The sequence below is a fragment of the Microbacterium sp. NPDC064978 genome (assembly GCF_044543605.1).
Taxonomy (GTDB): Bacteria; Actinomycetota; Actinomycetes; order Actinomycetales; family Microbacteriaceae; genus Microbacterium; species Microbacterium meiriae.
On sequence record NZ_JBITWF010000006.1, the window covers coordinates 1 to 54648 of the forward strand.

57 protein-coding genes, 1 pseudogene and 1 riboswitch (1 of these 59 only partly in view) are annotated in these 54648 nt (G+C 70.2%); of the genes and pseudogenes, 50 read left to right on the forward strand and 8 right to left on the reverse strand.

The window, feature by feature from the left end; translation table 11 throughout:
• Positions 1–253 precede the first annotated feature (253 nt).
• The 11 genes and pseudogenes from ACIGJI_RS16885 to ACIGJI_RS16935 all read left to right on the forward strand — a co-directional run bounded on the left by ACIGJI_RS16885 (position 254) and on the right by ACIGJI_RS16935 (position 9419).
• On the forward strand, positions 254–403 hold the full coding sequence (locus ACIGJI_RS16885; protein WP_363447794.1) for a hypothetical protein: 150 nt from the start codon (positions 254–256) through the stop codon (positions 401–403).
• On the forward strand, positions 403–2442 hold the full coding sequence (locus ACIGJI_RS16890) for an AAA family ATPase (RefSeq protein WP_363447795.1): 2040 nt from the start codon (positions 403–405) through the stop codon (positions 2440–2442). The genes ACIGJI_RS16885 and ACIGJI_RS16890 overlap by 1 nt, the downstream gene beginning before the upstream one ends.
• Positions 2443–2699: 257 nt before the next feature.
• Positions 2700–2990: a hypothetical protein gene (locus tag ACIGJI_RS16895; RefSeq protein ID WP_363447796.1), complete on the forward strand. Its 291-nt coding sequence runs from the start codon at positions 2700–2702 to the stop codon at positions 2988–2990.
• Positions 2991–3189: 199 nt separating this feature from the next.
• Complete coding sequence (locus tag ACIGJI_RS16900; protein WP_363447797.1) at positions 3190–3555, forward strand: hypothetical protein; 366 nt, start codon at positions 3190–3192, stop codon at positions 3553–3555.
• A complete protein-coding gene (locus ACIGJI_RS16905; protein ID WP_363447799.1) occupies positions 3552–3926 on the forward strand; it encodes a hypothetical protein in 375 nt (124 codons plus the stop codon). The genes ACIGJI_RS16900 and ACIGJI_RS16905 overlap by 4 nt, the downstream gene beginning before the upstream one ends.
• A gap of 172 nt (positions 3927–4098) precedes the next feature.
• Positions 4099–5949: a tape measure protein gene (locus tag ACIGJI_RS16910; RefSeq protein ID WP_363447801.1), complete on the forward strand. Its 1851-nt coding sequence runs from the start codon at positions 4099–4101 to the stop codon at positions 5947–5949.
• A 20-nt stretch (positions 5950–5969) separates the two neighbouring features.
• Positions 5970–6299: pseudogene (locus tag ACIGJI_RS16915) on the forward strand (WhiB family transcriptional regulator); the annotation flags it as partial.
• Positions 6300–6497: 198 nt separating this feature from the next.
• The gene (locus ACIGJI_RS16920) at positions 6498–6788 is read left to right on the forward strand and encodes a hypothetical protein (protein ID WP_363447861.1); all 291 of its coding nucleotides are present in this window, start codon (positions 6498–6500) and stop codon (positions 6786–6788) included.
• Positions 6785–7015, forward strand: a complete 231-nt coding sequence (locus ACIGJI_RS16925; RefSeq protein WP_359801374.1) for a DUF4314 domain-containing protein — start codon at positions 6785–6787, stop codon at positions 7013–7015. The genes ACIGJI_RS16920 and ACIGJI_RS16925 overlap by 4 nt, the downstream gene beginning before the upstream one ends.
• Before the next feature lie 156 nt (positions 7016–7171).
• Entirely contained in the window at positions 7172–7402 is a 231-nt protein-coding gene (locus tag ACIGJI_RS16930; protein ID WP_363447802.1) for a hypothetical protein, read from the forward strand.
• Entirely contained in the window at positions 7392–9419 is a 2028-nt protein-coding gene (locus ACIGJI_RS16935; RefSeq protein WP_363447805.1) for a recombinase family protein, read from the forward strand. The genes ACIGJI_RS16930 and ACIGJI_RS16935 overlap by 11 nt, the downstream gene beginning before the upstream one ends.
• 24 nt (positions 9420–9443) lie before the next feature.
• On the opposite strand, the gene ACIGJI_RS16940 is transcribed toward ACIGJI_RS16935, so the two are convergent.
• From ACIGJI_RS16940 to ACIGJI_RS16950, 3 genes are read right to left on the reverse strand one after another with little or no spacing between them, the layout of a single operon-like run.
• Complete coding sequence (locus ACIGJI_RS16940) at positions 9444–9716, reverse strand: hypothetical protein (protein WP_187661901.1); 273 nt, start codon at positions 9714–9716, stop codon at positions 9444–9446.
• A 10-nt stretch (positions 9717–9726) separates the two neighbouring features.
• Positions 9727–9906: a hypothetical protein gene (locus ACIGJI_RS16945; protein WP_280568798.1), complete on the reverse strand. Its 180-nt coding sequence runs from the start codon at positions 9904–9906 to the stop codon at positions 9727–9729.
• Positions 9907–9916: 10 nt separating this feature from the next.
• Entirely contained in the window at positions 9917–10879 is a 963-nt protein-coding gene (locus tag ACIGJI_RS16950; protein ID WP_363447807.1) for a type II CAAX endopeptidase family protein, read from the reverse strand.
• Between the two features lie 174 nt (positions 10880–11053).
• Here ACIGJI_RS16950 and ACIGJI_RS16955 point away from each other — a divergent pair, with 174 nt between their 5' ends.
• Genes ACIGJI_RS16955 through ACIGJI_RS16970 form a run of 4 tightly spaced genes read left to right on the forward strand, consistent with a single transcriptional unit; the run spans position 11054 to position 12497 of the window.
• Entirely contained in the window at positions 11054–11233 is a 180-nt protein-coding gene (locus ACIGJI_RS16955) for a hypothetical protein (protein ID WP_075245484.1), read from the forward strand.
• A 1-nt stretch (position 11234) separates the two neighbouring features.
• Positions 11235–11636, forward strand: a complete 402-nt coding sequence (locus ACIGJI_RS16960; protein ID WP_363447809.1) for a TadE/TadG family type IV pilus assembly protein — start codon at positions 11235–11237, stop codon at positions 11634–11636.
• A complete protein-coding gene (locus ACIGJI_RS16965; RefSeq protein WP_363447811.1) occupies positions 11626–12060 on the forward strand; it encodes a TadE family protein in 435 nt (144 codons plus the stop codon). The genes ACIGJI_RS16960 and ACIGJI_RS16965 overlap by 11 nt, the downstream gene beginning before the upstream one ends.
• Complete coding sequence (locus tag ACIGJI_RS16970; RefSeq protein ID WP_363447813.1) at positions 12057–12497, forward strand: pilus assembly protein TadG-related protein; 441 nt, start codon at positions 12057–12059, stop codon at positions 12495–12497. The genes ACIGJI_RS16965 and ACIGJI_RS16970 overlap by 4 nt, the downstream gene beginning before the upstream one ends.
• Before the next feature lie 11 nt (positions 12498–12508).
• On the opposite strand, the gene ACIGJI_RS16975 is transcribed toward ACIGJI_RS16970, so the two are convergent.
• A complete protein-coding gene (locus ACIGJI_RS16975; RefSeq protein WP_363447859.1) occupies positions 12509–13750 on the reverse strand; it encodes an MFS transporter in 1242 nt (413 codons plus the stop codon).
• A 122-nt stretch (positions 13751–13872) separates the two neighbouring features.
• Between ACIGJI_RS16975 and prfB the strand changes: the two genes are divergently transcribed.
• Positions 13873–14982 carry a peptide chain release factor 2 gene (gene prfB, locus ACIGJI_RS16980; protein ID WP_025105296.1) on the forward strand — a complete coding sequence of 370 codons (1110 nt, stop codon included), beginning with the start codon at positions 13873–13875 and terminating at the stop codon, positions 14980–14982.
• 57 nt (positions 14983–15039) lie between these two features.
• Here prfB and ACIGJI_RS16985 read toward each other — a convergent pair whose 3' ends face one another.
• Positions 15040–16383, reverse strand: a complete 1344-nt coding sequence (locus tag ACIGJI_RS16985) for a DUF2510 domain-containing protein (RefSeq protein WP_363447815.1) — start codon at positions 16381–16383, stop codon at positions 15040–15042.
• A 174-nt stretch (positions 16384–16557) separates the two neighbouring features.
• On the opposite strand from ACIGJI_RS16985, the gene ftsE reads away from it, so the two are divergent.
• The 3 genes from ftsE to smpB all read left to right on the forward strand — a co-directional run bounded on the left by ftsE (position 16558) and on the right by smpB (position 19120).
• Positions 16558–17664, forward strand: coding sequence for a cell division ATP-binding protein FtsE (gene ftsE / locus ACIGJI_RS16990; RefSeq protein ID WP_280571718.1), 1107 nt, complete (start codon positions 16558–16560; stop codon positions 17662–17664).
• A complete protein-coding gene (gene ftsX, locus ACIGJI_RS16995) occupies positions 17661–18575 on the forward strand; it encodes a permease-like cell division protein FtsX (protein WP_187661891.1) in 915 nt (304 codons plus the stop codon). Before ftsE ends, ftsX begins: the two co-directional genes overlap by 4 nt.
• 68 nt (positions 18576–18643) lie before the next feature.
• A complete protein-coding gene (gene smpB / locus ACIGJI_RS17000; RefSeq protein WP_050722832.1) occupies positions 18644–19120 on the forward strand; it encodes an SsrA-binding protein SmpB in 477 nt (158 codons plus the stop codon).
• 11 nt (positions 19121–19131) lie between these two features.
• Here the strand turns inward: smpB and ACIGJI_RS17005 are convergent, their stop codons facing one another.
• The gene (locus ACIGJI_RS17005) at positions 19132–20994 is read right to left on the reverse strand and encodes a prolyl oligopeptidase family serine peptidase (RefSeq protein ID WP_363447818.1); all 1863 of its coding nucleotides are present in this window, start codon (positions 20992–20994) and stop codon (positions 19132–19134) included.
• A 184-nt stretch (positions 20995–21178) separates the two neighbouring features.
• On the opposite strand from ACIGJI_RS17005, the gene ACIGJI_RS17010 reads away from it, so the two are divergent.
• The gene (locus ACIGJI_RS17010; protein ID WP_259954189.1) at positions 21179–22126 is read left to right on the forward strand and encodes a methylenetetrahydrofolate reductase; all 948 of its coding nucleotides are present in this window, start codon (positions 21179–21181) and stop codon (positions 22124–22126) included.
• Positions 22127–22147: 21 nt separating this feature from the next.
• Complete coding sequence (gene metE / locus ACIGJI_RS17015) at positions 22148–24457, forward strand: 5-methyltetrahydropteroyltriglutamate--homocysteine S-methyltransferase (protein ID WP_363447821.1); 2310 nt, start codon at positions 22148–22150, stop codon at positions 24455–24457.
• Between the two features lie 64 nt (positions 24458–24521).
• On the opposite strand, the gene lexA is transcribed toward metE, so the two are convergent.
• A complete protein-coding gene (gene lexA / locus ACIGJI_RS17020) occupies positions 24522–25208 on the reverse strand; it encodes a transcriptional repressor LexA (RefSeq protein WP_363447823.1) in 687 nt (228 codons plus the stop codon).
• 283 nt (positions 25209–25491) lie between these two features.
• Between lexA and ACIGJI_RS17025 the strand changes: the two genes are divergently transcribed.
• From ACIGJI_RS17025 to ACIGJI_RS17050, 6 genes are all read left to right on the forward strand, one after another.
• Positions 25492–25860 carry a LysM peptidoglycan-binding domain-containing protein gene (locus tag ACIGJI_RS17025; protein WP_187661886.1) on the forward strand — a complete coding sequence of 123 codons (369 nt, stop codon included), beginning with the start codon at positions 25492–25494 and terminating at the stop codon, positions 25858–25860.
• A gap of 64 nt (positions 25861–25924) precedes the next feature.
• On the forward strand, positions 25925–27019 hold the full coding sequence (locus ACIGJI_RS17030) for a histidinol-phosphate transaminase (protein WP_370428498.1): 1095 nt from the start codon (positions 25925–25927) through the stop codon (positions 27017–27019).
• Positions 27016–27633 (forward strand): imidazoleglycerol-phosphate dehydratase HisB, encoded by a 618-nt coding sequence (gene hisB / locus ACIGJI_RS17035; RefSeq protein WP_187661884.1) that lies wholly within the window; start codon positions 27016–27018, stop codon positions 27631–27633. The genes ACIGJI_RS17030 and hisB overlap by 4 nt, the downstream gene beginning before the upstream one ends.
• The gene (hisH, locus tag ACIGJI_RS17040; RefSeq protein WP_187661883.1) at positions 27630–28265 is read left to right on the forward strand and encodes an imidazole glycerol phosphate synthase subunit HisH; all 636 of its coding nucleotides are present in this window, start codon (positions 27630–27632) and stop codon (positions 28263–28265) included. Before hisB ends, hisH begins: the two co-directional genes overlap by 4 nt.
• Positions 28266–28377: 112 nt before the next feature.
• Positions 28378–29124, forward strand: a complete 747-nt coding sequence (gene priA, locus ACIGJI_RS17045) for a bifunctional 1-(5-phosphoribosyl)-5-((5-phosphoribosylamino)methylideneamino)imidazole-4-carboxamide isomerase/phosphoribosylanthranilate isomerase PriA (protein WP_025105284.1) — start codon at positions 28378–28380, stop codon at positions 29122–29124.
• Entirely contained in the window at positions 29108–29905 is a 798-nt protein-coding gene (locus ACIGJI_RS17050) for an SseB family protein (protein ID WP_363447826.1), read from the forward strand. Before priA ends, ACIGJI_RS17050 begins: the two co-directional genes overlap by 17 nt.
• A gap of 18 nt (positions 29906–29923) precedes the next feature.
• Here the strand turns inward: ACIGJI_RS17050 and ACIGJI_RS17055 are convergent, their stop codons facing one another.
• Positions 29924–30322, reverse strand: a complete 399-nt coding sequence (locus tag ACIGJI_RS17055) for a DUF1844 domain-containing protein (RefSeq protein WP_060922526.1) — start codon at positions 30320–30322, stop codon at positions 29924–29926.
• 233 nt (positions 30323–30555) lie between these two features.
• Between ACIGJI_RS17055 and infC the strand changes: the two genes are divergently transcribed.
• The 23 genes from infC to argH all read left to right on the forward strand — a co-directional run.
• On the forward strand, positions 30556–31194 hold the full coding sequence (gene infC / locus ACIGJI_RS17060; protein WP_370428515.1) for a translation initiation factor IF-3: 639 nt from the start codon (positions 30556–30558) through the stop codon (positions 31192–31194).
• 72 nt (positions 31195–31266) lie between these two features.
• On the forward strand, positions 31267–31461 hold the full coding sequence (gene rpmI, locus ACIGJI_RS17065; protein ID WP_025105280.1) for a 50S ribosomal protein L35: 195 nt from the start codon (positions 31267–31269) through the stop codon (positions 31459–31461).
• Positions 31462–31492: 31 nt separating this feature from the next.
• Positions 31493–31879 (forward strand): 50S ribosomal protein L20, encoded by a 387-nt coding sequence (gene rplT, locus ACIGJI_RS17070; RefSeq protein WP_187661881.1) that lies wholly within the window; start codon positions 31493–31495, stop codon positions 31877–31879.
• A gap of 88 nt (positions 31880–31967) precedes the next feature.
• Positions 31968–32780, forward strand: coding sequence for an RNA methyltransferase (locus tag ACIGJI_RS17075; RefSeq protein WP_363447828.1), 813 nt, complete (start codon positions 31968–31970; stop codon positions 32778–32780).
• A gap of 22 nt (positions 32781–32802) precedes the next feature.
• Positions 32803–33474, forward strand: a complete 672-nt coding sequence (locus ACIGJI_RS17080) for a response regulator transcription factor (RefSeq protein ID WP_268776862.1) — start codon at positions 32803–32805, stop codon at positions 33472–33474.
• A gap of 3 nt (positions 33475–33477) precedes the next feature.
• Positions 33478–34851 carry a HAMP domain-containing sensor histidine kinase gene (locus ACIGJI_RS17085; protein ID WP_363447830.1) on the forward strand — a complete coding sequence of 458 codons (1374 nt, stop codon included), beginning with the start codon at positions 33478–33480 and terminating at the stop codon, positions 34849–34851.
• Positions 34848–35810: a TAXI family TRAP transporter solute-binding subunit gene (locus ACIGJI_RS17090; RefSeq protein WP_292795585.1), complete on the forward strand. Its 963-nt coding sequence runs from the start codon at positions 34848–34850 to the stop codon at positions 35808–35810. The genes ACIGJI_RS17085 and ACIGJI_RS17090 overlap by 4 nt, the downstream gene beginning before the upstream one ends.
• A 262-nt stretch (positions 35811–36072) precedes the next feature.
• Positions 36073–36819, forward strand: a complete 747-nt coding sequence (locus ACIGJI_RS17095; protein ID WP_060922536.1) for an amino acid ABC transporter ATP-binding protein — start codon at positions 36073–36075, stop codon at positions 36817–36819.
• 46 nt (positions 36820–36865) lie between these two features.
• A complete protein-coding gene (locus ACIGJI_RS17100) occupies positions 36866–37780 on the forward strand; it encodes a glutamate ABC transporter substrate-binding protein (protein ID WP_259954177.1) in 915 nt (304 codons plus the stop codon).
• An 85-nt stretch (positions 37781–37865) separates the two neighbouring features.
• A complete protein-coding gene (locus tag ACIGJI_RS17105; protein WP_062636670.1) occupies positions 37866–38513 on the forward strand; it encodes an amino acid ABC transporter permease in 648 nt (215 codons plus the stop codon).
• Positions 38510–39436 carry an amino acid ABC transporter permease gene (locus ACIGJI_RS17110; RefSeq protein WP_268776865.1) on the forward strand — a complete coding sequence of 309 codons (927 nt, stop codon included), beginning with the start codon at positions 38510–38512 and terminating at the stop codon, positions 39434–39436. The genes ACIGJI_RS17105 and ACIGJI_RS17110 overlap by 4 nt, the downstream gene beginning before the upstream one ends.
• A gap of 49 nt (positions 39437–39485) precedes the next feature.
• A complete protein-coding gene (pheS, locus tag ACIGJI_RS17115) occupies positions 39486–40526 on the forward strand; it encodes a phenylalanine--tRNA ligase subunit alpha (RefSeq protein WP_259955181.1) in 1041 nt (346 codons plus the stop codon).
• Positions 40526–43072, forward strand: coding sequence for a phenylalanine--tRNA ligase subunit beta (gene pheT / locus ACIGJI_RS17120; protein ID WP_363447832.1), 2547 nt, complete (start codon positions 40526–40528; stop codon positions 43070–43072). The genes pheS and pheT overlap by 1 nt, the downstream gene beginning before the upstream one ends.
• A 58-nt stretch (positions 43073–43130) precedes the next feature.
• Positions 43131–43850, forward strand: coding sequence for a DUF402 domain-containing protein (locus tag ACIGJI_RS17125; protein ID WP_187661873.1), 720 nt, complete (start codon positions 43131–43133; stop codon positions 43848–43850).
• Positions 43851–44075: 225 nt separating this feature from the next.
• Complete coding sequence (locus ACIGJI_RS17130; RefSeq protein WP_363447834.1) at positions 44076–45047, forward strand: NAD-dependent epimerase/dehydratase family protein; 972 nt, start codon at positions 44076–44078, stop codon at positions 45045–45047.
• A gap of 7 nt (positions 45048–45054) precedes the next feature.
• Positions 45055–45148, forward strand: a riboswitch (TPP riboswitch).
• Positions 45140–45988, forward strand: a complete 849-nt coding sequence (gene thiM / locus ACIGJI_RS17135) for a hydroxyethylthiazole kinase (RefSeq protein ID WP_363447836.1) — start codon at positions 45140–45142, stop codon at positions 45986–45988. It overlaps the preceding riboswitch by 9 nt.
• Positions 45985–48132, forward strand: coding sequence for a bifunctional hydroxymethylpyrimidine kinase/phosphomethylpyrimidine kinase (locus ACIGJI_RS17140; RefSeq protein WP_363447838.1), 2148 nt, complete (start codon positions 45985–45987; stop codon positions 48130–48132). The genes thiM and ACIGJI_RS17140 overlap by 4 nt, the downstream gene beginning before the upstream one ends.
• A gap of 239 nt (positions 48133–48371) precedes the next feature.
• A complete protein-coding gene (gene argC, locus ACIGJI_RS17145; protein ID WP_363447840.1) occupies positions 48372–49451 on the forward strand; it encodes an N-acetyl-gamma-glutamyl-phosphate reductase in 1080 nt (359 codons plus the stop codon).
• Positions 49448–50605, forward strand: a complete 1158-nt coding sequence (gene argJ, locus ACIGJI_RS17150; protein WP_363447843.1) for a bifunctional glutamate N-acetyltransferase/amino-acid acetyltransferase ArgJ — start codon at positions 49448–49450, stop codon at positions 50603–50605. Before argC ends, argJ begins: the two co-directional genes overlap by 4 nt.
• Complete coding sequence (argB, locus tag ACIGJI_RS17155) at positions 50602–51519, forward strand: acetylglutamate kinase (protein ID WP_268776873.1); 918 nt, start codon at positions 50602–50604, stop codon at positions 51517–51519. The genes argJ and argB overlap by 4 nt, the downstream gene beginning before the upstream one ends.
• The gene (locus ACIGJI_RS17160; protein WP_363447846.1) at positions 51516–52721 is read left to right on the forward strand and encodes an acetylornithine transaminase; all 1206 of its coding nucleotides are present in this window, start codon (positions 51516–51518) and stop codon (positions 52719–52721) included. Before argB ends, ACIGJI_RS17160 begins: the two co-directional genes overlap by 4 nt.
• Complete coding sequence (gene argF, locus ACIGJI_RS17165) at positions 52718–53647, forward strand: ornithine carbamoyltransferase (RefSeq protein ID WP_187661865.1); 930 nt, start codon at positions 52718–52720, stop codon at positions 53645–53647. The genes ACIGJI_RS17160 and argF overlap by 4 nt, the downstream gene beginning before the upstream one ends.
• Positions 53647–54648 carry the 5' portion of an argininosuccinate lyase gene (gene argH / locus ACIGJI_RS17170; RefSeq protein WP_363447849.1) on the forward strand. 426 nt of this gene lie beyond the right edge of the window, so only the first 1002 of its 1428 coding nucleotides appear in the window; it begins with the start codon at positions 53647–53649; its stop codon lies off the right edge, out of view. Before argF ends, argH begins: the two co-directional genes overlap by 1 nt.

Consider the following 54648-nt stretch of genomic DNA (forward strand, 5'->3'; position numbering starts at 1 on the left):
GCGGCTTGACGCCCATCGAGTTCGAAGCCAAGCTAGCCGAGCCGCTCACACTCGCGGCCTAAACCGAACCTGTCACCAGTTCGTTCCTCACGCCCTTTTGTCGTTCTTGGCACCCCTCTTTCAGAGGGAGTGCCGACGTGGCAACTTCAACCACACACTTCGAAGCTCGACCGCTTCCCGTAGAGGACATGACAAGGCTGCTGGCCTTGCTGTTCGCCCCCGTCGCCGACGCACCCGAGGGGGTGCAGGCGGCATGAGTACCATCCACCTGCCCCGCAACCTGCGCCGCTACCTACCGGGTAAGCCGGACGCCGACACCGCAGTATGGCTCACCGTTCTGGGGGCCGCACTCGCCTTCGACATCGGCTTGGTGGTACTCATCACCCGAATGGCAGGCGTCTGATGGTCAGGCTCGATCCAGAAGCCGTACAGCTGCTCGGAGGCCCTGACGAGCCCGAGGTTGTCACCACGGCACTCGAATGGGCAGAGCGAGGATGGGCGGTCTTCCCGCTCCGCCCCAACGAGAAGATGCCCGCGATTGCGAGCCCACACCCGAAGGGTTCAAAGGAGAGGGCCGAGTGCACCGGCCAGTGCGGCAAGCTCGGCCACGGAGCGCACGACGCTAGCCGGGACCCAGAGAAGATCCGCCGGATGTTCGCGGGTCGACCGAATGCCAACATCGGCGGTGCGACCCTCGGGCGCGTGGTGTTCGACTTCGATATCCATCACGGAGCCGAACGGCGCGACGTGTTCCCGGTGACACGTGAGCACCTCAGCGGCCGAGGCAATGGCAACGTACACGTGATGTACCTCGTCGGAGGCGGCATCGCACAGCAGATCAGATCGGGGACCCACGTCCTCGGGGCCGGGGTGGATATCCGCGCCGGGGCGGGCTCCTACGTCGTCCTACCGCCCTCCACTCACCCGGAGACCGGCAAGCCTTATGCGGTCGCCGATGACACGGTGCCGGAGCACACGCTGACCGATGACGACGTGCGCGTGATCTGGTCCGCCTACGGCGCAAATCTCCCTGGTGGGGCCTCTCCTGCGCCCTCCCACGACCTCCCGGTGGGTGGGGTGCGTCTTGGTGGTCCCAGCATCGTTGAACTCCTCTCGAACCCTCCCGCGCGTCGAGAGGGACAGACCAACGACTGGCTGACCAAGGTTGCCGGTCACTACGCACACCAGTACCGCGACAAGCGGGATCTGTACGTGCTGCACGTTCGGCTTGCCGCCGCCATGGTCGATTCGAGCTATGAGGACATCGAGACCGTCATGGAGTCCATCTGGGGCATCGAGCAGGCCAAGCCGATCCCGGCGGACGAACGCGAGCAGCGGATCGCGGAGCGGGTAGAGGCGAAGCTGATCGAACACGAGGCCAAGGCGCAGTTCAACCGGGCGCTGGCGGAACTCGAACCGGCTGAGCCGTTCGACGCAGGGTCGCTCGCGGAGATCCTCGCGCGTCCCGATACCACTCGGTTCCGTGTCGATGGTTTGGTGCTCTCCGAAGGGTTCACCACGGTGGTGGCAGCGCGCAAAACCGGCAAGACCACGTTCAACCTAAACCTCGCGGACTCGCTGCTCACCGGGCGCGACTTCCTCGGGCGGTTCCCGGTCGAGCCGGTCGAAGGGCGTATCGCGCTGCTCAACTTCGAGGTGGCAGCGAAGCAAGTCGCTCACTGGGCCAACCTCGTCGGGGTCGATCCTGACCGGTTCGACATCGTGACACTTCGCGGACGCCGGAACCCGCTGCTGCATCCGCAGGATCGCGCCGACCTCGCGGAGTATCTCCGAGAGCGCGAAGTCGAGTTCCTGTTCGTGGACCCGCTGTCACGGGCCTTCTACGGCGACAACGCCAACGACAACACGCAGATGCAGCGGTTCCTATCCGACCTCGACACCTTCGCACGCTCAGAGGTCGGCGCGACTGATGTGGTGTTGAACGTCCACGCGGGCTGGAACGCTGACCGCTCGCGTGGCGCGTCGGCCACAGAAGACCACCCCGACTCGATTATCTGGCTCAAGCCCGGCGACCGGGAAAAGGGCGACAAGTCCACCTACATCGAGGCGAAGGGCCGCGACGTGGACGTGGAGGAGATGCAGCTGGCATTCGACCCGACCACCTACCGGCTGAGTCTGACCGGCGAAGGCTCGCGACGCGAGGTCAAGCAAGCGCAGAAACGGAGCGACCTCGAACCCGAGATCCTCAGGCTTGTGACCGCGAAGCCCGGTATCAACTCCGGTGCGATCACGGTGGGGCTCAAGGAGCGGGGCAACAGCTTCCAGAAGGGGGCCGAGAACGACGCCCTCCGAGCGATGCGAGCCGCTGGCCGCATCGGGTGGAAGAGAGGCCCGAACAACGCCTCGCTCTGGTACCCGGCGGGACACCCCAGCGCGGCGACGACGGCACCCCTCGCAGGTATCGGCGAGGAGGAGTTCTGATGCCGGTTTCCCCGAGTTTCCCCACACCCGGTTCCCCCGAGTTCCCCCAAGCCGGCGAGCCGCGTCACGACGCGGTTTCCCCGAGTTCCCCCGAGTTTCCCCACCGGTTCCCCCAGCCAGTTCCCCCGCCCCCTTTAGAGGGGCGGGGGAACGGGGAAACCCCGGGGAAGCCCAGCCAGAGGCACCCAGACGTACAAGCCAAGAACGACAACCTTCTCATCTCTTCCCAACCTTTCGCGCGCGATGGAGACGCTCTCATGAATGACACGACAACAGCAGACGCGGCCCAGGTGCGCCGCATGGTCCCTCGCATTCGTCGGATGCTCGCGGAGGCCCCTGACGGGATAGCCCGCGCCGCGCTCCGCCGTCGACTGAACAGCCGAGAGAAGCACCTGTACGACGCGGCGCTGTCGCTCCTCGTCGCGGTCGGTGACGTGGTGGCTGTGTCGGTGCAGCCGCGCGGGACGCGGTACGTGCTCACTGACGCAGCGCGCAAGACGCAGCCGGAACGACCGTCCCGGCTCGAAACCGAGGAGGCAGCGCAGTGAAGAAGCAGACACCCGAATGGCTGATGTGGGTCGGGCTCGTCGCCCTGCTGGTCGCCGCTCCGATCATCGGCGCGGCGACCAGCACCTGGATCGGCACGCCGTAACCAACTAGACCCCCGGCGGCTGTCAGCGTCCCGCCCGGACGTCCGCGACAGCCGTCGGGCTTCAACCACTAACACCGCCTGAGGAGGCAACCAAGATGAACACGAACGAAGACAACAACGACCGCCACGCGGAGCAGCTCGCCCGCGACACCCGCCGTGCGAAGCGCGCCCCTGAAATCGCGGCGTGGTTGCGGCTCGGGCCGCTGTACCTCCCCGAGATCATCGCGTTTCGACGGGATCGACTCATGGAGCGCGGGCGCAGCCTGGAAGAGGCGGAGTCCTACGCGTCGTCCTCGGTCATGTGGGACCTGCACGCCGTTGCGGGTGTTGGCGGGCCCGTCCGATACGTCGATGGGCTCCTGTGGCTGAACGAGGACCACCGCGCCGCCATCGACGCCTGGGTTCGCGACGATGCCGGTCACGGCATCTCGTTCGCGCCCGAGTCCGAGGAGGAACTGTGAGCGTCGACCCGTTCGAGCCGGTGGAGGTGGGGACCGACGCCCCGCCCCTCGGCCCCGGTGAGGAGTGGGTGGAGTCGGGGCAGCGCCCGGGGCACTTGTTCGTCGTCCAGTCGATCCCGGATGATGCCCCGGCGGTCGTGCGTGAGGGCCTCGCCCTGCGACGTATCCAGCGCGTCGAGGGCGAGTGTCCGTGTGGCGGGCCGTTGGTCTGGGCGGATGAACTCGATGACGACCAGCTGGCCAAGCTCCGTGCCCTCGGTCTGCTCGACGGTCACACGGTGCACGGCGTGCACTTCGGTGACTGTCCTGGCGGCGACAAGGTGCTGGTGCCCGCGCTCGCCGCGTGGCACGAGGAGCAGCAGCGCGACTGACGGGGTTGCGGGGCGACCCTACCGCCCCGCTTCCTCGTCGGATGTCCGCACGACTGCGAAGCGTGACGCCGGGTAAATCTCGGCACCGATCGACGTGGTGAATTGCAAGGCGAAATCAGTGCGGGTTGGATCGCCCGCGATCCACACAGACGGAACGAATGGAGGTGGCCCCGTGGCCCTAGACATCGGGACCCTGGTCGCGAAGATCAAGGTCGATGACGGCGACTTCGACCAGAAGACCAGCAGCTGGTCTACCCGTGGCGCGGCGATCGGTTCCGCCTTCGGCAACCTCGCGGCCGACGCGATCGCCCAGGCCGGGCAGATGCTCGCCGACTTCGTGGGCGACGCGATGGAAGCCAGCGACGCCACCGACAAGTTCAAGAAGACCCTGGAGTTCGGCGGGCTCAGCACCGCCAAGATCGACGCTCTCACCAAGAGCACGCAAGCGTACGCAGACACCACGACCTACTCGCTCGGTGACATCCAGTCGATCACCGCAACTCTGGCGGCGAACGGCGTCAAGGACTATGACTCCCTGGCGATGAGCCTCGGCAACCTGAACGCCGCCGCTGGCGGTAGCCCCGAGACCTTCGCCCGCGTGGGGTCCGTCCTGACACAGACAGCGGGCGCGGGCAAGCTGACCACCGAGAACTGGAATCAGCTCACCGACGCCATTCCGGGAGCCTCGGGACGACTGATGGACGCCCTGCTCCAGGCCGGAGCGTATACCGGCAACTTCCGGGAGGCGATGGAGAAGGGCGAGATCACCGCCGAGGAGTTCAACGCCGCGATCACCGAACTGGGGACCGAGCCCATCGCCGTGGAAGCGGCGAAGTCCACCGAGACATTCGAGGGTGCGGCGGGCAACCTGGCCGCGACGATCCAGTCTCAGCTGGTCGCGGCGCTGGATCTCGTCAAGGGGCCGATCAACGACGTGACTAACTTCCTGGCCGACCTGATCGCGAACACTGAGGTGTTCTTGCCGATCGTGGCCGGGCTCGGCGCAGTCATCTTGGCCGCGCTCGCCCCGGCGATCTGGGCGGCGGTCGTGGCGACGGCCGCGTGGACCCTCGCCCTGCTGGCAAACCCCATCACTTGGATCGTGCTGGGTATCGGGGCCCTCGTCGCCGCGATCGTCTGGCTCATCATGAACTGGGACACGGCCGTCGCCTGGATCTCCGAGGTCTGGGGCGGCTTCATCTCCTGGATCACCGGGGTGATCGACGGATTCGTGGGCTGGTGGAACTCGATCTGGGCGGCTGTGGGTCAGTGGATCTCCGATGTTTGGAATGGCTTCATCGGCTGGATCCAGGGCGTGTGGTCCGGGTTCGTCGGCTGGCTGATGGGCATCGTCAACGGCATCGCTTCGTGGTGGAACGGACTGTGGTCCGCGATCGGCAACTTCATCCAGGCGGTGTGGTCGGGGTTCGTCGCCTATGTGCGAGGCATCTTCCAGGGGTGGGTCTCCTGGATCATGGGTGCGCTGAATGGCTTCATCGGTTTCTGGTCGGGCATCTGGAACAACGTGAAGAACGCTGCGGTGGCTATTTGGAATGGCACGATCGCGTGGTTCCAGTCGATCCCGGACAAGATCATGGCGGTCTTCACCGGGGCGGCGACCTGGCTCTACAACATCGGCCGTGACGTTGTGCAGGGGCTGTGGAACGGCCTCAAGTCGATCTGGCAGTCGGTCTCGGCGTGGTTCCAGGACACGTTCGGCGGAATCGTCGACACCGTGGCCGGGATCTTCGGCATCGCCTCCCCGTCCCGGGTGTTCCGCGAGTTCGGTATCTACATCGGCGAGGGCCTGATCGACGGCCTGGACCGCATGTCGGGTCCGGTCGAGGATGCGTTCGCCGACACCTTCCGCGTGCCTGACCTGGGCGTGGTCGGTTCGGGTGGCGGCGGTGCCGTGGTGAACAACTACTCGAAGGAGATCACCTACGTGGCCGAGCCGAACGCCTCGTTCAACGCGCAGGAGGAGTTCTTCGCCGCGATGGGCTCGCCCAGGGTTCGCGACTGATGGGCAGGCTTGCAGCAGGGATGTCCGTCCTGCTTCCGGCTGGCGCTTCTGTGACCTCGGAGGAGCTCGCCCCGCTCGGGCCCGTCCTGGCACCCGCGAGTTCGCGGGAGACCCCACCGGACCCCAGGGAGCTGTACTCCAGTCTGATCGAGCAGGTGCATGTCGCAGTCGATAACGGCGCGAATGTGCCGTGTGTCGGATCGGATGCGGGGGAGTGGACTTCTGACGATCCTGCGGACCAGGAGCGCGCAGCTGACCGCTGCTGGGACTGCCCGCTCGTGTTCCAGTGTCGCGCCTACGCGATCGAGGCGGGCGAGCGGGCGGGGGTCTGGGGCGGCTTCGCGCCGGAGCTGGAACGCGCGCAGAATCGCCGAGCGTATCGACCGAGCGAAGAGGCGAAGCAGCGCGCGAAGGAACGGAGGCGTGCCCTCCGTGCTGCTCGGAAAGCTGAGGCGGAGGAGGGGAATTGTGCGGACGCATATGCGTACATTTTGATGGAAGGTGGGGCAGATAAAGCCCAGATCAAACCAGAGATTGGATACCCCACCATGAGTGCCAGAGCCACCGCCACCGAGATCCCCGTCAACACCTGCGCCTGTGGCAACTGCCACGAGCAGGTCGGACCCAAGGCTATCTACAGGCCCGGACATGATGCCGCCCACGTGAGCTACCTGCTCCAGGCGCTCGTGAACTCGTACGCGGACGGGCAACCCGTCACCAAGGCGGTCATCAACGCCCTCGCGAAGGAGCTCCCGAGCGAGCCGCTCCGCGCCAAGTTCCACCGTGCCGCCGCCCGCCTCGTCGCCAAGCACGAGGCCAACGCCAAGGAAACCAAGTGACCCAGCCTGGCGACCACATCGCCTTCGTCAGCACCACCGACGAGTACACCCGCCTCCGTGCGGGTGATACCGGCGTGGTGACCTCGGTCGACGACCTCGGGACGGTGCATGTTGCCTGGGATCCGGACGGCCACGTCCTTGGGCTCGTCCCTGGCATCGACGTGTGGCGACCGCTGCATCCACGTTGGGACGGCGAGCACGCCCCCATGACCGGAGGTGCGAAGTGAGCGCCGTTGTCACCAAGGTCTGTCGTCGGTGCGATCGGAACCTGCCCGTTGGCGCGTTCTCTCGGGTCCGGTCGGACCGGCCGTGGCTTCGATCGAAGTGCAAGGACTGTGAAGCCGCGCGGAAGCGCAACAGCCGAAAGGAGGCACGCCGTGGCGATGCCTGAGCGCCTAACCCTGGACGAGTTCATCGTGGCCACGATGGTCTCCCAAGGACCCGTGGACCCCGGCCAGACGATCCGGAACCTCCGAGAGCTCCGGATGCACCTGTCCCGGGCGGCGGAACTACATGACCCCGACCTCACCCTGGACGACGAGATCCCGCTCGCTCAGGCACTCTCGATCGCCCACGACGCGAACGACCTCGAAAGGCTCCGCCATGACCGCTAAGCGCGCCGCCTACTACGCTCGGGTCAGCACCGACCTCCAGATCGACAACACGTCGCTCCCGGAGCAGCGCGAGATCTGCGAAGCAGCGATCAGGGTCCGGGGCTGGGAACTCGTCGGGGCCTACGTCGACGAGGGCCTGTCGGGCACGGACGCGAACCGTCCGCAGTGGCGGCAGATGCTCCAGGATGCTCGCGACGGCAAGATCGACGCGATCGTGGTGTCCAAGCTCGACCGATTCGCCCGCAAGGCAGGTGACGCGATCCGGGAGACCGACCGCTTCGCCGAGATGGGCGTCGACCTGGTGCTGGTCAAAGAGCAGATCGACATGAGTACTCCGCAGGGCAAGATGATGCGGACTGTCATGGCGGGGTTCGCGGAGATGGAACGTGACACCATCGTCGCGCGCACTGCCGCAGGTCAGCGAGCCAAGGGGCGCGCTGGCGGCTGGGCGGGTTCGAAGCCGCCGTTCGGTTGGAAGCTCGAAGGGCTCAAGCGGGAAGCGCGTCCCGTACCGGACGAGCGCGAACGCGAGGTGCTGCGCGCTATACACCGCCTGTTCGTCAAGGAGCGGCTGTCGACTGCTGAGGTTGCCGAGCGGCTCAACCAGATGGGGATGCACCCGCGCCAGGCGGCGCAGTGGCAGTACCAGACCGTCCGCCAGACCGCCACGAACCCCTCGCTGTGGACGGGCGAGACGGAGTGGGGTTCGGCCACCACTGGCAACTATCGACCTCACCGCAAGGTCACCAAGATGAACCGCGACGGGACCCCGAAGTACGGCGACACCGTGAAGGTGCCACTCGGTGACCCGGTTTTCACCCGGCAGGAGTGGCTGGCCCTACAGCGGGCGGTCAACCGCAAGGCATCGATCACGCCCTCAGCACCCCAGCGGCAGATGCTCACCGGTCGTCTGTTCGGCCCGTGCGACATGGACAAGCACTACGACGGCGTGACCACGAAGTCTCGTCCGAACCCGTACTACGTGTGCTCGGGTCGCCGCTACCGGTCGAAGGAACAGCCGCGCTGCTCGTGCCCGCAGATCAAGGGACCAGCGATCGACGAGCCCGTATGGGCGGAGATCGCGGCGATGCTGGCCGACCCTGAGCGTCTGGAGCGTCTGGCGCGGCAGTGGCTCGAACTGGACGACTCCGCCGACCTGACCGACGAGGCTCCGATGATTGCGGCCCTGCGCAAGCAGGAGGCGACTTTGGAGCGGGCGATGGGGCGTGCGAAGGATCTGTACCTCATGGCCGATGACCCCGAGGAGCACCGGCAGACCATGGAGCGCCTTCGCGGCGAGCTTGCTGACGTGCGGGAGCGACTGGAGGGGCTCGCCGCCATGCGGGCCGTTCGTGGTGAGCAGGCGCAGCGGATCACGGATGTGGCGGCGCTCGCGGAGCGTGCCCGTGGCCGTCTGGAGAACGCGTCAGCGGCGATGCGACGTGAGGTCGTGGAACTGCTCGACGTGCGGGTGATCGCGTCGGACATCGTGCAGGGACGACCCCAGGCGATCACCATTCACGGAGTGCTCGACCCGTCGATGTTCCTGCCCGCCGACACCGCAGAACGCAAGCCAACGGAAGCGGCACGCTCCTGCCGTTGGTGTTCCTCATCCTCCCGTTGTCCGTCGTGTTCGCGATCTACCCTGGCCTGTTCATCCTGCGGCTCGGCATCGGATGAGTGGTCGTCGGGGGAGGCCGTGGGGGCTTACCTTTTGTCTATGGGAAGTCTCGAGTACAACAGCTCTCGTCCGCCGATCGAGGTCGACGACACCGTGCTGGCGCATCTGAAGATCGTGATCTCCACGAAGCTCCGTCGCCAGGAGAGCTTCATGATGACGTGGCCGTCGGGGAAGAAGAGCCCTGGCCGGCTGTCCGCGTGGATGCACCCGGCGATCCCGCTGGTGCTCGAGTTCGACGCCGAGCCGCCGCCGGCGATCGATCCGGCCCGGGTCAGTCACATGATGGAGCGGCTGAACGCCCGCGGTGAGCTCGTCATCGACGAGTTCACCTCCTGATCCCGCGGCGGCGCTCCGCGGCGCTCAGACGTCCCAATCCGGCAGTCCGCCGAGGTCTGAGGCGAGGCTCCCCTCGTCGGAGGCCTTGACCTGGAAGAGGAAAACCCGCGAGGTCGGGTGGACGAGCACGCTCGCCAGGCCGTCCGACGTGGCGAACGAGACGAAGGTGGGTTCAGCGCGCGCGGCGGCCTCGATCCTCTCTCGGAGGGCGGCGACATCGGTGCCGCGAGGCAGGGGATAGGTGAGCCCGTCGATCTCGACTCTGGCCCGCATCTCATCGTCAGGTCCAGGGCGCATGCGTGACAGGCTATCCCTCGTCCGGACGACCGGACCCGGGGTTGTGCGATTCGCGTGACGGGAGTACAGGGCCTCGCCGCTTCGCCCTCCGCGCGCCGATGACGATGACGATGACGGCGACGAGGATCACCACGCCGACGACGATCGCGATCAGCACCGGAATCGACGGCAGCAGAGGGTTGGGCTCCATAGGCGGGAGCCTATTGCGCCCGGGTCGGCTCCGGGGAGACCCGCGGACCTCCTTGACGGTGCTCCCGCGCGGAACGTCGCCAGCACACGAACGCGACGGCGGCCGCCGCCAGCATGGTGAAGGCGGCGGGAAGCCCACCCTCGGTCCCGAAATCGCCACCGGTGAGCAACGGTGCCGAGGAATCGGAAGGGGCGAGGAACAGGGGCGACGTGGAGTGCGGGTCCAACCCGCTCACCGGGATGCCGTAGACGTTGCCCATGCCGAAGTTCCAGCCGGCATGAATACCGCAGATGAGCCACAGCGACCGCTGCCAGAGTGCGACGAAGGTGGCGAAGATCGCGTACAGGAAGATGGTGGCGAAGGCCACCGGATGGCCGCCGACGCCATGCACCACCGTGAACAGCAGCGAGGGGACGAGGACTGCGAGCCACGTCGGGAATCGTTGCCCCACGCTCTGGAGGAGGAACCCGCGTGTCACGACTTCCTCATTGCCGCCCTGGACGATCACGGTGACGGCGAGAGCCAGGATCAGAGGTAGGGCGGGAAATCCGGAGGTGCCGCCCGCGGGGCCGGCGACCGCCTCGTACTGGCCCGTCAGCAGAAGGAACAGTATGGGTACGGAGATCAAGACGAGCCCGACGACGACGCCGAGCAGGAGAGCGAGCACGCCGCGCCCGGGTTGCCGGAAGCCGAGAGTGCGCACGTGTCGCCGCTCATAGAGGCCGACCCAGGCGAAGACGAGGCCGATGACGACGAGGTTGGCGAACGCCTCCTGGAACTGCGACGCGACGGAGCCCGCAGGAACGGGGGCCGCGATCGTGAGAGCCGCGAGCAGGCCGATCTGGACGATCCAGAGCGCGAGGAAGAGGATGATCGCCAGCCACCAGCTCGTGACTCTGGCACCTGACCGCGCGTCCGCGATGAAGGGGGACTCGTGAAGGGAGGCTCGTGCGGGGGAACTCGTGGAGGTCATGGGGTCCTGTCACGTCGCAAGGGGGCTTAGTTCGTCGAACGTAGCAACGGTGTCGACGCGGCGTCCATCGTTCTCACCCGGATGAACCGTCGGGAGGATCCGGCGATGCCCGGAACACCGACCTCCTGTGGATAATGTCCGCGCCGTGGCAGGTCTTCGATGCACACTGGCCGCATGATCTCTCGTGCGCGCTCGATGCTCCGTGCCTTCCACGACGACGAACGGGGAGACGTCCCGGGCTGGGTGCTCGTCACCCTGATGACCGCGGGCCTCGTCGTGCTCATCTGGGCGGTCGCCGGGCCCGCGCTCACCTCCCTCTTCGAGCAGGCCATCCAGCGGGTGTCGGGGCTCTGACATGCGCGCGCCTGCGGGGGTGACCGACGACCGCGGATCGAACCCGGTGGAGTTCGTGCTCGTCGGCACCCTGCTCACCGCGCTGACCCTCGCTGTGCTGCAGCTCGCGTTCGCGATCTACGTGCGCAACGTCGTCCACGATGCGGCCGTCGAAGGCGCGTACTACGCGGCGCTCGCCGACACGACCGCCAAGGAGGGGGAGGAGCGGGCGCGCGAGGTCATCCGTCGCGCGATCGGCCCCTCCTACGCCGACGACATCACGGTCGCCTCGGCGCGGCGGGAGGGACAGGAGACCGTCGAGGTCCGCATCCGGACGACCCTCCCGGTGTTCGGCCTCATCGGTGTCCCGGCAGCCCTGCAGGTCGAAGCCTCCGCACCGGCGGAGTCGTTCGATGCGCGATGACGCGGGATCGAGCTCGCTGGAGTTCATCACGGTCGGAGTGATCCTGCTCGTGCCGCTGCTGTACCTCGTGATCGCCGTGGGCTCGGTGCAGGAGCAGTCGCTCGGCGTCGAGGCCGCGGCGCGGCAGGCCGCACGTGCCATCGCCTCGGCACCTGACGTCGCAGGGGCCGCGGCCCGCGGGGAGCAGGTGCTGGACGGGATCGTCGCGGAGTACGGCATCGATCGCGGAGCGGTCGACGTCGCGGTGTCGTGTCGCCCCCGGGCATCGACCTGTCCGGCGGCGGGAGCGACGGTGGTCGTCACGGTCTCGACGCGCGTACCGCTGCCGCTCGTGCCGGGAGTGCTCGGACTCGACCAGGCGACGTCCGTCCCCGTGGAAGCCGTGTCGGTGCAGAAGGTCTCCCGACGCTGGAGCGGCGGATGAGCCGGCGCACGCGCGACGCGGACAAGGACGGAACGGGCGACGACGAGGGGAGCGTGCTGCTCCTCGTCCTCGGCTACCTGATCCTCGCGCTCGCCGTGCTGTTCGTGTGTGTCTGCGCCACCGACCTCTACCTCACCCAGAAGCGCCTGGACGGGCTCGCGGATGCGGCCGCGCTCGCCGGGGCGGACGGCTTCACGCTGCAGGTGGAGGGGGAGGTGCCGCGTGCGACGCTCACCGACGCGGGGGTGGCCGAGCAGGCGGGGCCGCTCGTCCGTGACGCGGGGTTCGCGGCGACCGTCGTCGGCGCGGGCACCCCGGACGGCGTGAGCGCGCGCGTCACCGTCGCAGCGATCTGGCATCCGCCCCTGCTCTCCCCATTCGTGCCCGACGGGGTGCCGCTGCAGGCGACGGCGACGAGCCGCACGGCGCTGCGCTAGCGACCGGGCGCTCAGTCCTCGGACGGGTCCGGCGTGCTCGGGGGCGTGCGGGGGACGAACCGGGGGATCCAGCGGAGGAACCCGGCGGCGCCGATGAGTCCGATCAGGCCCATGGCTCCCGCCGCGAACGACAGGGACGCGACCGCGGTGATGCCCGAGACGAGGAGCGGGGCGACCGCGCCGCCGGCATCGGTCAGCGTGCGCCACGACCCGAGGAACGCGGCGGGGTCGTGCTTCGGGGCGACATCCGCGCCGAGGGTCAGGAGGATGCCGCTCGACAGACCATTGCCGACACCGAGGACCGCGGCGAACATCCCGAACCAGAGCACCGCGGAGTCGACGTCGTGCGTGACCGACAGGGCGAGGAACCCTGCACCCATCAGCACCATCGCGGGCATCGCCGCCCAGAGCCGGCCGAAGCGGTCCATCACCTGGCCGCTGGCGTAGAAGAGGGCGAAGTCGATGGCTCCGGAAACGCCGACGACGAGCGCGATGGTCGAGGCGTCGAGGCCCAGCGAGAGTCCCCACAGCGGGAGGACGACCTGTCGCGCCGACCGCACCGCCGAGAGCGAGGCCGCGGCGAGCCCGAGCCGACCGAGCACTCCGCGCTGGCGCCACATCGTCTGGAAGATCCCGACCCGCTCGATGGTCGGGATCGACCCGCTCACGGCCTCGCCGCTGTCCTCCGCGAACCGGACGGTGGTCCGCAGTGGGGCGACGGTCTTCTCCGGATCCGGTCCGAAGAGCACGAGCACGACCATCACCACGAGGCAGGCGAGGAAGAACCAGATCGCGGCAGCCTCCGTGCCGAAGAGCTGCAGGAGGCCGGCGGAGACGAACGGGCCGATGAAGATGCCCAGGCGGAAGCTGCCGCCCAGCAGGGAGAGCGAGCGGGCGCGGAACGCCAGCGGCACCCGCGTGGTCATGAACGCGTGCCGGGCCAGCCCGAAGGCGGCTGCGCACAGGCCGAGGAGGAACACCGACGCCGCGAGGACCCCGAGTGACGGCGCGAAGACCATGCCGACGGCGGCGAGGATGGCGATGACGCCCGCGATGACCATCGTGAACCGCTCGCCGATGCGCCCCACGGCCCACCCGGCCGGGAGGTTGCCGCAGAGCTGGCCGACCACGAGCGCCGAGGCGACGAGGGCCGCGAAGGCGACGTCGGCACCCATCGACGCAGCGATGACCGGGATGAGCGGGATGACCGCACCTTCGCCGAGGGAGAAGAGGACGGTCGGCAGGTACACCATCGGCCCGAACTGGCGGAGGACCGTGGATGCGCTGCTCACGTCCCTCACGCTACTCCGGTCGGCGCGAAGGGCCGGACACGCCCGTCCCCGCGCGCGCGGGCGGCACGTTAGGCTGAGGTGTCATGCTCGAACTAGATCTCTCCGCCGAAATCCAGGCGCTCAGGCACACCTTCGGCGACATCAGCGAGGTCGTCGATGTCAACCGTCTCCGCGAGGACATCGCGCGTCTCAGCGAGGAGGCCGGCGCGCCCGACCTCTGGGACGACACCGAGAACGCCCAGAAGGTCACCAGCGCCCTGAGCCACCGCCAGTCGGAGCTCGCCCGCATCACCGGCATCGCCCAGCGCCTCGACGACCTCGAGGTGCTCGTCGATCTGGCGAACGAGATGGGCGACGAGGAGTCGGCGATCGAGGCGCGCAAGGAGCTGCAGACGCTCACCGACCTCATCAACCAGCTCGAGGTGCAGACGCTGCTCGACGGAGAGTACGACGAGCGCAGCGCGATCGTCACCATCCGCTCTGGCGCCGGCGGCGACGACGCCACCGACTTCGCCGAGATGCTCATGCGCATGTACCTGCGCTGGGCGGAGCGTCACAAGTACCCCGTCAAGGTGATGGACACCTCGTACGCGGAGGGCGCCGGCATCAAGTCGGCGACCTTCGAGATCGACGCACCCTACGCCTTCGGCACGATCTCGGTCGAGGCCGGCACGCACCGCCTCGCGCGCATCAGCCCGTTCGGATCCGCGGACAAGCGCCAGACGTCTTTCGCCGCCGTCGAGGTCATCCCGCTCATGGAGGAGGCGACCGAGGTCGACATCCCCGAGAGCGACATCCGGGTCGACGTGTTCCGCTCCTCCGGCCCCGGTGGACAGTCCGTCAACACGACCGACTCCGCCGTGCGCATCACCCACCTCCCGACCGGGATCGTCGTGTCGATGCAGAACGAGAAGTCGCAGATCCAGAACCGCGCCGCGGCCATGCGGGTGCTGCAGAACCGCCTCCTCCTGCTGCAGAAGGAGCAGGAGGCCGCCAAGAAGAAGGAGCTCGCCGGCAACATCACCGCGAGCTGGGGCGACCAGATGCGCTCCTACTTCCTCTACGGCCAGCAGCTCGTCAAGGACCTCCGCACGGGCCAGGAGTCCGGTAACCCGGCCGCCGTGTTCGACGGCGACCTCGATGACTTCATCTCCGCGGGCATCCGCTGGCGCAAGCGCAAAGACGAGGACTGACCCACACGACGAAGGCCCCGGGAGCTCCCGGGGCCTTCGTCGTGTGGTGCGGAAGGATCAGCGTGCCGACGCCTCGACGGTCACGCGGGCGACCTCCTGCAGCATCTCGTCCGTGATGACGATCACGTAGGACGGGCTTTCGGCGACGTCGAACGAGACGGTGCCCTCCGCCGTCGTCCCGGCGTTCTGCTCCGTGGACTCGAGCGTCGCGTCGCCGAAGATGTCGTAGTCGCCCTCGACGCCGTCGGCCGTCTCGACGGAGAAGTAGAGCGGGTTGACGTAGGTCGTCCCGTCGAGCGTCTCCCAGGCCACGTCGATCAACAGATAGCCGCCGTTGGCGGCCTCGAAGTCCGTGCCGTTGGTCGGTCCGAACGTGGCGGAACGGATGGTGACCTCGGCCGTGCCCTCGAGCTGCGGCACGGCGACCGGCTCGCCCAGCGTGCCCTCGGCGACCTCACCCGTACCCGCGTCGCCGGTGTCGTCGGTCTCCGGCGCCGGGCTCTGGCTCGTGCCGTCGTCGTAGTCGGGAAGCGTGACCGGGCGCACGGTGTTCGCGACGGCCAGCACGAAGAAGATGCTCACGACGATCGCGACGATGCCGCCGAGCACCGACACCCCGAGGCCGGTGATCCCCGGCCACTTGGTGCCCTTCAGGAACAGGGAGATGAGCGAGACGATGAACCCGGCCGCCAGGAGGAACCAGGCGAACGGGAGCGTCAGGGGGATGAACGCGAGGATGAGGCCGAGCGCGGCGATCCCGAGACCGACGAGGCCGAGCACCGACATCTTCTTCGGGCCGTCGGTGGCCGGTGCCTGGCCCGGATAGGCGGCCTGTCCGGGGTACGCGCCCTGTCCGGGGTACGCGCCCTGTCCGCCCGGTACCTGTCCCGGGTAGCCGCCGCCACTCTGCGAGCCCGGGTACGCACCCTGCGCCGGGTATCCGCCCTGGCCCTGATACGGGTTCTGGTCCGGGGAGAACGGTGCCGCGGGGGGATAGGCCGCCGTGCCGCCGTCGGTACCGGCCGGAGGGACGATCGGTGCCGCGCCGGGGAGGTCGTGCGCGCCGCTGGCGGGTGCCGTCCAGTCCTGCGCGGGCTCGGGAGCGACGATGAAGTCGGTCGCAGGCTCGTCCGGAGCGATCTCCCGTTCGGTGGCGACGGGTTCGGGTGTGGAGGGCTCCGCTGCGGCGGTCGGTTCCTCCGCCGGGGGAGCGCCGTCGGAAGTCGCCGCGGAGGCGCTCTCCGCGGAAGTGCTGTCCGCGCCCGCGTCCTCAGCCGCCGCAGCGGTCGTGTCCTCGGGCGTCGCGGTGGTCTCCGGCGCGAAGTGTTCGGTCCACTGCTGGCCGTCCCACCAGCGCAGGCGCCCGGAACCGTCGTCGTACCAGCCGGCAGGTGTCGTCATGGGGGTCCCCTCCGTGTGTGCGCTCGCGTGGTGGACGCGAATCGACACTCCATGTATAGCAGCGGGCGCGGACCTCGGTGGGCCGACGGGGGAGGAGGAAGAGCGGCACGGCGTGCCGCGCGGCGGGGTGTCGTGCCGGGGCGACGCCCGTGCCGCGCTTAGGCTCGAGTCGCCATGATTCGGTTCGAGAACGTCACGAAACGCTACCGCGGGACGTCGAAGCCCGCCCTGTCCGGTGTCGACTTCGAGGTGCAGCGCGGGGAGTTCGTCTTCCTGGTCGGTGCCTCCGGGTCCGGCAAATCCTCCTGTCTGCGCCTCATCCTCCGCGAGGACGTGCCGACGACGGGCCGTGTCGCCGTCCTCGGCCGCGACCTGAGGGCTCTGGCGAACCGGAAGGTGCCCTACTTCCGTCGGCACATCGGCTCCGTGTTCCAGGACTTCCGCCTGCTCCCGTCCAAGACCGTCCATCAGAACGTCGCCTTCACGCTGCAGGTCACCGGCTCGTCCCGGGGCTTCATCCAGCAGGCGGTTCCCGAGGCGCTCGCCCTCGTCGGGCTCGACGGCAAGGAGAAGCGCATGCCGCACGAGCTCTCCGGCGGCGAGCAGCAGCGCGTCGCCATCGCCAGGGCGCTCGTCAACCGTCCTCAGGTGCTGCTCGCCGACGAGCCCACCGGAAACCTCGACCCGGCGACCTCCGTCGACATCATGCAGCTGCTCGCCCGGATCAACGCGGGTGGCACGACGGTGCTCATGGCCACCCACGAGGCCGGGTTCGTCGACCAGATGCGCCGCCGCGTGATCGAGCTCCGCGACGGCGAGATGGTCCGCGACGAGGTGCACGGCGGATACGGCGACACCTCGAACATCCCGCGCCTGGTGCCGGAGGAGGTCCGCGGTGCCGCGGCCGCCGCAGCCCTCACGGCCGTGCAGGAGGTGCAACGCCAGACCGCCGACCTCTCCGTGGTCCGCGCGGCCCTGGCGGAGGAGCTGGACGCCCAGCGCCGTGCCGCCGCCGCGTCTCCCGCGGTCACCAAGCCCGCCGCCGAACCCGCTCCGCAGGTGGTCGAGCCGCCGGAGCCCTCGCGGGAGCCCGGCGTGGTCGAACCGCCGGACGTCGTGCAGCCACCGGCCGCGCCGCAGCCCGCTGCCGAGCGTCCCGCGCCCGCCGGTCCGCGCACGCATCCGATCGTGATCCCGGAGGTGGACGTCGCCGAGCTCGGCGTCGCCGACCGCCTCGGGCTGTCCGACCAGGACGACGAGGAAGTGGGCCCGACCTCATGAGAATCGGCCTGATCCTGACCGAGGCCCTCGTCGGCCTGCGGCGCAACATCTCGATGGTCATCTCCGTCGTGCTCGTCACCTTCGTGTCGCTGACGTTCGTCGGCGCCGCGATCCTCATGCAGTCCCAGATCGGCGTCATGCGCGGCTATTGGGCCGAGCGCGCCCAGGTGGCCGTCTACATGTGCTCCGCGGTGTCGGAGTCGGACACCTGCGTCGACGGCGCGGCGAGCGAGGAGCAGGTCGCCGCCGTGCGCGCCCAGCTCGAGGGCGACGCGTTGTCGCCGCTCATCAGCTCCATGACCTTCGACACGAAGGAGGAGACCTACGCCAAGCTCGTCGAGCAGGTCGGGGAGGAGCAGGCCAGCGTGCTCTCGCCCGATCAGGCGTTCGAGGTCTTCTTCGTCACGATGAAGGACCCGGGCCAGTCGCAGGTCCTCGCCGAGGCCTTCAACGGCCAAGCCGGAGTGGAACAGGTCCAGGACCAGCTCCAATACCTCGAACCGCTGTTCTCCGCGCTCACCGTGGCGACGTACATCGCCGTCGGTATCGCGGTCCTCATGCTCATCGCCGCGACGCTTCTGATCGCCACCACCATCCGCTTGTCCGCCTATGCGCGGCGGAAGGAGATCGGGATCATGCGCCTGGTCGGCGCCTCGAACCGCTTCATCCAGACGCCGTTCGTGCTGGAGGGCGTCTTCGCCGCGTTGCTGGGCTCGGCTCTCGCGAGCGCGGCGGTCGTCGCCGGCATGCACTTCGGCGTGAACGGTTATCTCCGCGGTCGGGTGCCGTTCATCACGACGTGGGTGACCATGCAGGACGCGATCCTCGTGGTGCCGGTCCTCGTCGGGATCGGCGTCGTGCTCGCGGCGCTCTCGGCCGGCTTCGCGATCCGGCGTTGGCTGCGCACCTGATACCCTGAAAGGCTGCTCGACCGATCCGCTGTCGAGCCGTCCACAGCACCACAGCACAGGAGATCATCATGCCCAGGGAACGCGGGGAGAAGGTCATCGCGACCAATCGTCGCGCGCGTCACGACTACAACATCGAGAAGTCGTACGAGGCGGGGATGGTGCTCACCGGCACCGAGGTGAAGTCGCTCCGTCAGGGGCGCGCGAACCTCAGCGACGGGTACGCGTTCGTGAAGGGCAACGAGGTCTTCCTCGATGCCGTGCACATCCCGGAGTACTCGCAGGGGCACTGGACGAACCACTCGGCCAAGCGCATCCGCAAGCTGCTCCTGCACCGGGAGGAGATCGCGAAGCTCGCTCACGCCGTCTCCGCGGGCGGGTACACGCTGATCCCGCTCAAGCTGTACTTCTCGGACGGTCGCGCCAAGGTCGAGATCGCCCTCGCGAAGGGCAAGCGCGAGTACGACAAGCGCCAGACCCTCCGTGAGCGTCAGGACACCCGCGAGGCCGAGCGCGCGATGCGCCTGCGCAACAGGGTCGGCGAGTAGCCCGAGCCGGCTCAGAGGTTCGGCGTGAAGCCGAACACCCGGCCGAGGAACGCGAGCTCCCGCTCCAGCGCGTCGACGATGGTCTCCGCGCTGCGGAACCCGTGGCCCTCGCCCGGGTACAGCACGTAGTCGTGGTCGATGCCGTTCGCCGCCAGAGCGTCGCGGATGGCCTCGGACTGGGACGGCGGCACGACGCGGTCCTCCTCGCCCTGCAGCAGCAGCACCGGAACGTCGATGCGGTCGGCGTGCGTCAGGGGCGAGCGCTCGATGTAGACGTCCTCGGCCGCGGGGAGCGGACCCACGAGGCCGTCGAGGTACGACGCCTCGAAGTCGTGGGTCTCGGCGGCGAGCAGCCGGAGATCCGCGACACCGTAGCGGCTGATGCCGGCCGCGAACGTGCCGCCCCGGACGAGTGCGGAGAGCACCGTCCAGCCGCCGGCCGAGCCCCCGCGGATGGCGATGCGGGTGGAATCTGCCAACCCGGCGTCCGCGAGGCCGCGGGCCGCCGCGATCACGTCGTCCACGTCGACGATGCCCCACTGTCCCTGCAGACGGTCGCGGTAGGCGCGTCCATATCCCGTCGATCCGCCGTAGTTGACGTCGAGGACCCCGATGCCCCGGCTCGTGAAGAACGCGATGGAGGCGGAGGTCGCACCGGTGACATGGGCGGTCGGACCGCCGTGCACGAGCACGATGTAGGGCGGCAGCTCCCCGTCGGCGCCGCGGGGGTCTCCGGGCGCGGCGGGCGGATACGCGAACGCGTGCACGGGGCCGTGTGCCCCTTCCACGACGATCTGCTGCGCCCCCGGCATCCAGTCCTCGTCGACCGGAGCGCCACCGGTGATGGTCTCGACGGTCCCCCTGTCGACATCGACGCACCAGATGCCTGAGGTCACGCGCGAGCCGTCTCCGCTGAGCAGCACGCGGGAGCCGGCGACGTCGTCCACGCTGAGGTGCCCGTCGCCCGGCACCGTGATCGCCCGGGTCTCGCCGTCCGCGGACACGAGCTGCACCTCGTCGCGTCCATTCGTGCGCACCGCCACGAGGCGCCCGTCGGCCAGGACCTGGAACCAGCGGTTGCCGAGCACCCAGAGGCCGTATCCGGTATCCGCGTCCGACGAGGTCAGCGCGCGCGAGGCGCCGAGCCGGAGGCCGTCCAGTGCGAGGTGCTGGAGCTGCCAGCGCCCTGAAGCGTCGTCGGCGAACACGAGCGCGTCGTCGCCGCGCCACTCCGGCTGCAGGGCCGCGGAGGTGGGGACGCGGGTGACGGTCCCGCCGTCCACCGCCCCGATGGCGAGGGCGGCACTCTCCCACGGCATGCTGTCCGCCTGCCACTCGACCCAGGCCACCCGGCTGCCGTCCGGCGAGAGAGCGGGGTGGGCGAAGAATCCGGTGCCCTCCGCGATCACGCGCACCGCAGCCGCTTCGTCGGCGGCCGAGCCGTCCACGGGGATCTCCACGATCGCGCGGCGGTGCGGGGCGGCCGAGAGGTCTTCGCGGACCGCAAGCAGGCGGCCGCTCTGCACGCGCAGCCCGCCGTACGACGGGCCGGCGGCGGTGAGGGGGCGCGGCTCCGCGCCGCGGTCCATGCGGTGCACACGCTGGTCGGCGCCGGAGACGAAGTACAGGGTGTCGCCGTCGACGGTCCAGGCACCGCCCCCGTACTCGTGCACGTGGGAGCGGGCGCTCCAGGGTGCCGGGAGGATCTCCGCCCCCGTCGAGCTGCGCACCGTGACGCGTCCGCCCTCGGCGGGCACGGACTCGGCCCACCACACCTCATCGCCGACGAAGCGTGTTCCGTCGATGCGGGGAGCCGCTCCGGCGACGGCGGCGGCGGTGAAGGGGGAGGCCCAGGAGCCGAACGGTGAGGACATGCGTCGAGCCTACGGGCGGTGACACACGACGTCACACTCGTGCGGCGGGCCGAGGGCGTGTTCTAGGTTTCTGGAAACGCCCGGTTGATCCCGGACGTGGAGCGACAGCCGAGCCCGGCACCCGCCCGCGAGCGACGTGCTCTTCGTCGTGCGCGGACCCCGGCCCCTGTCCCCTGGAGAGAAGATGTCTTCCCCGTTCGACGCCTCCCGCGCCTCCCGCGTGCCGTTCTCCTTCGAGCTGTATCCGCCCCGCTCGGAGTCGAGCCAGGAGGCGCTGCACGAGACCGTCCGTCACCTCGCCGCGGCCGGACCCGCGTTCCTCTCGGTGACCTATGGCGCCGGCGGCTCGACCGGGGGACGCTCGCTCGACGTGCTGCGGTTCATCCGCGAGCACACCGACGTCGAGCCCCTCGCCCATCTCACGTGCGTCGGCAACACCTATGCCGGGGCCACGGCGCTCATCCGGGAGTTCCTCGACGCCGGGATCCTCCGCTTCCTCGCCCTCCGCGGCGATCCGCCCGCGGGCCGGACGGAGCCCTTCCTCGGCGACCTGGAGAGCGCGGCTCAGCTCGTGCAGCTCATCGATCGCGTCCAGGCCGAACGTGCTCCGTACCAGGAGTCCCCGGTCCCCGGCCTTCCCGGAGCCGCGCTGGTGGCCCCCCGGCAGAAGGTCGACATCGCGGTCGCGGCCTTCCCGAAGGGGCACCCGCGGGCCACGCACCGCACCCAGGACGTGGAGGCTCTGCTCGCCAAGCAGGCGGCGGGGGCGACCTTCGCCATCACCCAGCTCTTCTTCCACCCGGACGACTACCTCGCCTTCGTGGAGCGAGCTCGAGCGGGCGGCGTCACCATCCCGATCCTTCCCGGCATCATGCCGATCACCTCACCTGCCCGGCTGGCCCGGGTGCTGGAGCTCACGGGGGAGGACCTGCCGAGCGAGCTCTCGGTCGCCCTCGACGTCGAGCCCACCGCCGAGGGGCGTCGGGAGATCGGGATCTCGTGGGCCGCGCGCCTCGCCGCCGACGTCGTCGCCGGCGGCGCCCCCGGCGTCCACCTGTACGCCTTCAACCAGCACGAGACCGTCCTGACCGTCCTCGCCGAAGCCGGCATCGTCCCGGCGCTCCGGCACTAGTCCCCGCCGAAAGGAAACACCATGACCGCATTCCCCGAGGGCACCATCCTCGGCTATCCCCGCATCGGCCGCCGCCGCGAGCTCAAGAAGGCCGTCGAGGCGTTCTGGGCGGGCCGCATCGACGAGCAGGAGCTGGAGCGGACGGCAGCGGACCTGCGCGCGGCGACCCGTGAACGCCTGGCCGCCCTCGGCCTCGGTCGCACGGACTCGTCGATCCCGGAGTCCTTCTCGTTCTACGACCAGGTGCTCGATGCCGCCGCCACGGTCGGCGCCATCCCCGCGCGCTTCGACGACCTGCGGGAGGCGGACGGGACGATCGGACTCTCCGCACTGTTCACCGTCGCCCGCGGCGAGGGGGAGCGCGCGCCGCTGGAGATGACGAAGTGGTTCGATTCGAACTACCACTACCTCGTGCCGGAGATCGGCCCGGAGACGGTGTTCTCCCTCGCCAGCGACCGGCTGGTGCGCGAGGTCGCCGAGGCCGCGGCCGCCGGATTCGTCACGCGTCCCGTGGTCGTCGGACCGGTCACGCTGCTGGCGCTCGCGAAGGCGTCGGACGACGCGCCGGAGGGCTTCGAGCCGCTCTCGCGTCTGGAGGACGTGCTGCCGGTCTACGTCGATCTGCTCGCCCGCCTGCGCGCCGCGGGTGCCGAGTGGGTGCAGCTCGACGAGCCCGCGCTCGTCAGCGAGTCGCTGCCGGCCACGACCGCCCAACTCGCCTCGGCGGCGGAGCGCGCGCTCGCGGTGCTGGGCAGCGCCGAGGAACGTCCCTCGATCCTCGTCGCGGCCCCGTATGCGAGCCTCGGCGAGACGTTCGGGACCGTGGCCGCGGCCCCCATCGAGGCGATCGCCGTCGACCTCGTGCGCGGTGCCGTGCCGGAGGCGGTGCCTGGCCTCGAGGGCAAGGCCCTCGTCGGCGGTGTGATCGACGGTCACAACATCTGGCGTGGCGACCTCTCCGCGGCGTTCGACTCCCTGGCGGCGCTCCGCGCGCTCGGTGCACCGGTGTCCGCGGCCACCTCGACCTCGCTGCTGCACGTGCCGCACGACGTGGAGGACGAGACCGCGCTCGACGAGCGCCTGGTGTCCTGGCTCGCGTTCGCGGACCAGAAGGTGCAGCAGGTCGTGACCCTCGCCCGCGGTCTGTCCGAAGGGCGCACGGCGATCGCGACCGAGCTGGACGCCGCGACCGCTGCGCTGCAGGATCGCCTGAGCGCTCCCGGCGTGCGCGACGGTGCGGTGCGTTCCCGTGCGCTGACCGACGCCGACTTCGCCCGTGCTCCGTACGCGGAGCGGGAAGAGGCGCAGAATGTCCTCGGCCTGCCGGTGCTGCCCCTGACGACGATCGGCTCCTTCCCGCAGACCGGCGACATCCGCCGCGCACGCGCGCAGTTCCTCCGCGGCGAGATCCCCGAGGACGACTACGAGGAGTTCCTCCGCCGTGAGGTCGCCGCGGTCGTCTCCCTGCAGGAGGACCTCGGCCTCGACGTCCTCGTGCACGGCGAACCCGAGCGGAACGACATGGTGCAGTACTTCGCCGAGCACCTCGACGGCTTCGCGGTCACGCAGCACGGCTGGGTGCAGTCGTACGGCTCGCGAGCCACGCGTCCGTCGATCCTCTGGGGCGATGTCTCCCGCCCGGCGCCCATCACGGTCGCCTGGTCGGCATACGCCCAGTCGCTCACCGCGAAGCACATGAAGGGGATGCTCACGGGGCCGGTCACCATCCTCGCGTGGTCCTTCGTCCGCGACGACCAGCCTCTGGGGGAGACCGCGAACCAGGTCGCGCTCGCCCTCCGCGACGAGATCGCCGATCTGGAGGCCGCGGGCATCCAGGTGATCCAGGTCGACGAGCCGGCGCTGCGCGAGCTGCTGCCGCTGAAGCAGACCGACCAGCCCGCGTACCTGGACTGGTCCGTCGCCTCGTTCCGTCTGGCGACGGGCGGTGCCGCGGCGGCCACGCAGGTGCACACCCACCTCTGTTACTCGGAGTTCGGCGTCGTGATCGACGCGATCCGTGCGCTCGACGCCGACGTGACGTCGATCGAGGCGGCCCGCAGCCGCATGGAGGTCGTCGCGGACATCGCCGAGGTCGGCTTCGACCACGGCATCGGCCCCGGTGTCTACGACATCCACTCGCCGCGTGTGCCGACGGTCGAGGAGGTCGAGTCCCTGCTGCGTCGCGCGGTCGAGGAGATCCCGCTCCGTCAGCTCTGGGTGAACCCGGACTGCGGCCTGAAGACCCGCGGCTACGCCGAGACCACGGCATCGCTGCGGAACATCGTCGAGGCCACCCGCCGGGTGCGCGAGGACGTGGTGGTCACCGCCTGACACTCCTGCTCAGCGAGACGACGAAGGCCCTCCCGGTGCACCGGGAGGGCCTTCGTCGTGTGTCTCAGACGGCGCGCATGACCGCGACGACCTTGCCGAGCACGACGGCTTCGTCGCCCAGGATCGGCTCGAACGCGGAGTTGCGGGGGAGCAGCCAGGTGTGGCCGTCGCGACGACGAAGCACCTTGACGGTGGCCTCGCCGTCGAGCATGGCGGCGACGATCTCGCCGTTCTCCGCGGTGTTCTGCGACCGGACCACGACCCAGTCCCCGTCGCAGATCGCGGCGTCGATCATCGACTCGCCGGAGACCTTGAGCATGAAGAGGTCGCCCTTGCCGACGAGCTGCCGGGGGAGCGGGAAGATCTCCTCCACCTGCTGATCGGCGTTGATGGGCACGCCGGCGGCGATGCGGCCGACCAGCGGGACCAGGGCGGCGTCGCCGACCGGGGTCGCCACATCCGCGGGGTTCTCCGCACCGGTGCCGGGAAGGTCGATGAGGACCTCCATGGCGCGCGTCTTGCCCGGGTCGCGCCGCAGGTAGCCGCTGAGCTCGAGCTGACCGAGCTGGTGCGTGACGCTGGACAGCGACTTGAGTCCGACGGCATCGCCGATCTCGCGCATGCTCGGCGGGTAGCCGTTCTGTGCGATGGAGGCCTGGATGACCTCGAGGATCGCCATCTGCTTCGGGCTGAGGCTCTTGCGACGGCGGGTGCGCGGCGCCTCGGACTCGAGGGCTGAGGTGTCGCTCATGGTGCTCCTTCACTGCGTGATCCGACGTGCCGCTTCGAATGTCGGTGGCCCGTGGTGGGGTGTCCTTATCGAAACCGTATCCGAGAAAAGCGCGGATCTGGAAGATCTGTTCGAGCGTGTCGGGCGATTCGCGGGCCGCGGCTTCGAAGACAGCTTGACAGATGTTCGAACTCGAAGATATCTTCGGAACGTAGCTTCGCATCCACGGCTCCCGGCCGAGGCGCGGATGCGAAAGCTACGCCAACCTCCCCGGGCTCCGGCGCCGGGACAGTAAGGAGCAGACATGAGCAGCATCAGCCTCAGCACCGCGACCGCCTTCCCGGCATCGGCCCGTCCGGCCACCCGGCTGCGGATCACGGCACGCGGCCGCCGCGCTCTGCTCGCGCTCGCCTCGGTCCCGCTCGCAGCGGGCATCGCCTTCGCCGCCATCAGCGGGGGCAGTGCGATCGCCTCCGGCGCGGACGCACCGGCCGTCTCCGTCGAGACCGTCACGGTCATGCCCGGCGACACCCTCTGGTCGATCGCGAGCAGCATCGCCCCCGAGGCCGACCCCCGCGAGGTCATCGGTGAGATCAGCCGTATGAACCTCCTCCGCGGCGGCGAGCTGCAGGTCGGTCAGGAGCTCGCGCTCCCGGCCCGCTACACCGACTGACGCGGAGCCCGAGTCTTCCGATCCGGTCGTCACGATGACCTCGGCTCTCCGTGCTCCTCTTAAGATGGGAAGGGTGACCTTCTCCCTCAACGATCTCCCGCTCCGCGACGATCTGCGCGGACTCACCCCGTACGGCGCGCCCCAGGCCCCGCTGCCGGTGGCTCTGAACGTGAACGAGAACACGCATCCCGTTCCCGACGAGGTCGCGAGCGACATCCTCGATGACATCGCCGTGGCGATCCGGGACGTGAACCGGTACCCGGATCGTGAGTTCACGACGCTGCGGGAGGCCTTCGCCGACTACCTGGGTCACGGCCTCACGCCGGAGCAGATCTGGGCGGGAAACGGCTCCAACGAGGTGCTGCAGCACATCTTCCAGGCTTTCGGCGGTCCGGACCGCACGGCATTCGGCTTCGGCCCGACGTACTCGATGTACCCGCTCATCGCGAAGGGCACAGGGGCGTCGTGGATCGCCGGCACCCGGCAGCCGGACTACACCGTCACCGCGGAGGAGGCGGCGGAGCAGGTCCGTGCGGCCGACCCGGACATCGTGATCCTCTGCTCGCCGAACAATCCGACGGGCACGCCGCTGGGGCTCGACGTGGTGGAGGCCGTCTACGACGCCGCCCGTGGCGTGGTGATCGTCGACGAGGCCTATCAGGAGTTCGCGCCGCGCGATGCCCCGTCTGCACTGACTCTGCTGGAGGGCCGGCCGCGGCTGGCGGTCTCCCGCACCATGAGCAAGGCCTTCGCCTTCGCCGGTGCCCGCGTCGGCTACCTCGCCGCCGACCCCGCGTTCATCGACGCGCTGCGTCTGGTGCGCCTGCCCTACCACCTGAGCGCCCTGACGCAGGCGGCGGCCGTCGCCGCGCTCCGCAATGCCGACGTCATGCTCGGGATGGTGCAGGAGATCGTGGAGCAGCGCGACCGGATCACGGCCACGCTGGAGGCCCTCGGCTACACGCCCCACCTCTCGTGGTCCAACTTCGTGCTGTTCGGCGGCGTCGCGGACCCGCAGGCCACCTGGCAGCAGCTCTACGATCGCGGCGTGCTCGTCCGTGACGTCGGCATCCCCGGTCACCTGCGGGTGAGTGCCGGTACGGAGGCGGAGACCACGGCGTTCCTGGACGCCCTGGCCTCGATAGGATCGGCATCATGACCATCCCCGCGCCCACCGCACGCACCGCGAGCCGCGTGCGCCGCACGTCGGAGTCCACCGTCGAGGTCGAGCTCAACCTGGACGGTACCGGCGCGAGCCGCATCGACACCTCGGTGCCGTTCTTCGACCACATGCTCACGGCGTTCGCGAAGCACTCGCTGACGGATCTCACCGTGCGGGCGTCCGGCGACACCCACATCGACGCGCACCACACCGTGGAAGACGTCTCGATCGTGCTCGGTCAGGCGATCCTCGCCGCGCTCGGGGACAAGTCCGGCATCTCCCGCTACGGCGACGCCCTCGTCCCCCTGGACGAGGCGCTCGCGCAGGCGGTCGTCGACATCTCCGGTCGCCCGTACCTCGTGCACGAGGGTGAACCCGCGGGCTTCGAGCACCACCTGATCGGCGGGCACTTCACCGGATCGCTCGTCCGGCACGTCTTCGAAGCCATCACCTTCAACGCCGCCCTCACCGTGCACGTCCGGGTCCTGGGCGGGCGCGACCCGCACCACATCGCCGAGGCCGAGTTCAAGGCGTTCGCGCGGGCGTTCCGTCAGGCGAAGGCGCTGGATCCCCTCGTCGACGGCATCCCGTCCACCAAGGGAGCCTTGTGAGCGCCGCGCCCCGGGTCGCCGTCTTCGACTACGAGTCCGGCAACGTCCACTCCGCGGTCAAGGCGCTCGTCGCCGCGGGAGCCGACGCCGTCCTCACGCGCGACCGCACCGAGGCTCTCGAGGCCGACGGGTTCGTCGTGCCCGGCGTCGGAGCCTTCCAGGCCGTGCGGGACGCACTGCACGCTCACGGCGGCGACGAGATCATCGGCCGTCGTCTCGCGGGCGGTCGACCGGTGCTGGGTATCTGCGTCGGCATGCAGGTGCTCTTCGAGCACGGCGTCGAGCGCGGGCACGACACCGCGGGCCTCGGCGAGTGGCCGGGCGCCGTGACGGAGCTCAACGCCCCTGTCCTGCCGCACATGGGCTGGAACACCGTGGAGCCGGGGGAGGACACCGTCCTGTTCCGCGGGATCGAGCAGGAACGTTTCTACTTCGTGCACTCCTATGCGGCGCAGTCCTGGGAGCTCGATGTGATCCCGCCGTTCCCCCAGCCCGTGCTCACCTGGGCGACCTACGGCGGTCCCTTCCTCGCGGCCGTGGAGAACGGCCCGCTCTCGGCGACGCAGTTCCACCCCGAGAAGTCCGGAGACGCCGGCATCCAGCTGCTCCGGAACTGGGTGCAGAGCCTCTGATCCGGAGCCGCGTCGGCGCCGGGCGTCATGCGGTTTGTCCCGCGCCCCGCGGCGGACTACCCTCGTCTCTCGTGCCCTCTCGGGCCGCAGACCCACCCGAACCAAGGACCCCATGAACGACTTCGCGCAGTCCCCCTCGCTCACGCTCCTCCCCGCGGTCGACGTCGCCGGCGGCAAGGCGGTCCGTCTGACCCAGGGGGAGGCGGGCACGGAGACGAGCTACGGCGACCCGCTCGACGCCGCGGGGGAGTGGGTCTCGCAGGGAGCCTCCTGGATCCACCTCGTCGACCTCGACGCGGCGTTCGGACGCGGCAGCAACGCCCCGATCCTGCGCAAGGTCATCAAGCAGTTCAAGAACGTCAACGTCGAGCTCTCCGGCGGCATCCGGGACGACGCGAGTCTGGAGGCGGCTCTGGAGAGCGGCGCCGCCCGCATCAACCTCGGCACCGCCGCCCTGGAGAACCCGGAGTGGGCCGCCGACGTGATCAGCCGCTTCGGCGAGGCGATCGCCGTCGGCCTCGACGTGCGCGGCACCACGCTCGCGGCGCGGGGCTGGACGAAGGAGGGCGGTGACCTCTGGGAGGTGCTCGAGCGCCTCGAGGACGCCGGCTGCAGCCGCTACGTCGTCACCGACGTGACCAAGGACGGCACGCTGCGCGGTCCGAACCTGGAGCTCCTGCGTGAGGTCACCTCGCGCACGCCGAAGCCGGTCGTCGCGTCGGGCGGCATCTCGAACCTCGACGACATCGCCGCCCTGCGCGACCTCGTGCCGCTGGGCGTCGAGGGCGCCATCGTCGGCAAGGCGCTGTACGCGGGCGCCTTCACGCTGGCGGAGGCCCTGGATGTCGCCGGAGACTGACCCCCACGCCTGCGGGCCGGAGCCGCACAACCGGGCGGACTCGGCCGGTGTCCCCTGGGAGGGGCGCAGCTTCGAGTCGAATCCGCATGCCGCGGACGACGGCTCGGCGGACCCTGCTCTTCTCGCCGCCCTGCTCCGCTTCCGCGCGGGGGAGGGGAGTCAGACGGAGGTCGTCGACGCGTTCCGCTCCGCGCGGGTGCTCATCCCGCTGATCGCCGAGAAGGGTGAGGAGGGGGTGGCCCCCAGCGGCCTCGCGGTGGACAAGACGCAGGAGCTGTCGATCGTCACCGTCGCCGCACCGGACGGGCGCCGCGTCCAGCCGGTGTTCTCATCGGTCGAGACGATGCAGCGCTGGGACCCGTCGGCGCGACCCATCCCGGTCGAGGCCGTCCGCGCCGCGCTGGCCGCATCGTCGGAGGATACCGACCTGATCGTGCTCGACCCGACCTCGGACACGGAGTTCGTGATCCGGCGACCCGCCGTCTGGGCCGTGGCGCAGGGGCACGCGTGGGAACCGAGCTTCCTCTCGCCCGAGGTGGTCACCGCGCTCCGGGAGAGCATCGCCCACGAACTCGCCGTGATCGACGTCGCGGTCGCGCCCGGTGACCCGGATGCGCGGCTGCGCGGGCCAGAGCTCGTCGTGGTGCTGGAGCTCGTCGACGGCCTGGAGCGCGAGGTCCTGGATGCGGTGCTCGCGCGCCTCGCCCAGCGGTGGGCGGCGGATGACCGCATCGCCGTCCTCGCCGACTCGCTGACGGTCAAGCTCCGCCGCAGCGTCTGAGGCGGAGCTCCGACCGGATCAGGTGACGGGGCCGGTCCACTTCTCGCCGGGGCCCTTGCCGATCGGGTCCGGGATGGTCGAGGCCTCGCGGAAGGCGAGCTGCAGCGAACGGAGGCCGTCACGCAACGAGCGGGCGTGCATGTCGCTGATCTCGGGGGCGCCGGCGGTGATGAGTCCCGCCAGCGCGTTGATGAGCTTGCGCGCCTCGTCCAGGTCGAGCTGAGCCGCGGCCTCCGGGTCGTCCGCCAGGCCGAGCTTGACGGCGGCAGCACTCATGAGGTGCACGGCGGCGGTGGTGATCACCTCGACGGCCGGGACGTCGGCGATGTCGCGGACGGCCGAGGAGGCCGCTTCTTCCTGCCGAGCCCATCGCTCCTCGCGCTCGCGGGCCGCCTCGTCCGATGCCTGGTTCGTCACTTCGCCTTGCTTTCTGTTAGACTTTGGCGGGCTCCGGAGCGCCATGCTCCGGAACGAAAGAGGATTCACTTCCCACCCGCGCTTGCCGTTCCAGGCTACCGGGTCTTGCGCTCCGCCGGCTCCGCTCGTCACGAGGGGACCGGTAGACAGGGTGCGGAGCCGGCGTCTGAGAGCCGGCGGGTGGGGGACGACTCCGATTTCGCCCGAGATGCAGACAGCATCACGGTGGCCGAATCACATCGTCTAAGGAGCTCCGCATCAGCGATCCCCGTACCAATGAGCGCATCCGCGTCCCCGAGGTCCGCCTCGTCGGCCCCGCGGGTGAGCAGATCGGCGTTGTCCGCATCGAGGCAGCGCTGCGTCTCGCACAGGAAGCCGATCTCGACCTCGTCGAGGTCGCCCCGAACTCGAAGCCGCCCGTCGTCAAGATCATGGACTACGGCAAGTTCAAGTACGAGGCCGCGCAGAAGGAAAAGGAAGCGCGTCGCAACCAGGCGAACACGATCCTCAAGGAAGTCCGCTTCCGTCTGAAGATCGAGGCGCACGACTACACCACGAAGCTCAAGCGCGCCGAGGGCTTCCTCAAGGCCGGTGACAAGGTCAAGGCCATGATCCTCTTCCGCGGTCGCGAGCAGTCGCGTCCCGAGCAGGGTGTGCGTCTGCTGCGCAAGTTCGCCGAGGACGTCGCCGAGTTCGGCACCGTCGAGTCGAACCCGACCATCGACGGCCGCAACATGGTCATGGTCGTCGCGCCGCACAAGAGCAAGTCCGAGGCGAAGCAGGAGCAGAACGCCGTGCGCGCCGCGAACAAGCAGGCCGCGCGCGATGCGAAGAACGACGCGGACGCTTCCGCGGACGCCCCGGCGGAGTAGATCCGCCCCCAGAACTCCCGCACCGCGGGTTGACACCGTCGCCTGAGAAGGCGCCATACGAAGGAAGAGAAGATGCCGAAGCAGAAGACCCACTCGGGTGCTAAGAAGCGCTTCAAGATCACCGGCAGCGGCAAGCTGAAGAAGCAGCAGGCCGGGATGCGCCACAACCTCGAGCACAAGTCGAGCCGTCGCACCCGCCGTCTGAACCAGGACCAGGTGCTCGCGAAGGCGGACTTCAAGGTCGCGAAGAAGCTTCTCGGTCGCTGACGCGCCGAACGCACGATAGGAACACAGGAAAATGGCAAGAGTCAAGCGGGCGGTCAACGCCCACAAGAAGCGTCGGGTCATCCTCGAGCGCGCCTCCGGCTACCGCGGTCAGCGTTCGCGCCTCTACCGGAAGGCCAAGGAGCAGGTCATCCACTCCCTGGTCTACTCGTACCGGGACCGTCGCAAGCGCAAGGGCGACTTCCGTCGTCTCTGGATCCAGCGCATCAACGCCGCTGCCCGCCAGAACGGCATGACGTACAACCGCTTCATCCAGGGCCTCAACCTCGCGGGTGTCACGGTCGACCGTCGCATGCTCGCCGACCTCGCGGTGAACGATGCCGCGACGTTCACGACGCTGGTCGAGACGGCGAAGAAGGCTCTGCCCTCCGACGTCAACGCGCCGAAGTCGGTCGCGTAAGCATCTCGCTTCCGAACGGGCGTCTTCCTCCGGGAAGGCGCCCGTTCCGCGTATCCGGGCGGTGGCGGGCTGACCGTAGACTGAGTCCGTGCTGGAGAACCCCCGTTCCCCCCGAGTCCGTGCCGTCGCCAAGCTGACCAAGCGCAGCGCGCGTACCGAGACCGGGCTGTTCCTGTTGGAAGGTCCGCAGTCCGTCCGTGAGGCGCTGACGTACCGTCCGGAGGCGATCATCGAGCTGTTCGCGACCCCTCACGGGTGGGAGAGGCACGCGGACATCCGTGCCGCGGCGGCGGAGGCGGACGTCGAGGTCGAGTACGTGAGCGAGGACGTGCTCAACGCGATGGCCGACACGGTGACCCCGCAGGGGCTCGTCGCGGTCGTCCGTCAGACGCCGACCTCGGTGCGGGACATCTTCGATGCGGCACCGCGTCTCGTCGCGATCTGCGAGGAGGTGCGCGACCCTGGCAACCTCGGCACGATCATCCGGGCCGCCGACGCCGCCGGCGCCGAAGCCGTCGTGCTCACCGGTCGCACGGTCGATCCGTACAACCCCAAGGTGGTGCGGGCGACGACCGGCTCGCTCTTCCACCTTCCGGTCTCCGTGGGCGGGGACCTCGACGAGGTCGTGCGACGTGCGCACGATGCGGGCCTGCAGATCCTCGCGGCCGACGTGAAGGGGGATGACCTCCTCGCAGCCCGCGCCGACGGTGTGCTCGGCGAGCCGACCGCCTGGCTGTTCGGCAATGAGGCGCGCGGACTCGAGGACGATGCGCTGACACGGGCCGACCGGGTCCTGCGGCTGCCGATCTTCGGACGCGCGGAGTCGCTCAACCTGGCCACCGCGGCGAGCGTGTGCCTGTACGAGAGCGCGTTCGCCCAACGCGCCGCCGCCACCGGCTGACCGGCGACGGACGGGACGCAGGATGCGGATTCTCATCGTCGAGGACGACGAGCGGGTGGCGGGGGCCTTGCAGGCCTTCCTCGCGCGCTCGGGCTATGCCACCGTGCACGCCGCCGACGGGGCGACCGCGCTGGAGCACCTCGACGCCGACACCGAGGTGGTGCTGCTGGACCTCGGGCTACCGGACGTCGACGGGATCGACCTCTGCCGTCGCATCCGGGGGCGGTCCGACGTCCCGATCGTGATCGTCACCGCGCGCAACCAGGTCGCCGAGCGCATCAAGGGGCTGCGGGCCGGAGCCGATGACTTCGTGGTGAAGCCGTACGACGTGCACGAACTCCTGGCGCGGATCGAGGCGGTCACCCGGCGATCACGGCCGCTGCGCACGGAACCGGATACCCGGGTGCTGCTGCACGACGGGGCGGTGCAGATCGACCTCGTGGCGCGGGAGGTGCAGGTCGGCGGGGTGCCGCTGGCGCTCACCCGCAAGGAGTTCGACATCGTGGGCGTGCTCGCCCGGTATCCGGGTGTGGCGGTGCCGAAGGAGCGCCTCATCCGCGAGGTCTGGAACACCGATTGGCGCGGCTTCGGCCACTCGCTCGAGGTGCACGTGGCGGCCATCCGGAAGAAGAGCGGGGACCGCGCGTTCATCGAGACGGTGCGCGGCGTCGGCTATCGGCTCGCGGGGTCCTGACGCGTGCGCCGCCGCCTGACCGTGGTCTTCCTCGTGCCGCTGATCGTCGTGCTCGTCGCGCTGGGCGGCGTGACCGGGTGGAGCGCGGCGCGCAGCGTCCAGCAGTCGTTCTACGCGGAGCAGCTCGGCGACCTCGGCTACTTCGCGACGAGCGCCAGGCAGGCGCTCCGCTCCGGGAGCCCGGCGGTGATGGACGCCGAGGTCCGCCGCTTCCAGGAGGTGTACGGGATCGAGGTGACCGTGTTCGATCTCACCGGCAGCCCGTGGGCGGCGGGGGATCACGGCGACACGGTCCTGTCGGAGGAGGACGCGCAGCGGGTACGGCTGGCGCTCTCCGGACGCCGCGCCGAACAGCCGACCTCCTCCGCATGGGTCGTGTCCGACGCGGCGCTCGTGGAGCCGGTGTTCGACGACGGCGACGTGATCGGCGCCGTGCTCGTGAGCGGAGGAACGGAGACGCCGCAGACCGTCATCCTGCGCCAGACGCTCGTGCTCGGCGTGATCGTCGTGCTGCTGTGCGCGCTCGGCATCCTCCTGGTCGCCGGGCTGGCGCGCTGGGTGCTCTCCCCGGTGCGCCGCCTCGACGAGACGATGGCGGCGATCGAGCGCGGGGAGATGGACGCCCGGGTGGCCGAGGGCACCGGGCCGCCCGAGCTGCGGCGCATGACGCGGGTGTTCAACGGCATGGCCGATGAGATCGAGCGCGTCATGACCCGGCAGCAGGAGTTCGCGCTGAACGCCTCGCACGAGCTGCGGAATCCGCTCAACGCGTTGCTGCTGCGCGTCGAGCACCTCGCGACGGGCCTGGGACGCGAGTGGGACCACGACGTCGAGGAGACGAGGGAGGAGGGCCGGCGGATGACCCGCATCCTGGAGACCCTCCTCGGACTCGCCCGCGGCGGTCGCACCGACTCCACGATGTCCGCGGTCGATCTGGCCGCTGTCGCAGCCCGCCGGGTGGAGGCCTGGCAGGAGGTGGCGGCGCAGCGGGCCATCGGGCTGCGCCCCACGGGGGAGCCGTCGGTCATGACGATCACCGACCGCACCATCGTGGAGAGTGCGCTCGATGCCGCGATCGACAACGCGGTGAAGTACTCGCCGGAGGGCTCGTCCATCGAGGTCGGCGCGCGGCGCGTGGGCGGCGAATGCCACCTCACCGTGCGCGACCACGGCCCTGGTCTGTCTCCGGAGGACGCCTCGTCGGCGGCGGACCGCTTCTGGCGGAGCGCGGACAGCGGCGACATGCCGGGGACCGGGCTCGGGCTCGCGATCGCGACCGACCTCCTCGCGACGGTCGGGGGCGAGCTGCGGGTGCGCGGCGCCGATGGCGGCGGGCTCCTCGTGGCCCTCGTCCTCCCCGCGGAGGCGGCGGCATGAGCGGGCGGGGACGGCGTGTCATGGCCGGGATGCTCGCGCTCGTGACGGCGGTCGCGTTGAGCGCGTGCAGTCCGCGTTCCGAGGGATGGACGGACACCGTCGCCGTGATCGCCGCGGGCAGCCCCACCGGGGTCTACCACGACTACGGCAGTCGCCTGGCGGCCGAGCTGTCGCGCGAACTGGACGTCGACCTCACGGCGGAGGAGACCGCCGGATCGGTCGACAACCTGCTGCGGGTGAGTGCGGGGGAGGCGCTCCTCGGCTTCGCGCAGGGCGATGCGGCGGCCGACGCCGTGGCCGGGACGGGAGCCTTCGCCGAGCCACTGGACGTGCAGGCGGTCGCCCGTCTCTACGACGAGTATCTGCAGATCGTCGTGCGCGACGACTCGGCCCTCGACGACCTCGCGGACCTCGCCGGGGGGACGATCTCCCTCGGGGCCGAGAACTCGGGGGTGAACGTGATCGCGACCCGGGTGCTGCACGCCGCCGGCGTGGCCGCGGATACGATCGACGATCCGCAGCTCGACCTCGGCGGGTCCATCGCCGCCATGGAGCGCGGGGAGATCGACGGCTTCTTCTGGGTGGGCGGACTGCCGACGCCCGGCATCACCGATCTGGCCGAGACCGTCGACGTCCGTCTGCTCCCGGTCGAGCAGGACTGGGTCAATGCGGTCAACGAGCGGTACTCCCATGCGTATCGGCCCGCCGACGTGCCCGCGGGCACCTACGGCCTCGATGCCTCCGTGATGACGTTGGCGGTGCCGAACTACCTCGTCACCGCCGGAAGCACCCCGCCCGGCGTCGTCCATGATCTCGTCGCGGGCCTGTTCGCGGCGCGCACCACGTTGGCCGCCGACGTCCCGGCGGCAGCGTTGCTGGACCGGCGGTCCGCGATCTTCACCGGGCCGGTGCCCCTGCACCCCGGTGCGGAGGAGTACTACCGCGGCCTGCGCCGGTGACGGGCGTCCCCTCAAGAAATCCTCAAGATCCCTGACAGGCGTCGGCGCGCTCTGCCAGGGTGAGGTCGATCGCACACGATCGGACACCTGCTGCCTGCTGTCGCTGGGAGCGTGGCAGCAGGGCGATCCCGCGGCCCGAGGGGGCGGGCCGTGGGGCGCCCCTGCGAGGATGCATTGGCGCCGCGATCAGGTGATTACGAACGTGTAAACCTCACCGTGGTGCCTGGAACCGCGCGCATCGCGTGGCTAGTTTGGAGAAATGATGACCTCTGAAACCCCGCTCGTCGTCGTCGAGAACGTCCAGAAGCACTACGGCGAGTTCCAGGCGCTCAGCGACATCGACCTCACCGTCAACGCGGGGGAGGTCGTCGTCGTGATCGGCCCCTCCGGCTCGGGCAAGTCGACGCTCTGCCGCACGATCAACCGCCTGGAGACCATCACCAGCGGCTCCATCCGCATCGACGGCAAGGAGCTGCCCGCGGAGGGCAAGGCGCTCGCGCACCTGCGCGCCGACGTCGGCATGGTCTTCCAGTCCTTCAACCTCTTCGCGCACCTCACGATCCTCGAGAACGTGACGCTCGGCCCGATCAAGGTCCGTGGCCTGAAGAAGTCCGACGCCGAGGCCGAGGCGATGATGCTCCTCAAGCGGGTCGGCGTCGCGCAGCAGGCGAACAAGCTCCCCGCGCAGCTCTCGGGCGGCCAGCAGCAGCGCGTCGCGATCGCGCGGGCCCTGGCCATGCAGCCGAAGGTCATGCTCTTCGACGAGCCCACGAGCGCGCTCGACCCCGAGATGATCAACGAGGTCCTCGACGTCATGGTCGAGCTCGCCCAGGAGGGCATGACGATGATCGTCGTCACCCACGAGATGGGCTTCGCCCGCAAGGCGGCCGACCGCGTCGTCTTCATGGCGGACGGCCGGATCGTCGAGGAGGCCACGCCCGAGGAGTTCTTCACGAACCCGAAGAGCGACCGCGCCAAGGACTTCCTCTCGAAGCTCCTCACGCACTGACTTCCCAGACCCAGCACCCACAGCACAGCACACGAAGGAGACGCACATGCGACGCACACGGACACTGGCCGGATTCGGGATCGCCACGGTGGCGCTGCTCGCGCTCACGGCCTGCAACAGCGGCACGCCGTCGAGCACCGGCACGTCGGGCAGCGACGAGGGCGACGCCTCGAGCAGCACGCCCTGGACCATCGAGGAGGATGTCACGATCGAGGGGAGCCCCACGTTCGACCGCATCTCCTCGTCGGGCACCGTCAAGGTGGGCGTCAAGGAGGACCAGCCCGGTCTCGGCTACCTCGACCCGGTGACGAACGAGCGCACCGGCTTCGACGTCGACATCGCCCGCTGGATGGCGGCATCCCTCGGTGTCGACCCGGAGAAGATCGAGTTCCAGGCGATCGCCTCCGCGAACCGCGAGCAGGCCATCGTCAACGGCGACATCGACTACTACGTCGGCACCTACTCGATCACGGACAAGCGCAAGGAGCAGATCGCCTTCGCCGGTCCCTACTTCGTCACCGGCCAGGGCCTCCTCGTCGCGGCCGACAGTGACATCGCGAGCGTCGACGACCTCGACTCCTCCACGACGGTCTGCTCGGCGACGGGTTCGACGCCGATCCAGAACATCAAGGAGAACTACCCCGAGGTGAAGACGAAGGAGTACGACACGTACTCCAAGTGCGTCGAGGACCTCAAGAACGGCCAGGTCGACGCCGTCACGACCGACGAGGCGATCCTCATCGGCTACGCGGCCCAGGACCCCGACAACCTCAAGGTCGTCGGCGAGCCGTTCAGCGAGGAGCGCTACGGCATCGGTGTGGCGAAGGGCGACGACGCGCTCGTCGAGTACTTCAACACCCAGCTCACCGACGGTGGTGACATCTGGCAGCAGATCTTCGACAACAACCTCGGCGCCTCCGGTGTGAAGGCCGAGCAGCCCGAGGTCGACCCGGTCGGTTGATCTCCCCGGGGGCGGTCGGTCCAGCCGGCCGCCCCCGTCCTCCTCGGCGTCGATCTGACGCGGAAACGAACCGAAAGGCACAGCAGTGGGAGTGATCTCGGACCACCTCGACCTCTGGGGTGAAGCGCTGTGGGGAACCATCGCGCTGTTCCTCGGCGGTGGCCTCATCGCCGTGGTGCTCGGACTCATCGTCGGAGCGGCCCGCGTGTCCCCGGTCCCGATCGCGCGCGGCGTCGGCGCCGTGTACGTGAACTGGATCCGGAACACCCCGCTCACGCTGGTGATGTTCTTCTTCGCGTTCTGCCTTCCGATCCTGCTCGGGGAGCGGGTCAACTCCCTGCTGCTCGCCACGATCGCGCTCGGCATCTACACCGCCACCTACGTCGCTGAGGCGATCCGCGCCGGCATCAACACGGTGCCGGTCGGACAGGCGGAGGCGGCACGGGCCATCGGCCTCAACTTCGGCCAGGTCATGCGCTTCGTCGTGCTGCCCCAGGCCACGCGGTCCGTGGTCCCGCCGCTCATGAGCGTGCTCATCGCCCTCATGAAGAACACCACGGTGGCCGCCGGCTTCTCGGTGGTCAACCTCGGCACGATCCGAGCGGCACTCAGCGAGCGGGGCGAGAACGCCCTCGTCGTGCTGCTGTGGGTCATGGTCATCTTCGTCGTGCTCGTGCTGCTCCTGAGCTGGGTGCAGCGCGTACTCGAGAACAAGTGGAGGATCGCGCGATGAGTTCCGTCCTGTTCGACGTCCCCGGGCCTCGCGCCGTCGCCCGCAACCGGATCATCGGCGCCGTCACGATCCTCGTCGTCCTCGCCGTGCTCGGCTGGGTGGTCTGGCGCCTGTACGCCACCGGCCAGTTCTCCGCGGAGAAGTGGAACATCTTCACGTACTCGGCGGTCTGGGTGCGCTTCGGGGAGGGGCTGCTCAGCACGCTCTCCGCCTTCGCGGTCGCCGGTGTCGGTTCGATCGTGCTGGGCTTCGTCCTCGGCATCGGCCGCCTCTCCGAGCACGCCTGGGTGCGGGAACCGGTGCGGTGGATCATCGAGATCATGCGGGCGATCCCCGTCCTGATCCTCATGATGCTGCTGTACTACGGCCTCCCGGTGATCGGTATCCGGATGCCCCCGTACTACGCGGTCGTCATCGCGCTCATCGTCTACAACGGCTCCGTGCTGGCGGAGGTGCTCCGCGCCGGGATCGAGTCGCTGCCGCGCGGGCAGAAGGAAGCCGGCTACGCGATCGGCCTGCGCAAGACCGGGGTCATGTACTTCATCCTGATCCCGCAGGCCGTCCGGGCGATGATGCCCGTGATCATCGCGCAGCTCGTGGTGGCCCTGAAGGACACCGCGCTCGGCTTCATCATCACGTACCAGGAGCTGCTCTACGTCATCAACCAGATCGGCAACCAGGCGCCCTACGGGTCGCCGCTGATCCCCGCCGCGATCGTCGGCGGCTCGATGTACGTCGCGGTCTGTCTGGTGCTCTCCTACGTCGCCTACCGCCTGCAGCGCCGGGCCAAGCGCTCGGCCAAGGCCGGTCCCGTGGAGCCGGACCCCCGCCAGCACGACGGCGAGACGAACACGTCGCTCATCGTGATGCAGCGGGGTCTCGGTAAGCACGACAGCAACAACTCCGGCGGACTGGCGGTGTGAGCCACGACCGGCGCGGGACGCCTGTCCCGCGCCGGTAGACTCGACTCCCGTGTCAGAGTCTCCGGAAATCACCCCCGAAGCGGTCGAAGCCGCTGTCGCCGACGCCCTCGCGGCGATCGAGGCGGCCGCCGACACCGCCGCGCTGAAAGCCGCCCGTGCGGCGCACGTCGCGGAGGGATCGCCGCTCGCGGTCCTGAACGCCTCGATGCGCCAGGTCGCCCCCGAGAACAAGGCCGCGTTCGGCAAGCTCGTCGGTCAGGGCCGCGGTCGTGTGAACCAGGCGCTCGCGGCGAAGGAGGCCGAGCTGGCCGCCGCGGAGGTCGCCGCGCGTCTGGAGGCCGAGCGCGTCGACATCACCGCCGTCCCGTCGCGGACGCGCGTGGGCGCCCGCCACCCGCTGGCCCTCCTGCAGGACCACGTCGAGGACATCTTCGTCGGCATGGGGTGGGAGATCGCGGAGGGGCCGGAGCTCGAGCACGAGTGGTTCAACTTCGACGCCCTGAACTTCGACGTCGATCACCCCGCCCGCCAGGAGCAGGACACCTTCTACGTCGACCCGACGTCGCGCCACCTCGTCATGCGTACGCACACGAGCCCCGTGCAGGTGCGATCCATGCTCGACCGCGAGGTCCCCATCTACGTGCTGTGCCCGGGCCGCGTGTACCGCACCGACGAGTTCGACGCCACGCACCTCCCGGTCTTCACGCAGTTCGAGGGCCTGGTCGTCGACAAGGGCATCACGATGGCGCACCTCAAGGGCACGCTCGACCACTTCGCGAAGCAGCTCTTCGGTCCGGAGGCCAAGACCCGCTTCCGCACGAACTACTTCCCCTTCACCGAGCCCTCCGCCGAGCTCGACCTGTGGCACCCGACCTTCAAGGGTGGCGCGCGCTGGATCGAGTGGGGCGGCTGCGGCATGGTCAACCCGAACGTGCTGCGCGCGGCCGGGATCGACCCGGAGGTGTACAGCGGCTTCGCGTTCGGCATGGGCATCGAGCGGGGCCTGATGTTCCGCAGCGATGTGCAGGACATGCGCGACATGGCCGAGGGCGATGTCCGTTTCAGCGAGCAGTTCGGGATGGTGGTGTGATGCGCGTCCCGCTTTCGTGGCTGCGTGAGTACGTCGATCTGGCAGCGGATGCCACGCCCGAGGACGTCCTCGCGGCACTGGTGACCGTCGGCTTCGAAGAGGAGGACGTGCACCGGTTCGACATCACGGGTCCCGTGGTGGTCGGCCAGGTCGTCTCCGTCGAGCCGGAACCCCAGTCGAACGGCAAGACGATCAACTGGTGCCAGGTGGACGTCGGCCCCGAGCACGGCGGAGTCCGTGGGATCGTCTGCGGCGCGCACAACTTCGTCGTCGGAGACAAGGTCGTCGTGACCCTGCCCGGCGCTGTCCTCCCCGGCCCGTTCCCCATCGCCGCCCGCAAGACCTACGGTCACGTCTCCGACGGCATGATCGCCTCCGCGCGCGAGCTGGGTCTCGGCGACGAGCACAACGGCATCGTCGTGCTGAGCGACCTCGGCATCGATGCGCCCGTGGGCACCGACGCGATCGCGCTGCTGGGCCTCGACGACGTCGCGGTGGAGATCAACGTCACGCCGGACCGCGGCTACGCGTTCTCGGTGCGCGGTGTCGCCCGTGAGTACTCCCACGCCACGGGGGCGGCCTTCCGCGATCCCGCCGAGCGCGACTTCGCCGAGCTGCAGCCCGGCTCCGGACACACGGCCGTGGTGGACGACCAGGCGCCGGTGCGGGGCAAGGTCGGCGCCAGCGAGTTCGTCACCCGGGTCGTGCGCGACGTCGATCCGTCTCGGCCGACTCCGCCGTGGATGATCGCGCGCCTGAGCCTCGCCGGCATGCGGTCGCTGGGTGTGCTCATCGACATCACGAACTACGTCATGCTCGAGCTCGGGCAGCCGCTGCACGGCTACGACCTGGACAAGCTCACGGGCGGCATCACCGTCCGGCGCGCGACGCCGGGGGAGAAGATGACCACGCTCGACGGCGTGGAGCGGAAGCTGCACGTCGAAGACCTCCTCATCGCCGACGACTCCGGTCCCATCGGCCTCGCCGGCGTCATGGGCGGCGGCACCACCGAGATGAGCGACACCACGCGGAACGTCCTCATCGAGGCGGCGACCTTCGACGCGACGACCATCGCCCGCACGGCCCGTCGGCACCGGCTCCCGAGCGAGGCGTCCAAGCGCTTCGAGCGCGGCGTCGACCCGCTGATCCCCTTCGTCGCGGCCCGGCGTGCAGCCGACCTCATGGTCGAGCTCGCCGGCGGCACGCTCACGGAGGAGGGTGGAGCGCTCTTCGCCGAGGTGTTCGTCGCCGAGATCGAGCTCCCGCGCGGCTTCGTGCAGGGGCTGATCGGCGTCGACTACACCGACGACGAGATCACCGGCGCGCTGACGACGATCGGGGCCGAGGTCAGCCCTTCGACAGGCTCAGGGACCCAGGCCGAAGGCGCAGGGACCCAGGGTGACTCCGGGTGGACGGTCATCCCGCCGACCTGGCGCCCCGACCTCACCGACAAGTGGACACTCGCCGAGGAGGTCGCCCGCATCCACGGGCTCGACCGCATCCCCTCCGTGCTGCCGACGCCGCCGTCCGGCCGCGGTCTCACGGCACATCAGCAGGGGCGTCGCCGCGTGGTGAACGCTCTCGCCGCCGCAGGATTCGTCGAGACCCCGGCGTTCCCGTTCACGACCGAGGCGCAGAACGATCTGCACGGCTCCGCGTCCGGTGAGCACCTGCCCAGCATCCGCCTCGCGAACCCGCTCGACGGGCAGGTGCCGTTCCTGCGGCGCTCGCTCATCCCCGGTCTGCTGCAGACCGCGCACCGCAACATCTCGCGCGGGCTCACCGACCTCGCGCTGTTCGAGACGGGCGCCGTGTTCGTCCCGGAGCCGGGCGTGGAGTACGGCACCGCCGAGGTCCCGCCGCTCGGCGTCCGGCCGTCGGATGAGGTGCTCGCCGCGCTCGACGCCTCCATCCCGCCGCAGGAGCGCCACGTCGCGGTGCTGCTGACCGGCAACGTGTCGCCGCGCCAGCCGGGTCGTGCCGCCGAGGCCGCCGGGCTCGTCGAGGCGCTCGACGCGGTCCGCGTGATCGGGGCCGCGGCGGGCATCGAGATCGACGTCGTGCAGACGCAGCGCGCCGCGCTCCACCCCGGACGCACCGGTGCGCTCGTCGCCGCCGGCGAGGAGGTCGGCTACGTCGGCGAGCTGCATCCCGCCGTCGCCGAGGAGGCTGACCTGCCGGGTCGCGCCATCGTGCTGGAGCTCGACCTCGACCGGCTGCTCACGCTCGCCGGCGGACGCATCGTGGCGGCATCGCTCTCCACGTTCCCGGCCGCGACGCAGGACGTCTCGCTCACGCTCCCGGCCGAGGTGCCGGCGGGCGAGGTCCGCGCGGCTCTCGCGGAGGGCGCGGGTGCACTGCTGGAGTCCGTCCGGCTCGTGGACGACTACCGCGGCGAGGGCGTGCCCGAGGGATCGAAGTCGCTGACGTTCGCCCTGCGCTTCCGCGCCGACGACCGCACGCTGACCGCCGCGGAGGCCTCCGCGGCGAAGATGGCGGGCGTCGCCGTGGCCGCGGAGCGCTTCGGCGCCGCCCTCCGCGACTGACCGGGAGAGCGCACGGCCCCTTCCGGGGAGCCGTGCGCTCTCGCGATAGCGTGGCCGGATGACGAGCCTCCTCCTGCAGCCCACGCCACCCTCGGTCCCCGCCGGAGCGCGATCGCTCGGGGAGGGGCCGTTCCTCTCGCCGGGTGCGCAGCTCGACTGGCACTACCGCAAGCCGGGGTGGACCACGGGGGAGGCAGCGACCGTCACCCCCATGCGCGTCGTCCGTGACGATGAGCGCGGTCTCGTCGCGTGGCTTGCCGCCGGGACGCAGCAGGAAGGCCAGGGCACGCGGGACGGGGAGCGCATCCGGACCGTCCCGCTCGATCGGCGGTGGCGGGAGCCCCGGCGCCGGATCGTCGAGGAGTGGTGGGGCAACGGCATCCTGCGCATCGCGCCCGCGGGAGTGCCGTGGTCGGTCTGGCTGTTCTGGAGCGCGGCCACCGGGACGACGTGGGACTTCGCCGGCTGGTACGTCAACCTCGAGAACGCGCACCTGCGCACCGACAGTGCCACCTACACCTCCGATCACGTCCTCGACGTCGAGATCGCACAGGACGGGCGCGTGGCGATGAAGGACGAAGACGAGCTGGTCGCCGCCGTCGACCAGGGGCGGCTGACCGCCGCGCAGGCGGCGCAGATCGAGCGGCACGCGGTCGCGGCCATCGCGTCTTTCCACGCCGGCGACTGGCCGTTCGATCGGGAGTGGATCGACTGGCGACCGGACCCGTCCTGGAGCATCCCGGTGTTGGACGGCCTCGACGAGATCGTCGTCCCCTAACCGCTTCGGGGCCGCCCTCCGCGACGGCGCCGAGGCCGCGCGGGATCAGGCGTTCGCGCGGCATCAGGCGACAGCAGTGCCGGTGGCCTGTGCTTGCGCAGTGGCCTGTGCTCGCGTGGTGGGCTGCGCTCGCGTGACGCCTGTACTCGCGTGACGGCCTGTCCTGCCGCTCCGCTCTGAGCGGAGGCCCTTCCCCCGAGTCGTCGATCCTGATGACATGGGCACATGACGGATGTGCTGATCCTCGGGGGAACCGGATGGCTGTCGGGGCGCATCGCCGCGCATGCACTCGGGGCGGGAGCGACCGTGACCTGCCTGGCCCGCGGCGGTCGGCCGGCACCGCCGGGAGCGACCCTCGTTCTCGCGGACCGCGATGAGGATGACGCCTACGACGTCGTGTCGCGCAGGGACTGGGACCACGTCGTCGACGTCTCCTCCCGCGCCGCTCACGTCGCCGCGGCGGTCCGTGCGCTCGGCGACCGTCCGGCTCGGTGGACGTACGTCTCCTCGATGTCGGTGTATCGCGACGACGAGACGGTCGGGACCGACGAGTCGGCATCGCGGCACCCGGCGGCGCAGGCCGGTGAGGACGACGACTACGCGCGACAGAAGGTCGCGGCGGAGGATGCCGTGCAGGCGGGCGTCGGCGATCGCGCACTCCTCGTCCGGCCCGGCCTCATCGTCGGCGACGGTGACCCGAGCGATCGCTTCGGCTACTGGGCGGCGGCGTTCCTCCGGGCCCTGGATGAGCCGGTGCTGCTTCCACCGCTCGAAGGGCGCACGACGCAGGTCATCGACGTCGAGGACGTCGCTGCGTTCGTCGTGTCCGCCACCGTCACCGGTGCCGTGAACGCGATCGGCGACGTGCGCGACCTGGAGGACGTGCTCCGGACGGTACGCGCGGCCACGGGGCACGCTGGGCCGGTCGTCGTCGGCACGGAGGAGCGCCTCGTCGCCGAAGGCGTTGCGTACTGGGCGGGGCCGCGCTCGCTGCCGCTGTGGCTGCCGCCCGAGATGCGCGGATTCATGACCCGCTCGAATGCGCGGTACCGGCGCAGCGCGGGCCCGCTCCGCGCCCTCGACGAGACGGTGGAGCATGTCGTAGCGGACGAGCGCGAACGGGGCGTGGACCGCGAGCGCCGCGCCGGACTCACGCGGACGGAGGAGCGGGCTCTGCTCGACGCCCTCGCTCGCTAGACTGCGAGGCAGTGACACGGGGTGCCGCATCCGCGGCTGAGATCACACCCGTCGAACCTGATCTAGTTCGTACTAGCGAAGGGATGTCGCCGATGAGCGATCCTGTGCGTCCGCAATCCGTCCTCGACCTCGCCGTCACGGCGGGAAGGCTGCGGGAGGAGGTCCGGGCCACGCCGCCGTTGACGCACTGCATCACGAACGCCGTCGTGACGGGGTTCACCGCCAACGTGCTGCTGGCGCTCGGGGCGGCGCCGGCCATGGTAGACATCGTCGGCGAGGCCGAGCCGTTCGCCGCTGCCGCCTCGGGGCTTCTCATCAACCTCGGGACGCCGACCCCGGAGCAGCGGGAGGCGAGCAGGGAGGCCGTGGCGGGAGCGCTCGCCGCCGGCACGCCGTGGGTACTCGATCCCGTTGCGATCGGCACCCTCCCGGTGCGGACGGCGCTCGCGCACGAGCTCGCCGCGCTGCGCCCCACCGCCATCCGCGGCAACGCGTCGGAGATCCTCGCGCTGGCCGGACACAGCAGTGGCGGCCGCGGTGTCGACGCGACGGACGGGACCGAGGCGGCGGCTGCGGCGGCCCGCGAGCTCGCCCACCGGTACGGTTCTGTGGTCGCCGTCTCGGGCCCGGTCGACTTCCTCACCGACGGGGAGCGGGTGATCCGCATCGCCAACGGGCATGAGCTCCTCACACGGGTGACCGGCGGCGGGTGTGCCCTGGGCGCCGTGATGGCGGCGTTCCTCGGGGCGGCCCGTGGCTCCGCGACAGATGCGCTGACGGCGGTGACCGCGGCGACCCTCGTCTACACGGTCGCAGCCGAGCAGGCAGCGGAGATCTCCCGCGGACCGGGCAGCTTCGCCGTCGCACTGCTCGACGCCCTGTCCGCCGTGACCCCGGCGGACCTCCGCGCCCGCGCCCGCGTCGAGGAGGAGGCCCGATGACCGTCGACCTGTCCCTGTACCTCGTCACCGATCGGTCGCTGTGCGGCGCTCGCGGGGTGGTCGCGACCGTCCGCGAAGCGGTGGCCGGCGGTGTCCGCATCGTGCAGCTGCGCGACAAGGAGGCGACGGACGAGGAGACCGTCGTGCAGCTCCTCGCCCTGTCCGCGGCCATCGACGGTCGCGCGCTGCTCGTCGTGAACGATTGCCTCGATGCGGCCGTCGAGGCCCGTCGTCGCGGTGCCAGGGTGGACGGGGTGCACCTCGGCCAGGCGGATGCCTCGGTGCTCCGCGCGCGCGAGCTTCTCGGCCCGGGGGCGTTGATCGGGCTCACGGCGAACACCTCCGCGCACCTCGACGAGGTCGCCGCCCTGCCGTCGGGCACGGTGGACTACCTCGGGGTCGGCGTCATCCGCCCCACGCGCACGAAGCCCGACCATCCGGTGCCGCTCGGCATCGACGGCTTCGCCGCATTCGTCGCGCGCAGTCCGCTGCCGTGCGTCGCGATCGGTGGGGTGGACCTGGAGGACACGGCGGCGTTGCGTGAGGCCGGCGCGTCCGGGATCGCGGTGGTCTCGGCGCTGTGCGCGGCAGAGGACCCCCGGTCCGCCGCCGCGGCCTTCCGGCGACACTGGTTCGCACGGGCGGTGCCGCACGTGCTCAGCATCGCCGGCAGCGATCCGTCCGGAGGTGCGGGCATCCAGGCCGATCTCAAGGCGATCGCCGCGAACGGGGGCTACGGCATGGCAGCCCTCACAGCCCTGACCGCGCAGAACACGCAGGGCGTCCGCGCCGTGCATGTCCCTCCCGCGGAGTTCCTGCGGGCGCAGCTCGACGCTGTCGCCGACGACATCCGCATCGACGCCGTGAAGATCGGCATGCTCGCGGACGGGGAGGTGATCCGCACGGTCGCCGCCTGGCTCCGGACGACGCAGCCCCCGATCGTCGTGCTGGACCCCGTCATGATCGCCACCTCGGGAGACCGACTGCTCGACCCCGACGCAGAGCGCGAGCTGCGGGGCCTGCTCTCCCTGGCGACCGTGGTCACCCCGAACCTCGCCGAACTCGCCGTCCTCGCGGGGCGCGAGGTGGCGGGCTGGGCGGACGCGCTCGCCGCGGCGCAGGAGCTGTCGGCCGATACGGGGACCGCGGTGCTGGTGAAGGGCGGGCATCTGCCCGGGGACGAGGCACCGGACGCCCTGATCGACACGGCAGCCGGTACGCACGCGGAGTTCCCCGGGGCGCGCATCCGGACGGAGAACACCCACGGCACCGGCTGCTCGCTGTCCGCGGCTCTGGCCACACGACTGGCGCGGGGCGACGATCCCGCGACCGCGGTCCGCGCCGCGCGCGCCTGGTTGCGGGAGTCCCTCCGCGCGGCCGACGACCTGGACGTCGGGCGAGGGCACGGCCCGATCCACCCCTTCGCGGGGCTCTGGGCGCGCGGCGGGGTCGAGACCCGGCCGACACCGGAAGAGGTGGCCGTGGCCTGGTGGGATGAGACTGCCGCGATCCGCCGCGACATCGATGCGCTGCCCTTTGTACGTGCGCTCGCCGACGGGACGCTCGACCGCGACGCCTTCGTCTTCTACCTCGCGCAGGACGCCCTGTACCTCCGCGAGTACGCCAGGGTGCTCGCGGAGGCGTCGCGCCTCGCCCCGACCCCCGACGAGCAGGCGTTCTGGGCCGAGGCCGCGCACGGTGCGATCCGCGGCGAGCTGGAGCTGCACGCGTCGTGGCTGACACCGGAGACCGGGGTGAGCGGCGCCACCTTCGCCACCGAGCCCGCCCCGGCGACGATCGCCTACCTCGACCATCTGCGCTCGGTCGCGTTCGGCGGCGACTATGCCGCACTGATCGCGGCAGTGCTGCCGTGCTTCTGGCTCTACACCGACCTGGGGGAGCGACTCCATGCCGGAGCGTTCGGCGCGGCGCCCCGCGAGCCCCGGCATCCCTACGCGTCGTGGCTCGCGACCTACGCGGATCCGGCCTTCGCGGAGGGCACGCGGCAGGCCGTCGCGCATGTCGCCGCTGCGGCCGCGAGGACCGACGACATCGGCCGGGAACGGATGCGGCGCGCCTTCCTCACCTCGAGCGCACACGAACGCGCCTTCTTCGCCGCACCGGTCGCGCGCGCTGTCGTGTGACGCTCGGGATTTGCGGTGCCGGACGCGCCCGCGCTATCGTCGCCGCATGCCTTCGGTCGCCACCGCTCCTTCGACGCTCGTCCCGAGCGTCATCGCCGTGCGCCGACGTCGCGGCCGCCGATTCTAGGCGACCCCGCCCTTCTGCCTGCGTCCGCGCGGCGGTCGAGTGCCGGTGTCGCCGCCTCCGGCCCCGCCCCCGGTCCCGAGATCGTCGAGGACCCGACCGTTAAGGTAGAAGCATGACGTATTCCGTCGCCGTCTCCGGCGCCTCCGGCTACGCAGGCGGCGAGATCCTGCGCCTCCTGGCCGCACACCCCGACGTCGAGATCCGCACCGTCACGGCGCACTCGAACGCCGGACAGCCCCTCGTCGCCCATCAGCCGCACCTCCGCTCGCTCGCCCACCTCACGCTGCAGGACACCACGCCGGAGATCCTCGCCGGACACGACATCGTGTTCCTCGCCCTCCCGCACGGCCAGTCCGGACAGTACACGGACGCCCTCGGCGACACCCCGCTCGTGATCGACGCGGGGGCCGACCACCGGCTCACCTCCTCGACGGAGTGGGACGCCTTCTACGGCGGGGCGTTCCACGAGCCCTGGACGTACGGCGTGCCCGAGCTCGTCGTCGGAGGGGGCAAGCAGCGCGAGGCGCTCCGCGGCGCGACCCGGATCGCCGCACCCGGCTGCAACGCCTCCACGGTGAGCCTCAGCCTCGCCCCCGGTGTCGCGGCCGGCGTGATCGACCCGGGCGACATCGTCTCCGTCCTGGCCGTCGGCCCGTCCGGGGCGGGCAAGAGCCTGAAGACGAACCTCCTCGCCTCCGAGATCCTCGGCTCCGCGAACCCGTATGCGGTGGGCGGCACGCACCGCCACATCCCGGAGATCCGACAGGCGCTCGCCGCCGCCCGCCCTTCGACGGGCTCAGGCCCCTCGACAGGCTCAGGGACCCAGGACATCCGGATCTCCTTCACCCCGGTCCTCGTGCCGATGTCGCGCGGCATCCTCGCCACCTCCACGGCGCCGATCGTCGACGGCGTGAGCGACGCCGAGATCCGCCAGGCGTGGGAGAGCGCCTACGGCGACGAGACCTTCGTGCAGCTGCTCCCGGAGGGCAGCTTCCCGCGCACCGCCGACGTGCTCGGGGCGAACACGGCCCTCCTCGGTCTCGCGATCGACCGCGCCGCGAACCGCGTGACGGTGGTCACCGCCGTCGACAACCTCGTCAAGGGCACCGCCGGAGCTGCCGTCCAGTCCATGAACATCGCGCTGGGGCTTCCCGAGACCCGCGCCCTCTCAGTGAACGGAGTCGCCCCGTGAGCGTCACCGCCCCCGCAGGATTCGAGGCGGCCGGAGTCGCCGCCGGACTCAAGTCCACCGGCAAGCCCGATGTCGCCGTCGTGGTCAACCGCGGCCCCCGGAAGGTCGGCGCTGCCGTCTTCACGAGCAACCGCGCCAAGGCCAACCCCATCATCTGGTCCCAGCAGGCCGTCGCGGACCGCGTGGTCGAGGCCGTCGTCCTCAACTCCGCCGGGGCGAACTGCTTCACCGGCAGCTTCGGGTTCCAGACGACCCACCAGACCGCGGAGAAGGCGGCCGAGCTGCTCGGCATCAGCGCGGGCGACGTGCTCGTCTGCTCCACGGGGCTCATCGGGACGGGCGACGAGGTCTTCCGCGAGAAGGTCCTGGCCGGCACCGCGCAGGCGATCGCCGAGCTGAGCTCGGACGGCGGGGAGAGCGCCGCGCACGCCATCATGACCACGGACACGGTTGCGAAGACCGCTGTGGTGACCCGCGACGGCTGGACGATCGGTGGCATGGCGAAGGGCGCGGGCATGCTCGCCCCCGGTCTGGCGACGATGCTCGTGGTGCTCACCACCGACGCCGTGCTCGAACCGCTCCAGGCCGACGAGGCGCTGCGTCGGGCGACGGGACGCACGTTCGACCGCCTCGACTCGGACGGCTGCATGTCGACCAACGACCAGGTGACGCTGCTCGCCAACGGCGCCTCCGAGGTCGCCCCCGATCTCGACGACTTCGCCGAGGCGCTCACCACGCTCTGCCAGGAGCTCGCGGTCAAGCTGCAGGGCGACGCGGAGGGCGCGAGCCACGACATCACGATCGAGGTGCAGCACGCCGTCTCCGAGCAGGATGCCGTCGAGGTCGGCCGCTCGGTGGCCCGCAACAACCTGTTCAAGGCCGCCATCTTCGGCAACGACCCGAACTGGGGACGCGTGCTCGCGGCGATCGGCACCACGGCCGCGCAGTTCGACCCGTACGACGTCGACGTGTGGATGAACGGCGTCCGCGTGTGCACCGCCGGTGGCCCGGACCGCCCGCGCGAGGAGGTCGACCTGACGCCGCGAGCGACGCACCTGATGATCGACCTCAAGGTCGGGGAGGCCACCGCCACGGTCCTCACGAACGACCTCACCCACGACTACGTGCACGAGAACAGCGCCTACGCCTCATGACCGACATCCAGGACACCACGCCGGACATCGCGGCCCAGAAGGCGACCACCCTCATCGAGTCGCTGCCGTGGCTGAGGAAGTTCCGCGACCAGATCGTCGTCGTCAAGTACGGCGGCAACGCCATGGTCTCGGACGAGCTGCAGGAGGCCTTCGCCCAGGACATCGCGTACCTCCGCTACGTCGGCGTGCAGCCGGTGGTCGTGCACGGCGGTGGGCCGCAGATCTCCGACATGCTCCAGCGGCTGGAGATCCCCAGCGAGTTCAAGGGCGGGTACCGCGTCACCAACACCGAGGCCATCGGCGTCGTGCGGATGGTGCTCACGGGTCAGGTGAACCCGCAGCTCGTGTCGAAGATCAACTCGCACGGCCCCATCGCCACCGGCCTCAGCGGTGAGGACGCCGGGCTCTTCGGCGGCCGCCGCCGCGGTGTGATGATCGACGGCGAGGAGGTGGACCTCGGCCGCGTGGGCGACGTGGTCCAGGTCGACCCGACGCCGGTGCTCGATCATCTCGCCGCAGGGCGGATCCCGGTCGTGTCGAGCATCGCGCCCGACCTCGACCACCCGGGGCAGTCGCTCAACGTCAACGCGGATGCCGCGGCTGCTGCGCTCGCCGTGGCCCTCGGTGCGCGCAAGCTCGTCATCCTCACCGACGTGCCGGGGCTGTACGCCGACTGGCCCAACCGGGACTCGCTCGTGTCGCATCTGACGTCGGGCGCTCTCGTGGAGATGCTGCCGCGCCTGGAGTCGGGCATGATCCCGAAGATGCGCGCATGCCTCGATGCGGTCGAGGGTGGCGTCGACGCGGCCGCGATCATCGACGGACGGGTCCCGCACTCGGTGCTCGTCGAACTGTTCACCAGCAAGGGAATCGGGACCGAAGTGGTCCTGGGAGAGAAAGGGGCGACGGCATGACCGTCTGGCAGGACGACGCGGCACGTGATCTCGTGCTCAACGCGGGGGAGCGCCTCGCGCTGCTGACCCGCGGTGAGGGCTCGTACCTGTGGGACGCCGAAGATCGACGCTACCTCGACTTCCTCGCCGGCATCGCGGTGACCTCGCTCGGGCACGCGCACCCGGTGTTCGTCGATGCGGTGTCGCGGCAGGCCGCCACCCTCGCGCACGTCTCCAACTACTTCGCGACCCCACCGCAGCTCGCGCTCGCGGCCCGGCTCAAGCGCCTCGCCGGCGCGGGGATCGACGGTCGGGTCTTCTTCTCGAACTCGGGTGCCGAGGCCAACGAGGCCGCGTTCAAGCTCGCCCGTCTGCACGGCGGCGCGGAGCGTCCCCGCATCCTGGCGCTGGAGAACGGCTTCCACGGCCGCACGATGGGCTCGCTCGCGCTCACGGCCAAGGAGTCCATGCGCGCGCCGTTCGCTCCGATGCCCGGAGGGGTCGAGCACATCCCGGCCACGATCGATGCGCTGGAGGCCGCGATGGATGACCGGGTCGCCGCCGTCATCGCGGAGCCGATCCAGGGTGAGGCCGGCGTCGTCGAGCTCCCGGAGGGCTACCTCGCCGCCGCGCGCTCGCTGACCCTCGCACACGGAGCTCTGCTCATCGTCGACGAGATCCAGACAGGGGCAGGACGGACCGGCGCCTGGTTCGGGTTCAGCCACGAGGGCATCACGCCCGACGCCATCACGCTCGCGAAGGGCATCGGCGGCGGGTTCCCGATCGGCGCCCTCGTCACCTACGGCGCCGCGAGCGCCCTGTTCACGCCCGGCTCGCACGGCTCCACCTTCGGCGGGAACCCGCTCGCGACGGCCGTGGCGGACGCGGTGCTGGCCGAGATCGAGCGCGCCGACCTCGTCGACAACGCCGCGCGCCGCGGAGTCGAGCTGCGGGAGATCATCCTGGGCATCGACTCCCCGCTGATCGAGGGCGTCCGCGGCCGCGGACTCCTTGTCGGCGTCGCGCTCACCCAGCCCGTGGCGGGTGCGGTGGTCGCCGCCGCCCAGGACCGCGGTCTCATCGTCAACGCCGCCAACCCCGAGACCGTGCGCGTCGCGCCGGCACTCACCATCGGCGACGCGGAGCTGGCGGAGTTCCGCGAGCTGTTCACCGCCGCTCTCTCCGACGTCCACTCCTCCGCCACCGGAAAGGTCCCCGCATGACCCGCCACCTGCTGCGCGACGACGATCTGACGCCCGCCGAGCAGGCGGAGATCCTCGATCTCGCCCTCGAGCTCAAGAAGGACCGCTGGGCGGACAAGAGCCTCGCCGGCCCGCAGACCGTCGCCGTGATCTTCGACAAGTCGTCCACCCGGACGCGCGTCTCGTTCGCCGTGGGCATCGCCGACCTCGGCGGCACCCCGCTCATCATCTCCACCGCGAGCAGCCAGCTCGGCGGGAAGGAGACGCCGTCCGACACGGCGCGCGTCCTCGAGCGCCAGGTCGCCGCGATCGTGTGGCGCACGTACGCGCAATCGGGCCTGGAGGAGATGGCCGCCGGCACGCGGGTCCCCGTGGTCAACGCACTGTCCGACGACTTCCACCCGTGCCAGCTCCTTGCCGACCTGCTGACGATCCGCGAGCACAAGGGCGATCTGAAGGGCCTCACGCTGACGTTCTTCGGCGACGGCCAGAGCAACATGGCGCACTCCTACGCGCTCGCCGGCGTCACGGCGGGCATGCACGTGCGCATCGCGTCGCCGGAGGACTACGCGCCGCGCGCCGACGTGATCGAAGCGGCCGACCGCCGCGCCGGGGAGACCGGCGGATCGATCACGCTCTTCACCGATCCGGTCGAGGCGGCCGCGGGCGCTGACGTCGTCGTCACCGACACCTGGGTATCGATGGGCAAGGAGGAGGAGAAGCTCGCGCGGATCCGCGACCTCGGCGGCTACAAGGTCACGCCGGAGACGATGGAGCTCGCGCACGACGACGCGATCTTCATCCACTGCCTCCCCGCCGACCGCGGCTACGAGGTCGACTCCGCCGTCATCGACGGTCCGCAGAGCGTGGTCTGGGACGAGGCGGAGAACCGTCTGCACGCTCAGAAGGCCCTGCTGGTCTGGCTCCTCGGGAAGAAGGACGCGTGATGGCCGGCTCGCACGAAGGCACCAACGAGGGCGCGCTCTGGGGCGCGCGGTTCGCCACCGGTCCGTCGCCGGAGCTCGTCGAGCTGAGCCGTTCGACGCACTTCGACTGGATCCTCGCGCCGTACGACATCGCGGGTTCCCACGCGCATGCCACGGCGCTGGCCGCGGCGGGGTACCTCGAACCGGATGAGGCCGCCCGCATGCACGAGGGCCTCGACGCCGTAGCGCGCAAGGTCGCCGACGGCACCCTGCAGCCGCTGCCCACCGACGAGGACGTGCACGGTGCGCTCGAGCAGGCGCTGATCGCCGAGCTCGGTCCGGAGCTGGGCGGACGCCTCCGCGCCGGACGCAGCCGGAACGACCAGATCGCCACTCTCGTGCGGATGTACCTGATCGATCACGCCCGGGTGATCGCCCGTGACCTGCTGCGCGTGATCGATGCGCTCGTGGCGCAGGCCGAGGCGCACCCCGACGCGATCCTGCCCGGACGCACGCACCTTCAGCACGCGCAGCCGGTGCTGCTCGCGCATCACCTCCAGGCTCACGCGTGGCCGCTGGTGCGCGAGCTCGAACGTCTCGTCGACTGGCGCCGGCGTGCCGGTGTCTCGCCGTACGGCGGGGGAGCGCTGGCGGGATCGACGCTGGGCCTCGACCCCGCCCTCGTGGCGACGGAGCTCGGTCTCGACCGGCCGGCGGAGAACTCCCTCGACGGGACGGCCGCGCGGGACGTCGTCGCGGAGTTCGCGTTCATCGCGGCGATGACGGGCGTCGACCTCTCCCGACTCTCCGAGGAGATCATCCTCTGGAACACCCGCGAGTTCGGCTTCGTCACCCTCGACGACGGCTACTCCACCGGATCCAGCATCATGCCGCAGAAGAAGAACCCGGACATCGCCGAGCTCGCGCGCGGCAAGTCCGGGCGTCTCATCGGTAACCTGTCCGGCCTGCTGGCGACGCTCAAGGGGCTGCCGCTCGCCTACAACCGCGATCTGCAGGAGGAC

What these genes read in the sequence shown, in the direction of transcription:
- ACIGJI_RS16885 (WP_363447794.1), top strand. Translation starts at nt 254, where the DNA reads ATGAGTACCATCCACCTGCCCCGCAACCTGCGCCGCTACCTACCGGGT.
- ACIGJI_RS16890 (WP_363447795.1), top strand. Translation starts at nt 403, where the DNA reads ATGGTCAGGCTCGATCCAGAAGCCGTACAGCTGCTCGGAGGCCCTGAC.
- ACIGJI_RS16895 (WP_363447796.1), top strand. Translation starts at nt 2,700, where the DNA reads ATGAATGACACGACAACAGCAGACGCGGCCCAGGTGCGCCGCATGGTC.
- ACIGJI_RS16900 (WP_363447797.1), top strand. Translation starts at nt 3,190, where the DNA reads ATGAACACGAACGAAGACAACAACGACCGCCACGCGGAGCAGCTCGCC.
- ACIGJI_RS16920 (WP_363447861.1), top strand. Translation starts at nt 6,498, where the DNA reads ATGAGTGCCAGAGCCACCGCCACCGAGATCCCCGTCAACACCTGCGCC.
- ACIGJI_RS16930 (WP_363447802.1), top strand. Translation starts at nt 7,172, where the DNA reads ATGCCTGAGCGCCTAACCCTGGACGAGTTCATCGTGGCCACGATGGTC.
- ACIGJI_RS16935 (WP_363447805.1), top strand. Translation starts at nt 7,392, where the DNA reads ATGACCGCTAAGCGCGCCGCCTACTACGCTCGGGTCAGCACCGACCTC.
- ACIGJI_RS16940 (WP_187661901.1), bottom strand. Translation starts at nt 9,716, where the DNA reads ATGCGCCCTGGACCTGACGATGAGATGCGGGCCAGAGTCGAGATCGAC.
- ACIGJI_RS16945 (WP_280568798.1), bottom strand. Translation starts at nt 9,906, where the DNA reads ATGGAGCCCAACCCTCTGCTGCCGTCGATTCCGGTGCTGATCGCGATC.
- ACIGJI_RS16950 (WP_363447807.1), bottom strand. Translation starts at nt 10,879, where the DNA reads ATGACCTCCACGAGTTCCCCCGCACGAGCCTCCCTTCACGAGTCCCCC.
- ACIGJI_RS16955 (WP_075245484.1), top strand. Translation starts at nt 11,054, where the DNA reads ATGATCTCTCGTGCGCGCTCGATGCTCCGTGCCTTCCACGACGACGAA.
- ACIGJI_RS16960 (WP_363447809.1), top strand. Translation starts at nt 11,235, where the DNA reads ATGCGCGCGCCTGCGGGGGTGACCGACGACCGCGGATCGAACCCGGTG.
- ACIGJI_RS16965 (WP_363447811.1), top strand. Translation starts at nt 11,626, where the DNA reads ATGCGCGATGACGCGGGATCGAGCTCGCTGGAGTTCATCACGGTCGGA.
- ACIGJI_RS16970 (WP_363447813.1), top strand. Translation starts at nt 12,057, where the DNA reads ATGAGCCGGCGCACGCGCGACGCGGACAAGGACGGAACGGGCGACGAC.
- ACIGJI_RS16975 (WP_363447859.1), bottom strand. Translation starts at nt 13,750, where the DNA reads ATGGTGTACCTGCCGACCGTCCTCTTCTCCCTCGGCGAAGGTGCGGTC.
- prfB (WP_025105296.1), top strand. Translation starts at nt 13,873, where the DNA reads ATGCTCGAACTAGATCTCTCCGCCGAAATCCAGGCGCTCAGGCACACC.
- ACIGJI_RS16985 (WP_363447815.1), bottom strand. Translation starts at nt 16,383, where the DNA reads ATGACGACACCTGCCGGCTGGTACGACGACGGTTCCGGGCGCCTGCGC.
- ftsE (WP_280571718.1), top strand. Translation starts at nt 16,558, where the DNA reads ATGATTCGGTTCGAGAACGTCACGAAACGCTACCGCGGGACGTCGAAG.
- ftsX (WP_187661891.1), top strand. Translation starts at nt 17,661, where the DNA reads ATGAGAATCGGCCTGATCCTGACCGAGGCCCTCGTCGGCCTGCGGCGC.
- smpB (WP_050722832.1), top strand. Translation starts at nt 18,644, where the DNA reads ATGCCCAGGGAACGCGGGGAGAAGGTCATCGCGACCAATCGTCGCGCG.
- ACIGJI_RS17005 (WP_363447818.1), bottom strand. Translation starts at nt 20,994, where the DNA reads ATGTCCTCACCGTTCGGCTCCTGGGCCTCCCCCTTCACCGCCGCCGCC.
- ACIGJI_RS17010 (WP_259954189.1), top strand. Translation starts at nt 21,179, where the DNA reads ATGTCTTCCCCGTTCGACGCCTCCCGCGCCTCCCGCGTGCCGTTCTCC.
- metE (WP_363447821.1), top strand. Translation starts at nt 22,148, where the DNA reads ATGACCGCATTCCCCGAGGGCACCATCCTCGGCTATCCCCGCATCGGC.
- lexA (WP_363447823.1), bottom strand. Translation starts at nt 25,208, where the DNA reads ATGAGCGACACCTCAGCCCTCGAGTCCGAGGCGCCGCGCACCCGCCGT.
- ACIGJI_RS17025 (WP_187661886.1), top strand. Translation starts at nt 25,492, where the DNA reads ATGAGCAGCATCAGCCTCAGCACCGCGACCGCCTTCCCGGCATCGGCC.
- ACIGJI_RS17030 (WP_370428498.1), top strand. Translation starts at nt 25,925, where the DNA reads ATGGGAAGGGTGACCTTCTCCCTCAACGATCTCCCGCTCCGCGACGAT.
- hisB (WP_187661884.1), top strand. Translation starts at nt 27,016, where the DNA reads ATGACCATCCCCGCGCCCACCGCACGCACCGCGAGCCGCGTGCGCCGC.
- priA (WP_025105284.1), top strand. Translation starts at nt 28,378, where the DNA reads ATGAACGACTTCGCGCAGTCCCCCTCGCTCACGCTCCTCCCCGCGGTC.
- ACIGJI_RS17050 (WP_363447826.1), top strand. Translation starts at nt 29,108, where the DNA reads ATGTCGCCGGAGACTGACCCCCACGCCTGCGGGCCGGAGCCGCACAAC.
- rpmI (WP_025105280.1), top strand. Translation starts at nt 31,267, where the DNA reads ATGCCGAAGCAGAAGACCCACTCGGGTGCTAAGAAGCGCTTCAAGATC.
- rplT (WP_187661881.1), top strand. Translation starts at nt 31,493, where the DNA reads ATGGCAAGAGTCAAGCGGGCGGTCAACGCCCACAAGAAGCGTCGGGTC.
- ACIGJI_RS17080 (WP_268776862.1), top strand. Translation starts at nt 32,803, where the DNA reads ATGCGGATTCTCATCGTCGAGGACGACGAGCGGGTGGCGGGGGCCTTG.
- ACIGJI_RS17090 (WP_292795585.1), top strand. Translation starts at nt 34,848, where the DNA reads ATGAGCGGGCGGGGACGGCGTGTCATGGCCGGGATGCTCGCGCTCGTG.
- ACIGJI_RS17095 (WP_060922536.1), top strand. Translation starts at nt 36,073, where the DNA reads ATGACCTCTGAAACCCCGCTCGTCGTCGTCGAGAACGTCCAGAAGCAC.
- ACIGJI_RS17100 (WP_259954177.1), top strand. Translation starts at nt 36,866, where the DNA reads ATGCGACGCACACGGACACTGGCCGGATTCGGGATCGCCACGGTGGCG.
- ACIGJI_RS17110 (WP_268776865.1), top strand. Translation starts at nt 38,510, where the DNA reads ATGAGTTCCGTCCTGTTCGACGTCCCCGGGCCTCGCGCCGTCGCCCGC.
- pheT (WP_363447832.1), top strand. Translation starts at nt 40,526, where the DNA reads ATGCGCGTCCCGCTTTCGTGGCTGCGTGAGTACGTCGATCTGGCAGCG.
- ACIGJI_RS17125 (WP_187661873.1), top strand. Translation starts at nt 43,131, where the DNA reads ATGACGAGCCTCCTCCTGCAGCCCACGCCACCCTCGGTCCCCGCCGGA.
- ACIGJI_RS17130 (WP_363447834.1), top strand. Translation starts at nt 44,076, where the DNA reads ATGACGGATGTGCTGATCCTCGGGGGAACCGGATGGCTGTCGGGGCGC.
- thiM (WP_363447836.1), top strand. Translation starts at nt 45,140, where the DNA reads ATGAGCGATCCTGTGCGTCCGCAATCCGTCCTCGACCTCGCCGTCACG.
- ACIGJI_RS17140 (WP_363447838.1), top strand. Translation starts at nt 45,985, where the DNA reads ATGACCGTCGACCTGTCCCTGTACCTCGTCACCGATCGGTCGCTGTGC.
- argC (WP_363447840.1), top strand. Translation starts at nt 48,372, where the DNA reads ATGACGTATTCCGTCGCCGTCTCCGGCGCCTCCGGCTACGCAGGCGGC.
- argB (WP_268776873.1), top strand. Translation starts at nt 50,602, where the DNA reads ATGACCGACATCCAGGACACCACGCCGGACATCGCGGCCCAGAAGGCG.
- ACIGJI_RS17160 (WP_363447846.1), top strand. Translation starts at nt 51,516, where the DNA reads ATGACCGTCTGGCAGGACGACGCGGCACGTGATCTCGTGCTCAACGCG.
- argF (WP_187661865.1), top strand. Translation starts at nt 52,718, where the DNA reads ATGACCCGCCACCTGCTGCGCGACGACGATCTGACGCCCGCCGAGCAG.